General features: G+C 56.9%; 52 protein-coding genes and 1 pseudogene (2 of these 53 cut by a window edge). 26 read left to right on the top strand and 27 right to left on the bottom strand.

Going from position 1 to position 57,671, the window contains the following annotated elements:
• The 7 genes and pseudogenes from AC2FIP_RS06155 to AC2FIP_RS06125 form a co-directional block, all read right to left on the bottom strand.
• Positions 1-299 carry the 5' portion of an ABC transporter ATP-binding protein gene (locus AC2FIP_RS06155; protein ID WP_496694826.1) on the bottom strand. The gene continues 415 nt to the left of window position 1, outside the view, so only the first 299 of its 714 coding nucleotides appear in the window; it begins with the start codon at positions 297-299; the stop codon falls past the left edge of the window.
• A gap of 12 nt (positions 300-311) precedes the next feature.
• Positions 312-1,463, bottom strand: coding sequence for an ABC transporter substrate-binding protein (locus AC2FIP_RS06150; protein ID WP_496785562.1), 1,152 nt, complete (start codon positions 1,461-1,463; stop codon positions 312-314).
• Positions 1,460-3,340, bottom strand: a complete 1,881-nt coding sequence (locus tag AC2FIP_RS06145; protein WP_496785560.1) for a branched-chain amino acid ABC transporter ATP-binding protein/permease — start codon at positions 3,338-3,340, stop codon at positions 1,460-1,462. The genes AC2FIP_RS06150 and AC2FIP_RS06145 overlap by 4 nt, the downstream gene beginning before the upstream one ends.
• Positions 3,337-4,107 carry an N-formylglutamate amidohydrolase gene (locus AC2FIP_RS06140; protein ID WP_496785558.1) on the bottom strand — a complete coding sequence of 257 codons (771 nt, stop codon included), beginning with the start codon at positions 4,105-4,107 and terminating at the stop codon, positions 3,337-3,339. The genes AC2FIP_RS06145 and AC2FIP_RS06140 overlap by 4 nt, the downstream gene beginning before the upstream one ends.
• Positions 4,104-4,873: pseudogene (locus AC2FIP_RS06135) on the bottom strand (Rossmann-fold NAD(P)-binding domain-containing protein). Before AC2FIP_RS06135 ends, AC2FIP_RS06140 begins: the two are co-directional and overlap by 4 nt.
• Positions 4,873-6,177 (bottom strand): glutamine synthetase family protein, encoded by a 1,305-nt coding sequence (locus AC2FIP_RS06130; protein ID WP_496785556.1) that lies wholly within the window; start codon positions 6,175-6,177, stop codon positions 4,873-4,875. Before AC2FIP_RS06130 ends, AC2FIP_RS06135 begins: the two are co-directional and overlap by 1 nt.
• Positions 6,174-7,022 (bottom strand): MurR/RpiR family transcriptional regulator, encoded by an 849-nt coding sequence (locus AC2FIP_RS06125; protein WP_271950266.1) that lies wholly within the window; start codon positions 7,020-7,022, stop codon positions 6,174-6,176. The genes AC2FIP_RS06130 and AC2FIP_RS06125 overlap by 4 nt, the downstream gene beginning before the upstream one ends.
• Before the next feature lie 145 nt (positions 7,023-7,167).
• Between AC2FIP_RS06125 and AC2FIP_RS06120 the strand changes: the two genes are divergently transcribed.
• The 7 genes from AC2FIP_RS06120 to AC2FIP_RS06090 all read left to right on the top strand — a co-directional run bounded on the left by AC2FIP_RS06120 (position 7,168) and on the right by AC2FIP_RS06090 (position 12,827).
• Entirely contained in the window at positions 7,168-7,809 is a 642-nt protein-coding gene (locus AC2FIP_RS06120; protein ID WP_496785555.1) for a cysteine hydrolase family protein, read from the top strand.
• A 772-nt stretch (positions 7,810-8,581) separates the two neighbouring features.
• Positions 8,582-8,935 carry a hypothetical protein gene (locus AC2FIP_RS06115; RefSeq protein WP_496694832.1) on the top strand — a complete coding sequence of 118 codons (354 nt, stop codon included), beginning with the start codon at positions 8,582-8,584 and terminating at the stop codon, positions 8,933-8,935.
• Positions 8,925-9,764, top strand: a complete 840-nt coding sequence (locus tag AC2FIP_RS06110) for a hypothetical protein (protein ID WP_496785554.1) — start codon at positions 8,925-8,927, stop codon at positions 9,762-9,764. The genes AC2FIP_RS06115 and AC2FIP_RS06110 overlap by 11 nt, the downstream gene beginning before the upstream one ends.
• Before the next feature lie 83 nt (positions 9,765-9,847).
• The gene (locus AC2FIP_RS06105) at positions 9,848-11,047 is read left to right on the top strand and encodes an N-acetyltransferase DgcN family protein (protein WP_496690883.1); all 1,200 of its coding nucleotides are present in this window, start codon (positions 9,848-9,850) and stop codon (positions 11,045-11,047) included.
• On the top strand, positions 11,044-12,165 hold the full coding sequence (locus AC2FIP_RS06100) for an alanine/ornithine racemase family PLP-dependent enzyme (protein ID WP_496785552.1): 1,122 nt from the start codon (positions 11,044-11,046) through the stop codon (positions 12,163-12,165). The genes AC2FIP_RS06105 and AC2FIP_RS06100 overlap by 4 nt, the downstream gene beginning before the upstream one ends.
• A 48-nt stretch (positions 12,166-12,213) precedes the next feature.
• Positions 12,214-12,426 (top strand): hypothetical protein, encoded by a 213-nt coding sequence (locus tag AC2FIP_RS06095; protein ID WP_281972780.1) that lies wholly within the window; start codon positions 12,214-12,216, stop codon positions 12,424-12,426.
• A gap of 119 nt (positions 12,427-12,545) precedes the next feature.
• Positions 12,546-12,827, top strand: a complete 282-nt coding sequence (locus tag AC2FIP_RS06090; protein WP_282021446.1) for a hypothetical protein — start codon at positions 12,546-12,548, stop codon at positions 12,825-12,827.
• Positions 12,828-13,167: 340 nt separating this feature from the next.
• Here the strand turns inward: AC2FIP_RS06090 and AC2FIP_RS06085 are convergent, their stop codons facing one another.
• The 3 genes from AC2FIP_RS06085 to cobT all read right to left on the bottom strand — a co-directional run bounded on the left by AC2FIP_RS06085 (position 13,168) and on the right by cobT (position 17,287).
• Positions 13,168-13,509 (bottom strand): DUF427 domain-containing protein, encoded by a 342-nt coding sequence (locus AC2FIP_RS06085; RefSeq protein ID WP_142634990.1) that lies wholly within the window; start codon positions 13,507-13,509, stop codon positions 13,168-13,170.
• A gap of 65 nt (positions 13,510-13,574) precedes the next feature.
• Positions 13,575-15,356 carry an aminopeptidase P family protein gene (locus tag AC2FIP_RS06080; RefSeq protein WP_496785550.1) on the bottom strand — a complete coding sequence of 594 codons (1,782 nt, stop codon included), beginning with the start codon at positions 15,354-15,356 and terminating at the stop codon, positions 13,575-13,577.
• Between the two features lie 53 nt (positions 15,357-15,409).
• Complete coding sequence (gene cobT, locus AC2FIP_RS06075; RefSeq protein ID WP_142634986.1) at positions 15,410-17,287, bottom strand: cobaltochelatase subunit CobT; 1,878 nt, start codon at positions 17,285-17,287, stop codon at positions 15,410-15,412.
• 671 nt (positions 17,288-17,958) lie between these two features.
• Between cobT and AC2FIP_RS06070 the strand changes: the two genes are divergently transcribed.
• Complete coding sequence (locus AC2FIP_RS06070) at positions 17,959-18,570, top strand: hypothetical protein (protein WP_496785549.1); 612 nt, start codon at positions 17,959-17,961, stop codon at positions 18,568-18,570.
• Positions 18,571-18,663: 93 nt separating this feature from the next.
• Here AC2FIP_RS06070 and cobS read toward each other — a convergent pair whose 3' ends face one another.
• A complete protein-coding gene (gene cobS / locus AC2FIP_RS06065; protein ID WP_496785547.1) occupies positions 18,664-19,647 on the bottom strand; it encodes a cobaltochelatase subunit CobS in 984 nt (327 codons plus the stop codon).
• A gap of 449 nt (positions 19,648-20,096) precedes the next feature.
• On the opposite strand from cobS, the gene AC2FIP_RS06060 reads away from it, so the two are divergent.
• Positions 20,097-20,984, top strand: a complete 888-nt coding sequence (locus AC2FIP_RS06060) for a Hint domain-containing protein (protein WP_496785545.1) — start codon at positions 20,097-20,099, stop codon at positions 20,982-20,984.
• Between the two features lie 5 nt (positions 20,985-20,989).
• On the opposite strand, the gene AC2FIP_RS06055 is transcribed toward AC2FIP_RS06060, so the two are convergent.
• Complete coding sequence (locus AC2FIP_RS06055; protein ID WP_496689725.1) at positions 20,990-21,616, bottom strand: J domain-containing protein; 627 nt, start codon at positions 21,614-21,616, stop codon at positions 20,990-20,992.
• A 107-nt stretch (positions 21,617-21,723) separates the two neighbouring features.
• On the opposite strand from AC2FIP_RS06055, the gene AC2FIP_RS06050 reads away from it, so the two are divergent.
• Together AC2FIP_RS06050 and AC2FIP_RS06045 are read left to right on the top strand one after the other, a co-directional pair.
• On the top strand, positions 21,724-21,978 hold the full coding sequence (locus AC2FIP_RS06050; protein ID WP_142634975.1) for a BolA family protein: 255 nt from the start codon (positions 21,724-21,726) through the stop codon (positions 21,976-21,978).
• A gap of 211 nt (positions 21,979-22,189) precedes the next feature.
• Entirely contained in the window at positions 22,190-23,323 is a 1,134-nt protein-coding gene (locus tag AC2FIP_RS06045) for a glycosyltransferase family 4 protein (RefSeq protein ID WP_496785542.1), read from the top strand.
• Between the two features lie 52 nt (positions 23,324-23,375).
• On the opposite strand, the gene AC2FIP_RS06040 is transcribed toward AC2FIP_RS06045, so the two are convergent.
• The 5 genes from AC2FIP_RS06040 to pepN all read right to left on the bottom strand — a co-directional run bounded on the left by AC2FIP_RS06040 (position 23,376) and on the right by pepN (position 29,995).
• Positions 23,376-23,807: a DUF4177 domain-containing protein gene (locus AC2FIP_RS06040; protein WP_281972785.1), complete on the bottom strand. Its 432-nt coding sequence runs from the start codon at positions 23,805-23,807 to the stop codon at positions 23,376-23,378.
• Positions 23,808-23,989: 182 nt separating this feature from the next.
• Positions 23,990-25,501, bottom strand: coding sequence for an Asp-tRNA(Asn)/Glu-tRNA(Gln) amidotransferase subunit GatB (gene gatB, locus AC2FIP_RS06035; RefSeq protein WP_271950243.1), 1,512 nt, complete (start codon positions 25,499-25,501; stop codon positions 23,990-23,992).
• Positions 25,502-25,571: 70 nt separating this feature from the next.
• Positions 25,572-26,831 carry a hypothetical protein gene (locus AC2FIP_RS06030; protein WP_142634967.1) on the bottom strand — a complete coding sequence of 420 codons (1,260 nt, stop codon included), beginning with the start codon at positions 26,829-26,831 and terminating at the stop codon, positions 25,572-25,574.
• A 129-nt stretch (positions 26,832-26,960) separates the two neighbouring features.
• Positions 26,961-27,389 (bottom strand): hypothetical protein, encoded by a 429-nt coding sequence (locus tag AC2FIP_RS06025; protein ID WP_271950240.1) that lies wholly within the window; start codon positions 27,387-27,389, stop codon positions 26,961-26,963.
• On the bottom strand, positions 27,386-29,995 hold the full coding sequence (pepN, locus tag AC2FIP_RS06020; RefSeq protein WP_496785540.1) for an aminopeptidase N: 2,610 nt from the start codon (positions 29,993-29,995) through the stop codon (positions 27,386-27,388). The genes AC2FIP_RS06025 and pepN overlap by 4 nt, the downstream gene beginning before the upstream one ends.
• A 219-nt stretch (positions 29,996-30,214) precedes the next feature.
• On the opposite strand from pepN, the gene AC2FIP_RS06015 reads away from it, so the two are divergent.
• The 3 genes from AC2FIP_RS06015 (at position 30,215) to AC2FIP_RS06005 (ending at position 33,798) form a co-directional block, all read left to right on the top strand.
• The gene (locus AC2FIP_RS06015; protein WP_496785539.1) at positions 30,215-32,347 is read left to right on the top strand and encodes a malate synthase G; all 2,133 of its coding nucleotides are present in this window, start codon (positions 30,215-30,217) and stop codon (positions 32,345-32,347) included.
• A 25-nt stretch (positions 32,348-32,372) separates the two neighbouring features.
• Entirely contained in the window at positions 32,373-32,798 is a 426-nt protein-coding gene (locus tag AC2FIP_RS06010) for a GlcG/HbpS family heme-binding protein (protein WP_496785538.1), read from the top strand.
• 220 nt (positions 32,799-33,018) lie between these two features.
• Positions 33,019-33,798, top strand: coding sequence for a gamma-glutamyl-gamma-aminobutyrate hydrolase family protein (locus tag AC2FIP_RS06005; protein ID WP_496690873.1), 780 nt, complete (start codon positions 33,019-33,021; stop codon positions 33,796-33,798).
• A gap of 42 nt (positions 33,799-33,840) precedes the next feature.
• Here AC2FIP_RS06005 and AC2FIP_RS06000 read toward each other — a convergent pair whose 3' ends face one another.
• On the bottom strand, positions 33,841-36,081 hold the full coding sequence (locus AC2FIP_RS06000; protein WP_496785537.1) for a xanthine dehydrogenase family protein molybdopterin-binding subunit: 2,241 nt from the start codon (positions 36,079-36,081) through the stop codon (positions 33,841-33,843).
• A gap of 3 nt (positions 36,082-36,084) precedes the next feature.
• Complete coding sequence (locus tag AC2FIP_RS05995; protein ID WP_496690871.1) at positions 36,085-36,549, bottom strand: (2Fe-2S)-binding protein; 465 nt, start codon at positions 36,547-36,549, stop codon at positions 36,085-36,087.
• A 114-nt stretch (positions 36,550-36,663) separates the two neighbouring features.
• Between AC2FIP_RS05995 and AC2FIP_RS05990 the strand changes: the two genes are divergently transcribed.
• Positions 36,664-37,230 carry a TetR/AcrR family transcriptional regulator gene (locus AC2FIP_RS05990; protein ID WP_246097152.1) on the top strand — a complete coding sequence of 189 codons (567 nt, stop codon included), beginning with the start codon at positions 36,664-36,666 and terminating at the stop codon, positions 37,228-37,230.
• Here AC2FIP_RS05990 and kynU read toward each other — a convergent pair.
• Positions 37,223-38,416 carry a kynureninase gene (gene kynU, locus AC2FIP_RS05985; RefSeq protein WP_496785535.1) on the bottom strand — a complete coding sequence of 398 codons (1,194 nt, stop codon included), beginning with the start codon at positions 38,414-38,416 and terminating at the stop codon, positions 37,223-37,225. The genes AC2FIP_RS05990 and kynU overlap by 8 nt on opposite strands.
• Before the next feature lie 183 nt (positions 38,417-38,599).
• Here kynU and AC2FIP_RS05980 point away from each other — a divergent pair, with 183 nt between their 5' ends.
• The 7 genes from AC2FIP_RS05980 (at position 38,600) to AC2FIP_RS05950 (ending at position 46,519) form a co-directional block, all read left to right on the top strand.
• Positions 38,600-39,052 (top strand): methyltransferase family protein, encoded by a 453-nt coding sequence (locus tag AC2FIP_RS05980; RefSeq protein WP_142634949.1) that lies wholly within the window; start codon positions 38,600-38,602, stop codon positions 39,050-39,052.
• 128 nt (positions 39,053-39,180) lie between these two features.
• A complete protein-coding gene (locus tag AC2FIP_RS05975) occupies positions 39,181-40,752 on the top strand; it encodes a Re/Si-specific NAD(P)(+) transhydrogenase subunit alpha (protein WP_142634946.1) in 1,572 nt (523 codons plus the stop codon).
• A gap of 13 nt (positions 40,753-40,765) precedes the next feature.
• Entirely contained in the window at positions 40,766-42,220 is a 1,455-nt protein-coding gene (locus tag AC2FIP_RS05970) for an NAD(P)(+) transhydrogenase (Re/Si-specific) subunit beta (protein WP_496785534.1), read from the top strand.
• A gap of 160 nt (positions 42,221-42,380) precedes the next feature.
• Positions 42,381-42,737 (top strand): VOC family protein, encoded by a 357-nt coding sequence (locus tag AC2FIP_RS05965; protein WP_496785532.1) that lies wholly within the window; start codon positions 42,381-42,383, stop codon positions 42,735-42,737.
• A gap of 108 nt (positions 42,738-42,845) precedes the next feature.
• The gene (locus AC2FIP_RS05960) at positions 42,846-44,123 is read left to right on the top strand and encodes a DUF3422 family protein (RefSeq protein WP_142634941.1); all 1,278 of its coding nucleotides are present in this window, start codon (positions 42,846-42,848) and stop codon (positions 44,121-44,123) included.
• A gap of 68 nt (positions 44,124-44,191) precedes the next feature.
• Positions 44,192-45,340 carry an MFS transporter gene (locus AC2FIP_RS05955; RefSeq protein WP_496785530.1) on the top strand — a complete coding sequence of 383 codons (1,149 nt, stop codon included), beginning with the start codon at positions 44,192-44,194 and terminating at the stop codon, positions 45,338-45,340.
• Positions 45,341-45,355: 15 nt separating this feature from the next.
• Positions 45,356-46,519, top strand: coding sequence for a M20 aminoacylase family protein (locus tag AC2FIP_RS05950; RefSeq protein WP_496785528.1), 1,164 nt, complete (start codon positions 45,356-45,358; stop codon positions 46,517-46,519).
• A gap of 28 nt (positions 46,520-46,547) precedes the next feature.
• Here the strand turns inward: AC2FIP_RS05950 and AC2FIP_RS05945 are convergent, their stop codons facing one another.
• Both AC2FIP_RS05945 and moaA read right to left on the bottom strand, forming a co-directional pair.
• Positions 46,548-47,858 carry a 3-deoxy-D-manno-octulosonic acid transferase gene (locus AC2FIP_RS05945; protein WP_496785526.1) on the bottom strand — a complete coding sequence of 437 codons (1,311 nt, stop codon included), beginning with the start codon at positions 47,856-47,858 and terminating at the stop codon, positions 46,548-46,550.
• A gap of 1 nt (position 47,859) precedes the next feature.
• Positions 47,860-48,867, bottom strand: coding sequence for a GTP 3',8-cyclase MoaA (gene moaA / locus AC2FIP_RS05940; RefSeq protein WP_142634932.1), 1,008 nt, complete (start codon positions 48,865-48,867; stop codon positions 47,860-47,862).
• A 90-nt stretch (positions 48,868-48,957) separates the two neighbouring features.
• Here moaA and AC2FIP_RS05935 point away from each other — a divergent pair, with 90 nt between their 5' ends.
• On the top strand, positions 48,958-49,374 hold the full coding sequence (locus AC2FIP_RS05935; protein WP_496785525.1) for a hypothetical protein: 417 nt from the start codon (positions 48,958-48,960) through the stop codon (positions 49,372-49,374).
• On the opposite strand, the gene AC2FIP_RS05930 is transcribed toward AC2FIP_RS05935, so the two are convergent.
• Genes AC2FIP_RS05930 through glmU form a run of 4 tightly spaced genes read right to left on the bottom strand, consistent with a single transcriptional unit; the run spans position 49,362 to position 53,773 of the window.
• Positions 49,362-50,051: a DNA alkylation repair protein gene (locus tag AC2FIP_RS05930; protein WP_496785524.1), complete on the bottom strand. Its 690-nt coding sequence runs from the start codon at positions 50,049-50,051 to the stop codon at positions 49,362-49,364. The genes AC2FIP_RS05935 and AC2FIP_RS05930 overlap by 13 nt on opposite strands.
• The gene (locus AC2FIP_RS05925) at positions 50,048-50,593 is read right to left on the bottom strand and encodes a pyridoxamine 5'-phosphate oxidase family protein (protein ID WP_496785522.1); all 546 of its coding nucleotides are present in this window, start codon (positions 50,591-50,593) and stop codon (positions 50,048-50,050) included. The genes AC2FIP_RS05930 and AC2FIP_RS05925 overlap by 4 nt, the downstream gene beginning before the upstream one ends.
• A gap of 3 nt (positions 50,594-50,596) precedes the next feature.
• Entirely contained in the window at positions 50,597-52,417 is a 1,821-nt protein-coding gene (gene glmS, locus AC2FIP_RS05920; protein WP_496785521.1) for a glutamine--fructose-6-phosphate transaminase (isomerizing), read from the bottom strand.
• Positions 52,418-52,420: 3 nt separating this feature from the next.
• Positions 52,421-53,773, bottom strand: a complete 1,353-nt coding sequence (glmU, locus tag AC2FIP_RS05915) for a bifunctional UDP-N-acetylglucosamine diphosphorylase/glucosamine-1-phosphate N-acetyltransferase GlmU (protein ID WP_496785520.1) — start codon at positions 53,771-53,773, stop codon at positions 52,421-52,423.
• A gap of 134 nt (positions 53,774-53,907) precedes the next feature.
• Between glmU and AC2FIP_RS05910 the strand changes: the two genes are divergently transcribed.
• Positions 53,908-54,579 (top strand): HAD-IA family hydrolase, encoded by a 672-nt coding sequence (locus tag AC2FIP_RS05910; protein WP_142634920.1) that lies wholly within the window; start codon positions 53,908-53,910, stop codon positions 54,577-54,579.
• 40 nt (positions 54,580-54,619) lie between these two features.
• A complete protein-coding gene (locus AC2FIP_RS05905) occupies positions 54,620-55,810 on the top strand; it encodes a DegT/DnrJ/EryC1/StrS family aminotransferase (RefSeq protein ID WP_496706480.1) in 1,191 nt (396 codons plus the stop codon).
• On the opposite strand, the gene AC2FIP_RS05900 is transcribed toward AC2FIP_RS05905, so the two are convergent.
• On the bottom strand, positions 55,811-56,881 hold the full coding sequence (locus AC2FIP_RS05900; protein WP_496785518.1) for a Hint domain-containing protein: 1,071 nt from the start codon (positions 56,879-56,881) through the stop codon (positions 55,811-55,813).
• A gap of 176 nt (positions 56,882-57,057) precedes the next feature.
• On the opposite strand from AC2FIP_RS05900, the gene AC2FIP_RS05895 reads away from it, so the two are divergent.
• Positions 57,058-57,671 carry the 5' portion of an isovaleryl-CoA dehydrogenase gene (locus tag AC2FIP_RS05895; RefSeq protein ID WP_496785516.1) on the top strand. The gene runs 550 nt beyond the window's last position, so 614 of the gene's 1,164 nt are visible here — the first part of the coding sequence; it begins with the start codon at positions 57,058-57,060; the stop codon falls past the right edge of the window.

Raw genomic sequence — 57,671 nt, 5'->3', positions numbered from 1 at the left:
AGATTTTCTTCGACCGTCAGCTGCGCAAACACGCGGCGTCCTTCCGGTGAAATGGCCACACCCGCCCGCACAATGGAGTCAGGTGCAGCCGCTGTCATATCCTTGCCAAAAAGGGAAACAGCGCCCGATACCACGGGCAAAGCACCTGCGATGGCCATGACCGTCGTTGTCTTGCCTGCGCCATTGGCCCCTAAAAGCGCCGTTATGCCGCCTTTGGGGACGATCAGGTCAATGCCCTGAACCGCGCGGATTGGGCCATAGCGGACGTGCAAGCCTTGGATATCGAGTGCTGTTTCCATTGGGTTCAGACCTTACGGCTGTGGCAGGATTGCGGGATCAGCTGAGGTGCGCAGGACAAACTCTTTTTCGCCTGCATCGGTAATCCGTGCGACCACAACATCACGCAGAGGCATCCGGTCGGTCCCCGCGAAAGTGAAGTTGGACATGATACCCTCACCATTCTCAATGCCGGCCATTGCGGCAGTCACGGCAGCAGGGTCTGTCGTGCCAGCCGCTGCGACAGCATCCTCGATCATATGCGCAATATCGCAGCCATTTACGTAGTAATTGTTGTCCGGCGTGATCCCCTTTGCAGCAGAGAACCGCGTGATGAAATCGGCATAGGCAGAGCCTTCGTCTGGGAAGCCACCAGATGTATGCGTTACGCCTGTGACGACATCACCAAGGCCGCGTACGGTTGGTGAATCGAGTACGTCACCTCCCATCACCTGGGTATCAATCCCGGCACCCCGCAGCGCACGGATGAAGGCCGGGAAATCAGGCTCCCACGCCCATGTGACGATCACGTCCGGGGTGGTATCCGCATTCTTGATGGTCGTCACGATGGCAGAAAAGTCCGGCTGGTTCAGCGAATAGTTGCTTTCCCCGACAACGGCACCACCAAGCGATGTGAAGGCCTCGCCAAAGTACTCGGGCCCACCCAATGTGTAGGCACTGTCTGGGGATTTCACGAGCCAGACACGTTCGAACCCTTGCTCGCGTGCGTGGCCTGCCAGTACGGCGGCCTGTTGGTTGTCCGCGGGGTAACTGCCAAAGACATGTTCACCGACTTGCGTCAGAACCGGGGCTGTTCCGGCAAAGGTCATTGTTGGGATGCTGTCAGCCGCTGTGATCTGGGCCGCGGCGATTGTCGGATCGGCATCGGCTGACGCCACGATGAACTGCGCGCCGTCATCGATCATTTCCTGTACAACTTTAACGCCTTCGGCGATGTCAGACCGGGTGTCGCGCACAATCAACTCAACCGGTGTTGTGCCGTTCAGGCCCCCCTTGGCGTTCATTTCGTCAATGCAGAACTGGAACCCGGCATAGGCGGGTCCGTCATAGGGGGCCAGATAGCCCGATTGCGCGGACATTACGCCGATTTTATAACTCTCAGCCATCGCTGTTCCAGCCAGGCCGGTGATAACTGCTGTTGAAAGAAGAAGGGCATTACGTATCATTTTATTGCTACCTCTGTTGGTTGACTTCGGTTGGTTTCGCTAATTTCTGCTTTTTGGGCTGTGCGCCCTTTGCCGATGTAAGCCTCGATGACTTTGGGATTTGCGCGCACGTCTTCAGGCGTGCCTTGCGCGATGACGCCACCTTGGTGCATCACCACGATCCAGTCCGACAGGCGGTTCACGAACCTCAGGTCATGATCGATCAGAAGGACACCGATGCCGCGTGTTTTGCCGACCTTAATCAGCCGATCAGCCAGATCATCTGTTTCGCCAGGATTCATGCCAGCGGCCGGTTCATCCAGTAAAAGAATCTTAGGGTCTTGTGCCAAAGCGCGGGCGATTTCCAAGCGCTTGCGGGCACCATATGGCAGGCTGTCGGCGCGATACCCGGCGACTTCCCCAAGATCAAAGGCATCCAGTTCACGCAGGGTGATAGCCGCGGCAGTCTTGCGGTCGTGACCTGCGGCCAAAGCGGCAACAAGAACATTTTCGTAGGCTGTCAGACCGCTGAACAGGCGCAAGTTCTGGAAGCTACGCGAGACACCAAAGCCTGGCACTTTGTGACGCGAGACACGGGTCAGATCAACCTCACCCATATGCGCAGAACCGGTGTCCGCCTGATAGGAGCGTGTGAGCAAGTTAACAAGCGTGGACTTGCCAGCACCGTTGGGGCCAATCAGGCCAGTGATGCGCCCAGTCGGAGCTTCGAAACTGACGTCTCTTACGGCTTTGACGCCTGCGAAACTTCTTGACAGGTTTGATGCTTTCAGCGTGGCTGGGACGACGGGCTCGGGCGTGCGCGCAGGAGTTACTCGGGACTTCAGGCGCCCGAGCAGATTTGCATCGGCGCCAGGGCCAAGTTCAAAGCCTCCGACCAGACCCTGAGGTCGCGCCCAGATCACCAGCAGGATTGCAAGCCCCAAGACAATCGTCGTCAGGCCAAAGACCTCGGGCAAGGTGACGCCAAGCACAGTTGAGCCGCCTTCGAACTGGCGCACAGTGTCCTGCAGCAGCGTCACCGCGATCACCCCGACCACTGCGCCGCCAACCGATGACATTCCGCCGACAATCATCATGACCACCTGCGCAAAGACGAGCCCAAGGTAGAAGGATGCGGGTGAAAATGCTCCCAGCATATGCCCGTAAAGTGCACCCGCGACTGTCGCCATGGTACCAGAGGCACACCAAGCGATGAATCTTGTGCGTCGGGCATTGATGCCAAGTGCTGTTGCGGCATCCTCATCGTCACGGGCCGCGCGGGAAAACAGGCCCAAACGGCTTTCGCGAAACCAACGGGCTAGCAGGATTGCGACCGTGGCCGCGCTGAGGGCCAGAACCAGATCTGTCACCCTTGGCACACCGTAAAACGTCTGGCTGCCGCGTGTGATTTCGCGTGCGGCGATGGCCACGCCATGGGCGATGATCAGCAGGCCAAGCGCGGCAATCGTGGCAGACGCACCCACAAGCCGAGCGATGGCGCTTCCGGTTAGAGCTGCAAAGGCAAGTCCCGCAAGGGCGACCACCGGCAGCGACACCCAGATCGTTACTTCATGGCCTGCCAGAAATGACGGTAGATCCGGTAGGGCAGAACGTTGAAGAGCAGCAGGCATGGTGAGAATGCCTGACAGATAAGCGCCTAGCGCCAAAAACGCTCCATGCCCGAAAGACACAATGCCCGTGTTGCCGCAATAGATCGCAAGGGCCACTACAGCGACCACATTGACACACATCTGTACAGCAATCCGCTCGCCAGTGCGTCCAAAAATCAACGTCAGCCCAAGCACCACAGCCAGCAGCACAGCAACCGCCGCCGCCGTCCGGAGCAAGTTGGACGCCCGCAAGCGTCCGGGATGTGTATGAAGAGGGGCGATGCTCATGAGGGAATGTCCCCTACCGCTGTAAGGATTGCGTCTGCCAGCAGATCCGCCCACAGCCCGACTTGCGATTGTTCGCGGATTTGATCGTTTCGAATTTCAATCAGGCAATGCACAAGCTCACGGGGTTCTGCATGCGCTGGAATAAACCAATCGCCCTCAGTTTCGATCTGATAGGGCTTGTTCAACGCAAAGGTCATGTCAGGGCGGAGCTGCGCGATATGTGCCATCAATGCTTTGGCAGCACCGCCTGTACCGCGGCTTAAAAAGCCTGCCTGCCAAGGCCGGTCCTTGCCATCGAGATGCGGTGTAAAGGAATGGATCGAAAACGCGGCACGACGCGGACGGTTGGCAAAGAGCCGATTCAACTCTGCATCCATAGGTCGAAAGATTTCATCGACACGCATGGCCCGGCTCAATTCGGTGATCGCGCTGTTCCCCGGCACCTCAACCTGGTCGCTGATCGCAGGGACCGCCAAGGGGCTGTCAGGGGGACGGTTACAGTCAAATACCAGCCGTGAGTAATTTTGGACGACGAGAGGCGCGTTCAACTGTTCAGCCAACTGGCGCGCTACATCCTGGGCACCAATGTCCCAGCCGCGGTGGCTTTCAATGACGTCGCGGGAGACTCCCAAATCTCCAAGAATCTCGGGGACCGCATTGCCTGCATGCTCACACAGCAGCACGATCTCCGACGTGCTATCTGCATTAACGACGTCAATCGGCGCAGGATCGTTCGGCCCCAATAAGGTATGAGTACACAAATTCATGCAGCTTGGACCGCACGGTGTGTGTATCGTCTTGTCATACCGAGCAGAACCTTGGGATCGTGCGGGTCGGCAATCAGATCCAGCATTTCGCTTGGGGCGCCGTCAGTCGCTTTTTGGTGCAGCCAGCGTTTGGCCGAGAAATCCTCGACCACAAAGCCAACACTATCAAAAACCGTAATCTGATCTTCGGAAGTTCGTCCCTTTTTAGAACCGGTTAGAACCTGCCACAGTTCGTTTACCGCGTGATCCGGGTCGAGTTGCTGGATATCGCCCTCGATGCGCGTCTGTTTTGGGTACTCTAAAGAAATGTCATTGCGCATCAGAATATCCCGTTGCCGATACTCGCAGCGGTTTTAGCTGATTTGGGGGCCAGTATACGCGTCACCATCACCGATGTTGCCGCCGTGCGAAGCGCCGTTAGAAGGGTCATTTCAGAAATGAGTCGTCGATAGCCGGTATCAACAGAGGCCAGCACACCAACGGCGGTTAGGGTTTGCAGGCCGACCTTGGTGTTCGATCGGTGCCCGTTCATGGACTTGAAGGTGTGATCCACACCATCATAGGTTGGCGTCAGTTCAATCACACCGACCTTAGAATGGGACGCCACGCTCGGTGTCTTGTCAAATACCGGCCAGCGTTTGAAATCGGCTTCGATCATATTGGCCAATCCTGCAAGGCAGTCCCGTAGGCCATGCTTATGGACCAGGGCCCGCATGTTTTCGACGCTGACAAATGGAACCAATGCTCTGTCAGAGGGCGCGCTCATCAGTATGTTCCTTCATACGCGGCGCATTTCTGTGCTGTGTCCATGTCTTTTACCGCGTCGATTTCTGCAGCCTTATGGGCGGCGTAGACGCTCGCGAACTCTGGTCCGAACCAACTGGTGACGGTCGTATCCGCCTGAAACGCCTCAAGGGCGGCCTCAAGCGTTTCGGGCAGGCGCACAAAACCACGCGCCGTGAGATCATCCGCTGAAAGAAGCGACAGGTCTTCCTCGGTCGGCGCAGGCGCTTTCAGCCCATCTTCGATCCCCTGAACACCAGCATGTACAACAGCGGCCAAAGCCAGGTAAGGCGACGCCGCTGCATCCGCCGCGCGGTATTCAATGTTGAATTGTCTGCCGATTGAAGCGGGGTCCTTTGCCGTCACAGGGCAGACCCTCAACGAGGCCTCGCGGTCTCGGAACCCGAGATTGTTATACGCAGCCGACCACCGGTGCGGAGTAAGGCGTTCGTATGACACGACAGACGGTGCCGTCAGCGCTAAAATGTTAGGCAGGTATTTTAGCACGCCAGCAGCGAACCCATCAGTAAGTCTGGACATCCCGCAGGGGCCGCTTGCATCAAATGTGACCGGCTCGCCGGCATCGTCGACAAAGCTCATGTGGATATGAACGCCATTGCCGACGCTCGCCACATCGCGGATTGGCGTAAAGGTTGCAGCCTCACCCAGGTGACGCGCTGCCGAGCGAGTAAGCTCGCGCAGGATTACTGCCGCATCTGCCGAGCGCACACCTTTGGCAGGGCCGATAACGACCTCGTATTGATTGGGGCCGAATTCCTTCATGATACTGTCTGGCTCGAGCCCGTTTTCGGCGAGTGTCGCCATCAGCACTTCGCAAAGCTTCCGCTGAATCTCGAACCCTTCGCGTCCGTATCCCTGGTTTTCCACCGCCGGTGGGCTTTTCAGTTGAAACTCGTGCTCGAACGCCGAGATCAGATGAACGCCTGCTACATCATGCAGGCGCTTCAGCGCGGATTTGAGGATAGCGCGCGTACAAAAGGCCCAAGGATCCCCGTCAAGCGTGACGACATCGCCCATCAGGAAATGCTCGGTCACATCTCCAAATGTCGCCCGGGCCTCTGCGTTTGCATCGGGAATCAAAAGCAAATCACCTAGCGCGCCGAACGGGCTGTCAGCGATTATGTCGAAACAGGTGATCTGCACATTGGTAGGGGTCCAGCCGACCCCCCGCACCAGCCGTTTTTCCAACTGATCAGCGGGAAAGGCTTTGCCGCGCACTTTTCCGGCAACATCGGATATGGCAGCAAAAATTAGCGGCAGGGTCATTTTTCATTTTCCTCTTGAGTAAAGCGCAAAGCATCCCAGGCCTTGATACGGTCTCGGGTCTGTTCCCAGTTGTCCTCGGCAATCCGCGTCACGATGGCCTCGGTCACCGAGAGAGCCGCCGAGTAAGTATCCCACAAGGTGCCGCTATCAATTGGCACCGGCATGACCTCATGGGCGTGTTTGGCAATCGGTGAAATCCATTTGTCCGTCATCAGGATCACACGGGCATTCCGATCGCGTGAGGCAACAAGCGACAGCTGCTCCAGCGCCGGTTGGTAGCGGCGAAAATCAACAGCATAAAGGATATCCCCGGGCCGCATCCGCAACAGATATTCTGGCCAGCCTTCAGGCGTATCAGGCAGATGAAACACATCCTTGCGGATCTGACGCAGGTGGAACGAAAGATGCTTGGCGATCGTATCGCTGATCCGGCCACCCAGCACGTAAACGCTGCGTTTCGGGTCGGTCAGAAGGGTGCAGATCTGGTTAAACTGATCTTCGGTGATCGCATCAGCCGCCATGGCCATCTGGCTGGCCGATTTGGAAATAAAGTCCTTCAGATATCCCCCATGAACGGGCCGTTCCGCCTGGTGGAGTTGAACAGGCGAGCGGTGCCCTTCTTTCAATTCCGCGATAAGATCACGTTGGAAATCCTGATATCCATCAAGTCCAATCTTGGTAACAAACCGTGAGATTGAAGGCGGTGACACCTCGGCGTGTTTTGCCAGCTCCTGGATCGAGGAAAGGCCGGCAAATGGGTAATCCGACAGGATAGCTGCAGCAAGTTTGCGCTCTCCGCTGGTTAGCATATCGGCTGCGTTTTCGATGCGGTCTCTGATCAACATGCGCTATATGGTGGTGGAAAAATATTTTCTGTCAATCTAAATTGAATTGACTTTGGAATTTTATTTTCTTTTAGTATGGACGTCATGATCCCCCTCATTCATAAAATTAGACCTCTTGGGCAAACATTTGAAAGCAGAGACAGACATGGAATTGACCCGCGATCTTCCACTAGAACATGACCAATCGGGATTGCTGTTTATTGACGTGCAGAACTTTGCAGCCCACAGGGATGGTGCCGAATTCGAAGGGCTGACAAATGCCGAGTTTGACGCAAAGTTTGGCTGGTTTTTTGAGCAGCTGAAATCCCGTATCGTACCTAATATGCAAGCCTTGCAAAAGGGATTTCGCGCGGCGGGAATCGAGGTTCTTTACACAACGATTGAAAGTCTGACCAAAGACGGGCGCGACAGATCTCTGGATTACAAAATCACGGGCTTCAACGTGCCCAAAGGATCCTGGGACGGCAAGGTGATCGACGAACTGGCACCAGCCGATGATGAGATCGTGTTTCCAAAATCTTCGTCTTCAGTCTTTGTCTCGACCCACATAGATTACGTGCTGCGCAATCTCGGCATAAAGCAATTGGTGCTGGCAGGGATCGTGACCGATCAATGCGTCGAAAGCGCAATTCGCGATGCCTGTGATCTGGGCTATCTGGTCACCCAAGTGACGGATGCCTGCATGACCTACACGCAAGAGCGTCACGACAATTCCCTGCAAACGATCAAAGGCTACTGCCGTCAGGTGACGACAACCGAACTGCTTGACGAAATCGGTCGTGGCTAGGTCGGTGAGGCGCCCAGCCGATCCGTTTGACGGCGCGTCTCAGGCGTTACCCACGCCCGTTTTCTCGCCAAATTCCGATTTTTCCCTGCGCGTCAGTCCAACCTGTCATCATCCAAAAAATCGCTCAGAAATATTTGGCGAGGCACACTCAAAACAGCATGTGAGATCAGAGACAAACCCATACTTTTCGGTAAAACGTCCAAGCATTATCTGCCCTCACCACATGTTTTCCTTGATGCAGCGAATGCCAGTTTCAGAGTGACATAGTAAAAAGGCTACATAAGTGGTCACGGATTTGCCGATACACAAAGCAAATGCCAGGTTGAAACCATTTTTTTGATCGGTATAGGGGCCTTGGGAACAGCGGTAGGGCCACGAGCGTTGTAATTGCGTCTCCAAGTGGTTATATAAGAACCACTAAAGTTCTGGTTTTCTGCAGCCCAGGCGTATCGCCTGCTAGAGTGAACTAAGTTCTTCCATCATGAAAATTCAGCTGTCACGTCCTCTACTTGGATTTGATGTTTGGGAAAGTTGCCGATGTTTTCGCGCACGACCACATCGCTTGTGACGTTAGTTGATCCGTTTGTGGTGATCAGACGCACCGATGGCTTGCCAATAAACCACAACGCAACCGTTGATCAAATGAGCTTCCGATAGGCAAAAACTGCGCCTATCGACCATCACGTCCTGGGATTGGCCCGGGCGCAAGATCAAGATTGCGCAGAAAGACATAAAACAGCGAGGCGGCGCTTTCTCCGCCAGAGGATCCAAAATGACATTTCCAGAATGGACGAAACCAGGCATCTACGGTGCTTTGTGTGGTGCGATTGCGGTCTCAATCCTTGGCTTTACCTGGGGCGGATGGACAACCAGCGGCAGCGCTCAAGAGTTGGCGAAAGACCATGCAAGCGAAGAAGTAACGCTTGCGATGGTGCCGGTCTGCCTGAACAGGTCAACCGCTGATCCCAAGCGCGAAGAAATAATCGAAACACTGCAAGAGGCCTCTGGCTTCAACCGCCGCAAGGCCATGATGGATACAGGTTGGGCAACACTGCCGGGGTCAGATTCGCCAAGCCGCGACCTCGCAGATGCCTGTATCGCGGGGCTTGAGCTGGATGGATCATAAGGCAAAGGCCATGCCGCAACTCTTTCGGACGACTTGGCGCGCAAATCTGTCACTAGGCATTCAGATGAGTGCGGCGCTGATTGGGTTTACACTCTGTGCTTTGCTTTTATTTTCGATGCCTGCATTCGCTCAATCTACATCGCAATCGGTGCCAGAAAATGCCACTGCAACGAGCTACGGCGACGGTTGGAAATGTAACGCCGGGTATAGGTTGAGTGGCGACGTCTGCGCGGCTGTCATAGTGCCAGCAAATGCCTATCCGACCAACCGTACCTATGGTTTAGGTTGGGAATGTCTTCATGGTTTTCGCGAGAACGATGAAGCGACCTGTGTTGCGGTGATTGTACCCGATGGCGGATTCCTTGATTCATCAGGTGAACGCTGGCATTGCTCGCGCGGGTTTCTCAAAATCGACGATACGTGCCAAGAAATTGTCGTACCCGCAAACGCTTATCTGGCTGATACGACCTATGGGCCCGCGTGGGAATGCAAACGTGGGTTCGAAGCATTGGACGACCGTTGCGTTGCCATTGTGGTCCCGGCCAACGCGTATTTGAATTCATCAGGATACGGTCAACCCTGGACATGTGAACGTGGATTTTTTGTACAGGATGGCACGTGCGCGGCCGTCGTGGTCCCTGAACATGCCTACTTGGACGATGCAACGTACGGCACGGGATGGAAGTGCGAGCGGGGATACGCGACCTCAGGTGTGAATTGCGAAACAATAGAGCTTCCTGCGAATGCCCATCTTGACAGGTCCGGAAACCGTTGGAACTGCAACAAGAATTTCAAGTCATCTAAAGGCCTGTGCGTTCTCGATAACTGAGCGCTCGGCGCGACTATTTCGACTTTGGTATCCGATGGTGACGACCGTGTTGCCTTGGGTGTCGACCACACAAAGGAAACATCATGAAAACCGACTTTAACGTGGCAAACACGATCCGTCGTCCTGTTAGCGGGGCGCAGGCGCCGCCATTGACCAGCGACGAACCCATAAGATCAACTTCTGCCACTCAGATCATCTTGCCGCCAACTGCGATTGTCTATTGCCAAGGTAACTTTGCCAAGGCGGATGGCAAAACTGCAAATGGCCTCGTTCGCCATTCAGAGGCCTACAGGATCCTGTCTGTCATAGATAGCGATCACGACGGCAAAGACAGCGGGTTGGTTCTTGACGATACTGTAAACCACATTCCGGTCTTCAGAAGTCTGGACGCTGCTGTTGTCCATGAAGCCGTAATCCCAGATACCCTCATTTACGGGATGGCACCATCTACAGGCAGGCTCTCATCGACAGATCGTGACGTTGTTCTCGACGCGATATCACTTGGTATGAACATCGTCAGTGGATTGCATGAGTATCTGGGCGATGATCCAGAAATCGCCTCTTTTGCGGCCGAACGCAAAGTCACCATCCGAGATATTCGCAAACCTAAACCCAGCAAGGATATGCGCCTGTTCGATGGAAGTATTGCAGGTGTGAAAGCACTGCGCATAGCGGTTCTTGGAACCGACTGCGCCATTGGAAAGCGGACAACAGCGACTGTTTTAGCCCGTGCCTTGAACGCAAGAGGCATCAAGACTGTCCTTGTTGGTACGGGCCAGACAGGTTTGATGCAGGGTGCGAAATATGGGGTGGCAATGGATGCCGTGCCGCCGCAGTTCTGTTGCGGCGAACTTGAAGGCGCGATTGTTGACGCATCCGAGGTTGAACGACCCGATGTCATATTGATCGAAGGTCAAGGGGCGTTGAGCCATCCGGCATTCTGCACATCCGCCTTTATCCTGCGGGGCAGCCAGCCGGACGCCGTAATCCTCCAGCACGCTCCAAAGCGCGCGCATCGCTGTGACTTTCCCAATATGCCGATGCCCAAGCCTGCAAGTGAGATTGCCCTTATCGAAGCATTTGCTGACACAAAGGTCATTGGTGTCACGCTCAATCATGAGGGGATGTCCGAGGCCGAGGTAACCGACACGATCGCCGCACAGTCACAAATACTCGGGCTGCCGGTAACGGATGTACTCAGCCGGCCGGCTTCGCATTTGCTTGCAATGGTTGTTGCCGCTTATCCTGGGTTACATCACTCGACACCCGTGGCCGCGATATGAGTACCCCTCGCATTGAGGTGCATCTGAGCAAGATACGTCACAATGCGAAGACTGTTGTCGAGCGCCTCAAGACACGCGGCATCGGTGTCACCGGTGTGACCAAGGCAGTGTGCGGGCATCCAGCCATCGCTCAGGCAATGCTCGACGGCGGCGCTGTGGGTCTTGCGGAAGCGCGGCTTAGTAACGTGCGAAGGTTACGCAACGCGGGCATGACATGCCCGATCACATTGATCCGTACACCAATGCTGAGTCAGGTCGATCAGGTCATCCAATACTGTGAGGCGAGCTACAATACAGAAATCCTCGTGATTACCGCTCTGGCCGCCGCCGCGATCCGGAAAGACTGCATTCACGGCATTATCCTGATGGTTGAGATGGGCGATCTGCGCGAAGGGATCGTGCCAAAAGACCTCGGCTCAGTTGCACAGCAAGTGGTGGACATGCCCGGTGTTACGCTGAAAGGCATCGGAGCGAACTTTGCATGTCTGGGGGGGATTGCCCCGAATGCTGCAGATATGGAGGCCCTATCTGACCTGGCGAATGAAACAGAGGGGCAGTGTGGTCCCTTCCTTCACACGGTATCTGGCGGAAACTCGGCCAACCTTCCTTGGGCCCTCGGCGGACACCCAGTTTGTCGCATCAATGATCTAAGGCTGGGGGAAGCAATACTTCTGGGCGTTGATCCGGTTTCCGGAGATCAGATAGGCGGGATGTATACGGATGCATTCACGCTTGTCGCTGAGGTAATTGAAACAGGGTCCAAACCTGCATCTCACCCTCAGAGCATCTGCGATCCGGTATTCAAAAGACTTCACCTCGTCCCGAAAAGCGGACAGAGCACACAAATAATTCTGGCCGTTGGTCAGCAAGATACGGACATTTTGGGGCTTTCGATGCCCCCTGGATACAGGTTTATCGGTGCAACAAGCGATCATCTTGTCGTTGGCACTTACCATTCGACGCAAAGCGTAGGATCGGAAATGAAGTTCCAAATGAACTATAGTGCATTGATGAATGCTATGTCCGCTCCTGACGTTAAGACAAAGCTGCTCCGTGGCAGTCATTCACGACACGCGCATGTCTCTCAAGGATCAGGCAATCACCTGGCATCGATTTGAACACTCAACTGATATATGCACCGTTGAAAACGGTTAGGAGAATAACCATTGGCAAAGCTGACAAAAAAAACTGTCTTCAATGCACACGTTCCCAAGGCGGAAACACCGATGGACAAAACAACGCGGATCGTTAGAGAAATGGTCAACGAAGAAGCAGAGCAAAGACAGATCAAGAATGCCCGGCTCCGCAAAACTCGGCTCGAAAGGGATGCGAATACATTATCTGAAGCCTGTCCGCCGAAGCCCGTCAAAAAGCGGTGACAGGATAGTCGCCCCTTCTTTTTGCGCGACTGGAATGATCGAATCACGAACAAAGCGGCTAGCGAGCATTTTTTTTCCCATGCATCAATCGCACCCATACTCATTTTACGGATACTGCCATGACAATCTCAGATGAGAGCTCAGAAAAAATTCACTATATCTGCCAGACATATGTGGAAAATAAGCCCGGTCGCGGAGGGCAAGGAAGCTTGAAAATTGGCAAGCAATTTGAATATTCCACGGCAGCAGAGGCACAAAACAGAGCAGAAAGGGAAGCGCTATCCGACGATTGCGCTGGCGCTGATGCCTACATGGTCAGTGAGGACCCGAACAGTGGCGAGGTCGGGGCGCCGAGTTTCATCATTAGGCTTGGAAATGTTCCGGAATTTGATGAGTTTTAGATCTTGAGCAGGCTTCAGTTTAACTCTCTAAACTCACATTAATTGCGGCATTAGATCGACAAAAAGTAAATCTATTTGGTGCCAGAAAAACAGACCATTTTGGGCGTGGGTTTTGCCAAGAAACTGCGCCATGAATACCGGAAAAAAGCAGTTTTTAGTGTAGGCGCAGCGAGAAATCCCAAGGTGCAGGTCGGGCTCGTTTGATACTTTCGTGGTATCCAGCGTAAAGGATCGTTCTCTTACTTCGAGCCAGATTTTGACGTGAAGGCCAAAGCGATCTGGCCTTTCATATTGTGCAACAACTAGATTGAGTAGAGGTATTGCGCATCTGGGACATACGTCAGATTTGTTCGACCTTCACGGAATCAAGCGGGTAGAAGGCGACATGGCCTTTGATGTCTAGGGCAGAATGGATCGGGTCTTCATAGCTCCAAGCAGCGTTTTCAGTGACCGAGGATTTGTTGACGATCGAAAAATGCGTGGCTTGGCCCTTGTGTTTGCACTGCGTGACCTTGTCGGTAACATCCAGAAATGCCATCGCGATATCGGTACGAGGGAAATAGATGACCGGATCAAGATCGCCCTCGAGCAATTCCAGAGCATTTGTGGTTTCACCCAGAATGGCGCCTCCTGAACGGACGCTCCATTTGCCTGGTGTCTTGCGAATGGTGATCTCGGTCATCTTTGCTCTTTCCTCTGGTCCGGTTTCCCGCTTGTCCACTGCCCGGTATATGTAACGATGCGGTGTCAGATCGGTGCGGTTGCGGCATCCAACCACAGTTGGGCGTCATCTCCCAGCCTTGGTCGAACTTTTTCGGCAACTTCGCGGTGATATGCGTTCAGCCAGTCGCGTTCGACTGCCGTCAGCATATCGGTCAGAACCAAGCGTCGGTCGATAGGGACATAGGTCAATGTGCGCCATTCCAACATGGGACGTTCCGCGTCACCACTGGGCAGGGTAGGGGCAGATTGCACCACCAAAAGGTTTTCAATCCGGATTCCAAAGGCACCTTCGCGGTAATAACCCGGCTCATTCGACAAGATCATGCCCGGCAGCAAGGGCTCATGGCTGGCTTTGGACAGACGCTGAGGACCCTCATGCACACTCAGATAGGCACCGACGCCGTGCCCGACACCGTGATTAAAGTCCTGACCCGCTGCCCATAGGGGCACACGCGCCACGGATTCGATATCACGTCCAGCCAACCCGGCAGGCCAGCGCAGCATAGACATGGCGATCATGCCTTTCAGCACGCGAGTAAAGCAGGCTTTTTCTTCTTCACCCACATTGCCGATAGCAATGGTCCGGGTAATATCAGTCGTGCCATCCAAATATTGTCCGCCGCTGTCCAGCACCAGGATATGACCGTCTTGCAGCAGGCTGTCGGTTTCCTCGGTCACCCGGTAATGCATGATCGCGCCATTGGGTCCTGTCCCTGCAATCGTATCGAACGAGATATCCTGCAGGGCATTATCCTTACGCCGGTTCTCCTCAAGCCGAGTGACCACCTGCGTTTCCGTAACATCGCCAGCGGCTTGCGCATCCAGCCAGCACAGCGTTTCGATCACAGCGACAGCATCGCGCAGATGTGCCTCGGCACTGCCTGCGATTTCGGCAGGGTTCTTGCAGGCTTTGGGCAGAGCACAAGGGTCGCCGCCATCGACCATCTGCCCCTCTAGCACATCGACCACTGCCTGTGGCAGCGTACCAAGATCAACCTGAACCTTACCGTCAAGCGCTGCGACAGCCGTCAAAAACGTGTCCGGCGCATGAACTGTGACTGAATCGGCCATCGCCACGTTCAGCTTTTGGTGCGCCATGAACAGATCCACGCGGCCATCCGCATGCAGTATAGCAAACCCATGCGCCACCGGGTTGTACCCGATATCGGAGCCCCGAATGTTCATCAACCACATGATCGAGTCGGGCAGGGTAATCACCGCTGCGCTACAGCCCGCGTCCTGCAAGGACTGCGCCAGACGCGCGATTTTGCTGTCTGCGCTTTCGCCCGCGAATTCGATCGGGTGCAGCTTTACCGGGTTCATTGGTGGATCGGGTTGATCCCGCCAAACCCGGTCCACCAGATTGTCGATGCGCACCAGTGTAATATCGCGGCCTTCAAGGTCGATCTGCGTTTTCGCGATCTGACCCGCCGAATGTAGCCACGGATCAAAGCCAACCCGACCACCCTGCGGGAGTTGTTCCTTTAGCCACGCGGCAAGGCTGACCTCGGGCCATGGAACAGGTGTGTAATCGGCGGCGACCTGCGCTTTGACCTGCGTGCGATAACGTCCGTCAATGAAGACGCCGGCCTTATCTGCCAAAACCACGCAGAACCCGGCCGAACCTGTGAACCCGGTCAGCCAGGCAAGCCGTTCGTCGCGCGGGGCCACATACTCGCCTTGATGCACATCCGCGCGCGGGACCAAGAAACCGTCCAACCCGTCGCGTGCCAATTCGGTCCGCAGATCGGCCAGCCGGGGCGGGCCCTGTTCCGGCCGTGCGGTCACGGCGAAGGACTGAAACATGTCATACCTCTATCAGTTTGGAGCGCGCGACGCCATGTTATGGAAAAGGCGATTCAGCCTACTCTCTTCATTCCCATCACCCGCGCTCGTGCGCGCGGATCACTGTCAAACAGAGCGGCCAGTTGCTCGGTCATGGCTCCGGCCAGTTGCTCGACATCCGTGATGGTCACGGCGCGGTCGTAATACCGGGTCACGTCATGGCCGATGCCGATGGCAAGCAATTCCACCATCTTGCGCTTTTCGACCATCCCGATCACATCGCGCAGGTGCTTTTCCAGATAGTTTGCTGGGTTCACGCTTAGCGTTGAATCATCGACCGGCGCCCCGTCCGAGATTACCATCAAAATCTTGCGCTGCTCGCGCCTTGCCGTCATCCGGCGATGCGCCCATTCCAGCGCCTCGCCGTCGATATTTTCCTTCAGCAGACCTTCTTTCATCATCAGCCCCAGATTGGGCCGGGCGCGTCGCCACGGGGCATCTGCGCCTTTGTAGATGATATGGCGCAGATCGTTCAGACGACCGGGCTGCTGTGGGCGGCCATCGTTCAGCCAGGCCTCGCGCGCCAGCCCGCCTTTCCACGCTCGCGTGGTAAAGCCCAGAATCTCGACCTTGACGTTGCAGCGTTCCAGCGTGCGTGCCAGAACATCCGCGCAGATCGCCGCGATCGAAATAGGTCGCCCGCGCATCGAGCCCGAATTATCCAACAGCAGCGTCACCACCGTATCGCGGAACTCAGTGTCCTTCTCGACCTTAAAGCTCAGCGGTGTGGTTGGGCTTGCAACAACACGCGCCAGACGGCCTGCGTCCAGAATGCCTTCTTCGCGGTCGAACTCCCAGCTGCGGTTCTGTTGCGCCTGCAACCGGCGCTGCAATTTGTTGGCCAAACGGCTGACGGCGCCTTTCAGCGGTTCTAGCTGTTGATCCAGATAGGCCCGAAGGCGTTCCAGCTCAGCGGGCTCCGCCAGATCCTCGGCGGCGATCTCTTCGTCATGGGTGCTCAGGTAGACCTTATAGTCGGGATCAGCATCGGATGCAGGCGGAGGGGCAGGCGGCTCCAGCGGGGCCTCGCCCTCGGGCATCTCGGCCTCTTCTCCCATTTCATCCTCGGCCATCTCATCCATGGAGACTTGGGCCTGAGACTGATCCTGCTGTTCTTCCTGTGACTGCTCAGGCGTCGCATCCGCGTCCTGTTCGTCCTGATCATCCTGACCAGTGCTGTCGGGGTCGGGCTGTTCTTCGGCGTCGTCTTCGGCCTGATCTTCCTGATCTTCGTCCAGCTCATCCGGGTCATCGCCCAGCTGATCGCCATAGCCCAGATCCTTGATCATCTGGCGTGCAAACTTGGCGAATTCGGCCTGGTCCGAAAGCACCTCGTCAAGGTTCTCCAGTACGCCCCCTGCCTGATCTTCGATAAACCCGCGCCACAGGTTCATGACATTGTCAGCCGCAGGCGGCAGGTCGCGACCAGTGGCCAGGTGCCGGATCAGATAGCCGGCGGCCACCGAAAGAGGCGCGTCAGCTGGCTGTTTGCACTGATCATACCCACGCCGGATCGCTTCGTGCCCGATCTTGACGTCGATGTTGGACGCAGTGCCTGGCATGTCCCGCGCACCCATCGCTTCGCACCGGGCAACCTCCATCGCCTCATACAGATCGCGGGCCATGTCACCCGGAGGCGCATAGCGATTATGAGTAGCATCATCGTGATAGCGTCGCTGCAAAGCCAAAGCATCCGCGGTCCCGCGCGCCAACAGAACCTCTTCCCGCGTCATGCGCCGCGAGACCTGAGGCAACCGCATCGACTCACCCGACAGGCCCGACGGGTCGACCGTATAGCTCACCGTAAGTTCCGGATCGTCGGCCATCACTTTGGTGGCTTCGGCCAGAGCTTTCTTGAACGGATCAGCGGGGTTGTCTTTGGGTTTGCTCATCGGTGGCAGGTCCGGTCTTGTTCTACTTGGGCAACCTAGAGCCAATCATAGGTCTTGACCATAGGGTCGGCCTTGTTTTCCGGGTAATCAGCGGCACGCCCGAATTGCAAAAACGCCGGACTTGTAGAAAAGGGGCAACGCCCGGCTTCTGCGTGGCCTGTGATTCTAACTGGGGGTGACTTTTCCATCAGTACAATGCAAAACGAACGGTACACGAACGCGTGATATAGTTATTTGTTTGGGACGGTTTTATGGGACTCTGAAGACAAATTCGAAAATTGTTCGGGATCAAAAGGCAGACCATAGATTTACAGCCCTCGGGCTGGCTAGCCGAGAATGTTTTCTGTCAGTCACCCTCAACGCCGCTGAGTGAGATAGTTCACGTTTTCGATCCCAAATACAAAGATCCTGACCCAATCAACCTAGTGCATATCGTCAATTTCTTTTCTGTCGACGGAGCGATGAATGATGTCCAGCGCGCTACGTTGGATAGCATGGTGACTGCCTAATCAGATCCGTTGGCTGGTGAAGGTGAAACAACTTTGGTGCAGGTTCCGGTGCATGGGGACGAAGATCTGATTCAGGCCCATTACGGCCTGCAAGTTGCGACAAAACTGAAACGCACGGTTCTGGATGTCGGAACGTTTCGAATTCCTCGGCCTTTGCCACTTTTGTTTGATGTTCTGGAAAAGGGTGCATCAGTTGCGAAACCCGGAGATTTTGTAATCTACACTAATGCAGATATTTGTCTTCAGCCCTATTTTTATGGCGCGGTACGTCAGCTTATTGCGGGTGGTTTCGATGCCATTACGATCAATCGTCGGACATTTGGCGATGCGCATGGGTTTTCCCATGACCCCCTGTCTATGGGCGAGGCAGGTATGCAGCATCCGGGTTTCGACTGCTTTGTTTTTTCCAAAGAAGTTTTCGATCAATTTGTCCGCACAGATTCCTGCCTCGGGATGTCTGGGGTCATACAGCCAATGCTATTCAATCTCGCCGCGCACTCGAAACGAATGCTGATGCTCAAGAATGTCAGTCTGACGTTTCATTTCGGCGATGATCGGCCGTGGAAAACCCAGGACTTTGATGATTATGCCATGCATAACTTCACAGAGGCGGCGGATAGTTTAACCAAATTGGCGGAAGACGTCAGTAAACGCGGTCATCTTCGCGAATTCTGTGACAATCACATTGGAATCTGGAAACTTGACGACGATGGATTGTTGGCTCCAGATGCGGCTCAAGAAGTTGCACAGGCACATTTGGCCAATAATGCATAAAGGCTAGCTTTCGTAGCTTTTGATGATGTGGCCCTGCCAGAGCTTCCGAAAGCCCGTGCCACGCACAAGCCCCCGGAAATTCCGTATATTTTGTTATCCTAAGCTGGTGCTTGCAGCGCTTTCCGGGAGTTCCTCGTCAAAACACCGCTGATAGAACTCGGCTACTGTCTGGCGCTCCAGCTCGTCGCATTTGTTCAGAAAGGATAGGCGGAAAGCATAGCCGACATTGCGGAAAATCTCGGCGTTTTGGGCCCAGTTGATTACCGTTCGGGGGCTCATCACGGTCGAAAGATCACCGTTCATGAATGCAGTCCGAGTCAGATCGGCAACGGTGACCATCTGAGCGACGATCTTGCGGCCCTCGGCAGTGTTGTAATGCGGCGCTTTGGACAGAACGATCATTGTTTCTGCGTCATGGCTAAGGTAGTTCAGCGTCGCGACCAGAGACCAACGGTCCATCTGGGCTTGGTTGATCTGTTGTGTGCCGTGATACAGGCCGGTCGTGTCACCCAGGCCAACAGTATTGGCGGTGGCAAACAGGCGGAAATATTTGTGCGGGGTCAGAATCTCGTTCTGGTCCAGCAGAGTCAGGCTGCCATTGGTTTCCAGAACGCGCTGGATCACAAACATCACGTCTGCGCGCCCGGCGTCGTATTCGTCAAAGACGATCGCAACAGGGTTACGCAGAGCCCAGGGCAGAATTCCTTCGTGGAAATCCGTGACCTGCTTGCCGTCGCGCAGTTTGATCGCGTCCTTGCCGATCAGGTCGATCCGGCTGATATGGCTGTCGAGATTCACACGCACAGACGGCCAATTCAGGCGTGCGGCAACCTGTTCGATATGGGTCGATTTACCGGTGCCGTGATAACCCTGAATCATCACGCGGCGGTTATGGGTAAACCCTGCGAGGATTGCCAGCGTAGTATCTGGGTCGAACTTATATGTCGGGTCGATCTCGGGAACCCGTTCTGTCTGTTCGTAAAAGCGTTTGACCTGCATGTCAGAATCGATGCCGAACACATCTCGGACCGAAATCTCTTCTGTTGGTTTTGCGTTTGCGTCAATCGGCCAATCCATGCCTGTCGTCCTTATCCTGATACCGCGGCCCCCGCGCGGGCTTCTGAACCCGTGTGTGGTGCAACATATTGCGGGTAAGGGCAAGGGGAAGCGGCGAGGCTAATAGGCTGGGGCGCAGTTTCATTCATATTGACGCACTCGGCATACCGCCTCCGTTCGTTTCAGATAAAGGCACAGTGCCCAATCGGATTACACATAAGGAGATGGTCTTGGTGAAATTGCACTTTTACATCAGGCGATATTGTTGGCCAGCAGGCAACAATATGCATTCAAATATGAAATATCACTTAGTTTGGGGGTAACTGTGTTTTAGACTGAACATATTGGTGAGTTTTGATGGGTTCCGAGTGAGGTAGTTTATGAGAAGCTTGGTTAAGGCTGCTTTCAGTTCTGTACTTTCCATGGTCATTTGTTGGCGCATTCGGTCGTCAGCATCCTGGGCCTGACCAATGGCTTTTGATGCCCTTCTCCATACTGTCAACAGCACCGGCCGCGGAGACTTGATCGTTCAGGACACGACCGTTCCTGCCATTATCTCTGGCTCTACGATCTCGTTCGACGGTGGGGCAACGTTCCAGACCTACACATATCTTGGCCAAGGCAATTACCGTGGAACAGGGGAATCTGGCGAGTTCATTCGGGTGGGCGGCCAGGTTTATGCCTGGGACACGGCGAACCCGACGGGCCCGATGACATTGGGGAACTGGAAGATCACGACCTCGGATCTTGATCCAACAGACCCGCCCTGTTTTGTTTCCGGGACTTTGATTGATACCGACAACGGACCGGTCCCGGTCGAGAAATTGGTTGTTGGCGACAGGGTGCTCGTCTCGAATGGCGGGGCACTGCCTATTGTCTGGATCGGCAAAAGGGCTCTTAGCACTATGGCTTTGCACAGCAGGCCAAAGTTCAGACCTGTCTGCATCCGGAGAAATGCCCTGGGCAAAGCGGTGCCGGATCAGGATTTGTACGTGTCGCCTCAGCATCGGATCGTGCTGGAAGGCTGGCGGGCCGAGTTATTGTTTGGCGAAGCAAAGGTTTTTTCGGCTGCCATCCATTTGGTCAATGGCGATACGGTCTATCAAGTATCGCCCCATACGCCGGTAGAATATTTTCACATTGCCTGCGAACGGCACGAGATTTTGACATCCAATGGCGTGCGCAGCGAAAGCCTGTTTCTGGGCGACAGAGCGCTGCAATCCTTTCACCGCGAAGACGTCGACGAATTGCGCGCGCTATTCCCTGAACTGTGTGCTGAGGCGTTGGTTCCACGAACGCGGTTACGTTGCTTGAAACGCCCCGAAGTGCTGGCGCTGCAGGGTATGGCCAGCAATTAAAACGCCTATTTAAAGTTCCGGCTGTCTTTGATCTGGTCCCAGGCCCAGACAACCTCTTGCAGCTGCTCTTCCTGCGAGCGGTCGCCGCCGTTCATATCGGGGTGCAACACCTTGATCAGCTTTTTATAGGTCTTTCGGATTTCGGCCTTGGACCAGCTGTCATTGGCTTCCAGAATCTCGATAGCGCGACGTTCGGTCGGGGGCAGGCGGCGGCCGCCTCCGCCTGTAGTGCGCCCTTTGTTCTGGGTACTGTTCGCGCCCAGCACCTGGTGCGGGTCTTCGATTCCCAAACGGGCCCAGGCACGTGCCTCGGGATCGCCCATGGGTTTGGTTTCACGCTCCCAGACTTTGTCCTTAGACTGTTGAGCATTCATTTCGGCCTCGGTCGTGCCGTCGAAGAAATTCCATTTCTGGTTATACTCGCGCACATGCTGCTGGCAGAACCAGAAGAAATCATCCAAAACATCCGGTGCTTTCGGGGCCCGAAATTTACCAGGCTCTTCACAGCCCTCATGGTCACAGATTCGCACCGAAGTTTCAGACGCGCCAGACATACCACGCCGTCCACGCGGGTTTTTTTTCTTCGCGCTGGAGACGGACATATCGAATCCAAATGGGTCTGATTTCGTCATGCTATGATCCTTAAGAACGCATCTTCTCGACTCGGAGGCAGCAGTTTAGTCTAAGCAGCCGAAAGTAGAAGAGGGGGGCGGTAATATTTTTGCCGCTGAGCGTAAAAATGACCGTGACCGAAGAAATGCGAAGCCGCCTGCAATCGGCGTTTGATCCACATGAGCTTGAAATCGTTGACGACAGCGAAAGCCACCGCGGGCATGCCGGATTCCAAGAAGGTGGTGAAAGCCATTTCAACATCCGAATCCGCGCGGCTGCATTCGAGGGGCAATCTCGCGTTGCCCGCCACCGCGCAGTGCACAAGGCGCTTGGAGATATCGTGCCGCGGATCCATGCTTTGGCATTGGATATCGGTGTTTAGGCAGGCTTTTGTAACGCGGCCCGGAACGGTCGCACCCCTGCAGCGAAGACAATTCGCGGGTTTTGCCGTGATCGTTCAGAGATTGGCACAGGGTCGCGGGTTGGATAGGTGAAAGCCGGCCGGTAATTTTTCGGTGTTTTGGTGATTTCGACCGGTTTCTTGCACTGATTGCAACAAATCAGGAAATTCAGCCTGAATGTGAAAACATTCCATGCATAACAGTTGCTCGAACGCGGGCCCTAATCTACCCTCCATTGACGGGATGTTTTTCAGGTATTTGGTTTTGAGAGTTCTTTTTGTGCAGGCTGGATTTGGGCCTGGGGGGGCAGAGAAAGTAATCGCCATGGTTTCAGGGCATTTTGCCCGGCGCGGTTGTGCTGTTCACGTTACCGGTTTTCAGATGCCGACCGATGGTCCCTATTTCCCGATGCATCTCGATGTTGAACTCAGCGTTGCAGAAAAGGCGACGGGACAGGCGTCACGTATTACACATATCCGCTCTGTCATAAAGAAATTTCGACCGGACGTTGTAATCTCATTCCTGACCAAGGTGAATGTTCAGACTCTTCTGGCAAGCGTTGGAACCGGGATTCCCGTTATCATTTCTGAACGCAATAATCCGCTGCGACAGGACGCACATCCCCTTTGGGCACCGCTTCAGGGGATTGCGGGGATAAAGGCAGAAAAGGTTGTCGGGCTGACACATCGCGGATTGGCGGATCTTCCCTTCACTTTGCGCAAGAAGGGGATGGTTATTCCGAACCCGATCCTCCCCTTTGAGCGAATTGAAACCTCTGGCACGAGGCAGGGTGTGCAACTGGTCGCGGTTGGCCGCCTCGTTCGGCAAAAAGGGTTCGACATGCTGCTGCAGGCGATGCAGCGCATTCATTCCCAAGCTCCAGATACCAGGTTGATTATCTATGGTGAGGGCAGCGAGCGGGAAAATCTGCAGAAACTGCGCGATGATCTGGGGCTACAGTCGGTTGCTCGGCTGCCCGGCAATACGATCGAGGTCGGGGAATGGGCGCAGCGCGCGGACATTCTGGTAGCCACCTCGCGGTTCGAAGGGTTTCACAATGTCGTCGCTGAGGCGGCGGTCAGCGGGATACCGGTCGTGTCTTTCGATTGCGATTACGGTCCGTCAGAGTTCATTCAAAACGGACGGAACGGATATCTGGTTCCCGTCAACGATGTCAGTGGTTTGGAACAGGCAGTGCTGAAGCTGATCCATGAACCCGACCTCAGGGCGCAGATGTCCAAGGTGTCACCTACGCTAAAGGCCGATCTGTCCCCAGATCAGGTTTTTGCCCAATGGGACACGCTAATTCGCGACGTCACGAGCTGAGATTCAAAACGCTACTCCTGACAGCCGTTTTTGACAGACCCGGTTAGGGCAATCAGGTTTTTTGACCTTCAGTCTCTGCAGTTTCGTCTTCCGATTTTTCTGTTTCAGCACCTTTCAGCGACAAAGGCGGCTCTTTGGCCTGTTCCGCAATGGGGGCCGGGGCCTGAACGGTATCGGGACCAGGAACAGGTTGAGCAAGAGCAACGCCATCCTTTGTTTCGGTCGGGCCAGGTGTCGGGGCAACAGGCACATCAATTTCACGGCGGAATATCAGCACATTGCGCCAGTTCACGGTGCTGCCGGTCAGGCCGGAGCGTTCCTCGCTGGGCAACAACTCGGCGCGTTGATATTCCCAGCCATCCTGCCCCATCTGGTTTAGCACCTGTTCAATAGAAGCAGCGAAACGTCCCTCGGCTGACTTTTCACCCTTGGTCTTGGCAGACTTTTGGGGGGAAGGGACAACTTTGTATTCGTAGCGGGGCATCGGAATTCCTACCTGTAAGTTCCGGGTAATCTAGCAGGTTGATCACAATGGGAAAGTCATCATAGCGCGGCGGGCGAATTCCGGCACATCTGCTGGTGCGGGCCTGGTGCCACAAATGACAAGCGGCGGGACTTTGCGCAAAGGCTAAAGTCCCGCCGCCGAAATCAGTAAAACCGAAAGATCTACGATCCCAGTTTCTTGGCAATCAGCTCGTTGACGGCCTTGGGATTGGCCTTGCCACCAGTCGCCTTCATCACCTGACCAACGAACCAGCCGGCCAGTTTCGGGTTTACCTTGGCCTTCTCGACCTGTGCCGGATTGGCGGCTATGATCTCGTCCAAAGCGGCCTCGATCGCGCCCGTGTCCGTCACCTGCTTCATGCCGCGGTCTTCGACGATCTGCGCCGGATCTCCGCCTTCGGTATAGACGATTTCGAACAGGTCCTTGGCGATCTTGCCCGAGATCGCGTCCGAGGAAATCAGGTCGATGATGCCGCCAAGTTGTGCAGGTGAAACCGGCGAGTCGGTGATCTCGTGATCTTCCTTTTTCAGGCGGCCAAACAGTTCGTTAATGACCCAGTTTGCAGCCAGTTTGCCATTGCGACCCTGCGCGACCTCTTCGAAATAGGCAGCCGATTCAACATCAGCAGTCAGCACCGATGCGTCATAGTCCGTCAGTCCGAACGTGCTGATAAAACGCGCTTTTTTATCGTCAGGCAGCTCGGGCAGGTTGGCGGCGATGTCGTCAACCCAGGCCTGCTCGATCTCTAGCGGCAGCAGGTCAGGGTCAGGGAAGTAGCGATAGTCATGCGCTTCTTCCTTGGACCGCATCGAACGCGTCTCGCCCTTGTCCGGGTCATACAGGCGGGTTTCCTGATCGACCTTGCCACCACCTTCGACGATCGCGATCTGGCGGCGGGCTTCGACCTCAATGGCTTGCTGGATGAAGCGCATCGAGTTCATGTTCTTGATCTCACAACGGGTGCCCAGATGCGAGAAATCCTGTGTTTCCTGATACTTTTCATAGGCCCCCGGCAAACAGATCGAGACGTTCACGTCTGCTCGCAAATTGCCGTTCTGCATGTTGCCATCACAGGTGCCCAGATAGCGTAGGATCTGACGCAACTTGGCGATATAGGCGGCGGCCTCTTCCGGGCCGCGAATGTCGGGGCGGCTGACGATCTCCATCAGGCAAACACCGGTTCGGTTCAGGTCGACGAAGGACATATGCGGGTCCATGTCGTGGATCGACTTGCCCGCGTCCTGTTCCATGTGGATGCGTTCGATCCGCACCATGCGCGCGGTGCCGTCGCCCATCTCGACCAAAACTTCACCTTCGCCGACAATAGGCTGATAAAGCTGGGAAATCTGATAACCCTGCGGAAGGTCGGGGTAGAAATAATTCTTGCGGTCAAAAGCCGATTTCAGGTTGATATCGGCTTTCAGGCCCAATCCAGTGCGCACGGCCTGTTCGACGCAATATTCGTTGATCACCGGCAGCATCCCCGGCATTGCCGCGTCCACAAAGGCCACGTTCGAGTTCGGCTCGGCCCCGAATTGGGTCGACGCGCCAGAGAACAGCTTGGCATTGGACGAGACCTGCGCATGCACCTCCATCCCGATTACCAGTTCCCAATCGTGCTTGGCCCCGGCAATGGTTTTGGGCTTAGGCATTTCGTATGTCAGGTCGAGCATGGCGCGCCTCATTTCCGCAGAAGTCTAAGCCTGCGTATTAGGCCCGGCGCGCCAAAGGGGCAAGGGGGAATCAGTGTCCGGACAGGTGCAACCCTGTCGGAGTAAAGGTCACATCCATGCCGCTGCGCAGTTCCTCGCGAAACAGGTCGCCGATTGCCCGCAACGCATCGCGGTGCCCGCGGGCTGCAAACCGTTCGGGCGAGTTGATGCGGACCGAGTTATTGAACCCTTGTGCCGCATGGGCCCAGATCAGCGGATGCAGTTCGGTCAGGTGATCACGGATCAGCCAGTTGGCCGCGTCGTGGATCTGAGCGCGCACCGCGTCGGCCTTTTCATTCCCCCCAAGGCCGTTCTGGATGGTTATCGCACAATAGGCAGCTAGCATATTGACCATCTGCTGGTCGGGGCGGTTGCGCAGTATATCGTGCAAACCCTGCAGGAAATATTCGATATCCAGTCGTGCGCAGGCTTCGTCGTCCAGGGCGATGGCATCAAACTGGACCCACGTGTAGCCACCGGCGCCCCAAAGGTCATGAGTCCGGGCTGCATTGCGCAGGGCCTGAACCTCAAGCTCTTCATAGCTGCCGAACCAGCGTGGCAGCAAATGGGTGCCCATTGCACGCATATGGCGTTGGTTATGCGGGTCCAGCGTAATCAACTGTTCATACTGATCAGCCACGCGCAGATTGGACTTGCGCTGACCTGCCAGCAGAGCACAGCCAACAGCCGCAACCAGCGCATTGTTGGGCGCGGCTTCGCGGCATTTTGGCAGGATATCGGCCGCGCGGTCGAAATGGGCGGTGCAGCGAGACCGGTGCAAGGGGGGAAGAACTGCGTTTGTCGCAGTGCCGCGCCACGCCCAGGCCAGGTCAATATGCGCCATAGCCACAACAAGGGCGATCATCGGATCATCCTCATGCGCCCGCATTTCATCCTCAAGCTCAGAAATTCCGCCAAGAAGATCATAGTCTGACAATGCCCGATAATCGGACAGAGCGTGTTCGACCGCCAGCACCACATCGGACCGAGCGCCGAATGCCAGCAAATCCGCGATTGGCATCCCATCGGGCGCAGTTTCGCGCGCGTCATCGGCGGCACGCATCTTTGCAGAAAGGTCTGCCCACCGATCCTGACGGGCCAGATCGCGGCCAAGTTCGATGACGTCCTGACCGATCAGTTCATCGGCCGAGACATTTGCGACGGGGATATTTACCGAACCCTGATCTGGCAGAGCAGCGGCCAGCACTGCATCGGCGGCGTCGAAATCTGACGCAATTTTCAAGGATGGATGTGGAACGCGGGCCTTTTGGGCCATCAGAAACCGGAACATGCTTACACTCGAAACAAAAAAAATCGTAACCTAGCTTTAGAGACTGGCCTCAATTTGGCTCAAATTCAAGCTACAACCGTCTTATTGTCGCTTTGTTCCGGTCAATGCGCCCTGAGGCTCGGGATCGTTTCAAAATGGGCCGAAATGATGCCGTTCAACCTTTAGACCAGCCTCTTTCAGGCGGGACTCGAGCTCCTTATGCGGAGGGGTGGACTCATCGGGCAGGCGAATCCGCTTTTCCGAGGTCAGCACCAGCGACATGCGCACCGAGAAATCCCAGCGTGTATCCAGACGCACATGGTCGATTTCGCTCAATCTTACGCCAGCCTCGCGCCGCCCCGAGAACCACCGCAGCCCATCCTGATCCAGCCGGAGCCCCGAACGGGTGTTTTGTGCAAAGTCCCATAATGCGGGCAGGGTGAACAGGGCCAGCAGGCCAATCAGCCACCAGACGGCATCAAAGGCGATGACCAACACAGCCAGCGCGGCATAGACCGACAGCAGAATGGCGATGACCTGCGGTGACCTGTTATGCCGTGTATAGGAATAGGGGGTCATGCGTTCAGGATGCGCGTCACCATTTCGGTCGTGTCCCGTGAAAGGTCTGGCGTTTCGGCGATGCGGGTCAGCTGGGTGCGGATAAGGGCCTGGCGATCTGCGTCATACCGCTTCCACGTCTGGAATGCCGAACACATCCGCGCCGCGGTCTGCGGATTGACCGGATCCAGTTTGATCAGCCAGTCCGCCAGCAGAGAATAACCAGCTCCATCAGCACGGTGAAAACCGGCGTGATTCGTCGCCAATGCCCCCAGAACAGCCCGGAAACGGTTCGGGTTCTTCCAGTTGAAATCCGGGTGCCCGGTCAGGTGGCTTACGATATCTGCTGTCTCTGCCGGGGCTGACATCGCCACCTGCAGGCCGAACCATTTGTCCATCACCAGCCGGTCATCTTGCCACCGGTCATAAAACGCGTTCAGTTCCTGTTCCCCTTTGCCCGCACGCAACAGGCAGGACAAAGCCGAAAGCTGAAGGGTCATGTTATCGGCGCGCTGATAATCCTCGGCCGCTTTTGCACCCCCGTCCAGCCGTGAGGTCAACGCCAGTGCGGCCCCACCCAGAGCCCGCTGGCCGGCTTGTTCTGCGTCCGGGCTAAAGGCGGCTTCGATGCTGGTTTCGCTGTGCAGGCGGGGCAGCAGATCCTGAACGTGCTGGGCCGTTACCTGCCGCAGCGTTTCAACAGCGGTCCAAATGGCCATCGGGTCGGGCGTGACACCCTGTTCATGCATCATCGCAGCAAGTTCAGATTGGGACGGCAACCCCAGCATCAAGGCGCGATAAGACGGGTCAAGATCGCTGTCGCGCAATACGGCGAGGATGCCATTGAGATAATCCGTTTCCGGTGCCGCATCCGTCAAGATCATCTTGATCAGCGTGTCTTCGGCTAAAGATCGCCCCGCCTGCCAGCGGTTGAACGGGTCGCTGTCATGAGCCAGCAAAAAGGCCCGCTCAGCGCTGCTCTGGTCATGTTCCAGAATCACGGGGGCCGAGAAATCGCGCAAGATTGAGGCCGTGGGTTTGGGCGGATTGGCACCGGACACGCGTTCCGGTCCTTCGCAACCCTGCAAGCGCCAGCCTTCTGCTGTGTATTCGAAAGCAAAGCTTTGGGTTTCCTGCGTGAACTCCAGAATGGTTGTGGGCATGGTTTCATCCCCGTTCGCGCCGATCAGCCCGACCGCAACGGGGATAACCTGCGGCAGTTTTTCTGACTGTCCGGGGGTCGGGTCGGTGCGCTGTTTCAGCGTCAAGGTGTAGATGCCATCAGTCCAATCTTCAGTCACCGATACGCGCGGGGTGCCAGACTGGCTGTACCAGCGTTTGAACTGGGTCAGGTCGCGATCTGTGGTGTCTTCAAACACCTTGATCCAGTCCTCGATGGTGCAGGCCTGACCGTCATGCCGATCAAAATACAGCTCCAGCGCCTGCGCATAGGCCTCGTCACCTACCAGACGCTTCAGCATGCCGATCACCTCGGCGCCTTTTTCGTAGACCGTCGCGGTGTAGAAGTTGTTGATTTCCTGAAAGCTCTCTGGCCTCACCGGATGTGAAAGCGGGCCGTTATCCTCGGCGAATTGGCGCGCCCGCAGGTCGATGGCATCGTGGATACGTTTGACCGGGGCCGAGCGCATGTCCGAGGTGAACTGCGCATCGCGGTACACCGTTAGACCCTCTTTCAAGCACAGCTGAAACCAGTCGCGGCAGGTGATGCGGTTGCCAGTCCAGTTGTGGAAATACTCATGCGCGATGATCGCCTCGATCCGTTCGAAATTCATATCGGTGGATGTCTCAGGGCTGGCCAGCACGGCGGACGAGTTGAAAATGTTCAGACCCTTGTTTTCCATCGCCCCCATGTTGAAATCATCGACGGCGACGATGTTAAAGACATCCAGGTCGTATTCGCGGCCATAGACGTCCTCGTCCCATTTCATCGACTTCTTCAGCGCCTCCATACCGAAGGCGCATTTTCCCTCATCGCCCGGGCGCACCCACAGGTTCAGTTCAACCTCGCGGCCCGATTTGGTTGTGAACTGACCGGGATGTGTAATCAGGTCGCCTGCGACAAGGGCGAACAGATAGGCGGGTTTGGGCCAGGGGTCATTCCATTCGGCCCAGCCATCCCCCTTGCCGGTCGGGTTGCCGTTCGACAGCAGAACCGGCAACGCGCCATTAATGCGTACGGTGAAGATCGACATCACGTCGGGCCGGTCGGGATAGAAGGTGATCTTGCGAAACCCCTCGGCCTCGCATTGGGTGCAATACATGCCGTTCGACATGTAGAGCCCCTCAAGCGCAGTGTTGTTGCCTGGGTCGATTTCGACTTCGGCTTCCCAGACAAATGCCGCGTCGGGAACAACCGCCGTCAGGCCGGTCTCTGTGACGTCTGGAGTGATCTCAACCCCGTCAACAGTAGCACGGATCAGTTTCAGTTGCTCACCATGCAGGCAAAACTGACGGTCTAAGGCATCAGGATTGGGCCGGAAGGCGATGCGCGAAGTCACTCGGGTCGCATTTGGGGCCAGATCAAAGGTCAGATGTACGCTGTCCACCAGATAACCAAACGGTGTGTAGTCTTTCAGATAGATCGTCGTGGGGGCTGCGTCGCGCATCGGTGGCCTCGAATGGGTTGGTATCAGGCGCGACGTTATGGGTTGCTGCGATGGGCTGCAAGCGGTGCAAGTAAGCTTGCTCAATAGGCGATAAGCATCTGTCGATGTCGAAGTGGCCTGACGACCAAAGACCCAAACTGACCAAGACATGTTGCCTATCGGAAATATCCGCCCTAATTGGGGCCTGTATACAACGGCGTACATACGAGGGAATGTGGCATGAGCAGCAGACAGATGCGGAGCGGACTCAAGGTCGACGGGATTCTGACTGAATTCATAGAAGGGCGTGCTCTGTCTGGAACAGGCGTTGCGGCTGACACCTTCTGGAACGGGCTTGCACAGATGGTTCACGAGTTGGGTCCAAAGAACCGTACACTTTTGGCAAAGCGGGCCGATATCCAGGGGCGCGTCGATGCCTGGCATCTGGAAAACAATGGCCAGCCGCATAATGCTGCCGCCTATCAGGATTTCCTGCGCGAGATCGGCTATTTGGTGGCTGAAGGCGGGGATTTTCAGATCGAAACCGACAATGTCGATCCCGAGATCGCGTTGATTCCCGGTCCTCAGCTGGTGGTTCCTATTACCAATGCGCGTTTTGCACTGAACGCTGCGAATGCACGCTGGGGCAGCTTGTATGACGCGCTTTATGGCACCGATGCGATGGGCGATCTTCCCGTCGGTGGTGGTTATGATGATGCGCGCGGAGCACGCGTGATTGCTTGGGCCAAAGCGTTTCTGGACGATGCCGCCCCGCTGGCCAGCGGATCATGGGCTGAAATGTCAGAACTGCGCGTTGAAAATGGGGTTCTGGTGCCCGCGCTGGCAGATGCAGCGCAGTTTGTGGGTTTTGGCGGTGCCGCTGAAAACCCGGGCTTTGTTCTGCTGAAGAACAACGGTCTGCATGTCAAAGTCGTGATTGACGCCTCTAGCACCATTGGCGCCACCGACCCGGCCGGTATTGCTGACGTGCATCTTGAATCGGCGCTGTCGACGATCATGGACTGCGAAGATTCAGTCGCCTGTGTGGATGCCGAGGACAAGGTGGTTGCCTATGGCAACTGGCTGGGCCTGATGAGGGGTGATCTGACCGAAGAGGTCAGCAAAGGCGGCACGACTTTTACACGCAAACTGTCCGATGACCTGACCTTTACCGCGGCGGACGGTGGCGCTGGTGTTCTTAAGGGCCGGTCGCTGATGCTGGTCCGCAATGTGGGGCACCTGATGACCAACCCCGCCGTTCTGGATGCCGAAGGGCGCGAGATCGGCGAAGGTCTGATGGACGCGCTGTGCACCACTCTGATTGCGATGCACGACCTGCAGCGCGATGGCGGCAACTCGGTCACTGGTTCGGTCTACGTGGTAAAGCCCAAGATGCACGGACCTGAAGAGGTTGCCTTTGCCGTCGAAATTTTCGATATGGTTGAAGACATCCTTGGCCTGCCGCGGAATACCGTTAAGCTCGGTATTATGGATGAAGAGCGCCGCACCTCGGCGAACCTCAAGGAATGTATCCGCGCCGCCAAATCGCGCGTGGCCTTCATCAACACCGGCTTTCTGGACCGGACCGGGGATGAAATCCACACTTCGATGGAGGCAGGACCAATGCTGCCCAAGGGCGACATCAAGAACACGCCGTGGATTGCGTCTTATGAAGATCGCAATGTTGATATCGGTCTGGCATGTGACTTGAAGGGCAAGGCACAGATTGGCAAAGGCATGTGGGCGATGCCCGACCGTATGGGTGACATGCTGGACGCCAAGATCGGTCACCCGAAATCGGGTGCAACTTGCGCCTGGGTGCCGTCGCCGACTGCCGCGACACTGCACGCAACACATTATCATAAGGTCAACGTCCTAGAGCGCCAGGACGAATTGGCTGCCGGTGGCGCACGTGGTACGCTGGATGATCTGCTGACCGTGCCTTTGCTGGGCGGCCGCAACCTCAGCGAAGATGAGATTGCGCGTGAGATCGAAAACAACGCGCAAGGCATCCTGGGCTATGTGGTTCGCTGGGTCGATCAAGGTGTTGGCTGTTCGAAAGTGCCGGACATCAATGATGTTGGCCTGATGGAAGACCGTGCCACCTGCCGGATTTCGTCTCAGGCCTTGGCCAACTGGCTGCATCATGGCACTGTGGGTGAGGCGCAAGTCATGGCCGCGATGCGGAAAATGGCCGTAGTGGTCGATCGGCAGAATGATAACGATCCGGCGTATCGCCCAATGGCTCCCGGTTTCGACGGCATCGCCTTCCAGGCGGCCTGTGATCTGGTTTTCAAAGGCCGTGTTCAGCCCTCGGGTTATACTGAACCTGTCTTGCACGCCCGCCGTCTGGAGATGAAAGCCAGCCTTTAACCCAACAGAAATGACTGGATCGAATATGGTAATTTCTTTGCGCAAAGCCCGTACCCTTATCCGCAAAGCCCTTGAAAAAGGGCGCGAGTTGGGGCTGAAACCCCTCTCGGTCATCGTTCTTGATGCTGGTGGCCACGTCATCGCGTTTGAGCGTGAAGACGGTGCTGCCCCTGGTCGTTTTGCGATTGCGCAGGGCAAGGCCTACGGCTCGGTCATGCTGGGGATGGCGGGCACAGCCCAGATGCAACGCGCCGAGGCGCAGGCCTATTTCATGGCCGCCGTAAACGGTGTTTATGGCGGTCAAGTCGTGCCGGTTCCGGGTGGTGTCCTGCTGCGTGACCGAAAAGGTGCCGTAATTGGCGCAGTAGGTGTGACCGGCGACACGTCGGATAACGACGCCAACGCTGCCATGGCCGGGATCGAAGCGGCCGGGCTGACTGGCGAAGTTTGACCTTTGGTGAACTCGAAGAGCCTGCAAAGGCTCTCCGTTCTTTACGAGGCACAAGCGGCGCGCAAAGCGAATAGGTCCTATTCGGCGGTGGTCCGATCAGGCCCCTTGTTGTGCAGGGGTGAACAGAGACTTGCGCTGACACACAGGCTATGTGCTATTGCGCGCCTGTGACCCTGTCGATACCTTTCCCGGAACGTACGGAAAGAACTAGGAAAGAATAATGGCTCGACCTGTCGTCGGTATCATCGGCAATTCATATTTGATGAACGATCAATATCCGACTCATGCCGGCGGCACGATGAACTCGGACGCGGTGGCCAATGTCTCGGGTTGCTTGCCGATGCTGATCCCTGCCGACCCGCGGTATGTCTGTGTCGAGGAACTGCTTGAGGTCTGTGATGGTTTCCTGCTGACAGGAGGACGCCCCAATGTACATCCCGAGGAATATGGCGAACCGGCAACCGAAGCGCACGGTGATTTCGACCGGGCTCGCGATGCGATCACGTTACCTTTGGTGCGGGCCTGTGTCGAAAGGGGGCAGCCCTTTTTCGGTATCTGCCGCGGCTTTCAAGAAGTTAACGTGGCCATGGGCGGAACACTTTATCCAGAAATCCGGAATTTGCCGGGGCGAATGAACCACCGGATGCCACCCGACGGCACGTTGGAAGAAAAATTTGCCCTGCGCCATGTGGTCAACCTGACCGAGGGGGGCGTGTTTCATCGGTTGATGGGCGCTGCCGAGGTGATGACCAACACGCTGCACGGGCAGGGGATCAAAACGGTTGGACATCGCATTGTGATTGACGGCGCTGCACCAGACGGCACGCCCGAGGCGATTTATGTGCAGGACGCGCCCGGTTTCACCCTGTCGGTGCAATGGCACCCGGAATGGGACGCGGTCAATGACCCTGTCTCGCGACCGCTTTTTGAGGCGTTTGGCGATGCGGCACGCGATTGGTCCGCAGGAGTGCGATCGGGATTGGTTAAACAAACCGCCTGAGTCCCTGCGCCGGCCCTGATTGAAGGGACCGGCGCTTTGCTATCAAACCAGCAGATTGAATTGATTGATCAACGGCAAGCTGCGGGCGCGCTTGCCGGTAAGGTCGAACAGGGCGTTGCCAAGTGCTGGCATCGACGGAGGCGTCCCCGGCTCGCCCACACCACCCAGATGGCGATTGGTTTCCAGAATGCGGACCTCGGTCACCGGGGCATTATGCATCCGCAGCGCGTCATAGTCGGGGAAGTTATATTGCTCGACCTCACCGTCGGCGAAGGTGATCTCACCCATCACGGCTGCTGACAGGCCATAGATCATGCCACCGAACATCTGCGCCTCGACCGTTCCCGGATCCAAAGCAATACCCACATCACAGGCAATCCACGCTTTTGCGATGCGAATGGTGCCGTCCTCATCGACCACCTCGATCACTTGCGCAACCGGGGTGCCAAAGCTGTAGGTCATTGCTACGCCACGACCAACACCGGCAGGCGTTTCACCCGTCCAACCTGACATTTCCTTGACGGCTTGCAGGACAGCTGCCGACGGCGCGTGCTCGGTTTGGGCCTGCTCAAGACGGAACTCCAGCGGGTCGCGACCGGCAGCCAGGGCCAGCTCGTCCATGAATGTCTCGTGGAAGAACCCGTTATGGCTATTGCCGACCGAGCGCCAGAACCCGACAGGTACATCCAGATCGGCGATGTGGCCGTTGACGCGGTAGTTCGGCACGGCATAGGGCTGGTTAAAAAGACCTTCGACCAGGACCTTGTCGGGGCCAGCGCCGGGCAAGCCCGATATGCGTTCCACGGCCTGTTGCGTGCAGGATTGCGATGCAACTCTGGCGTCGATCAAAACCGCCTTGCCGTCTTTGACTGCGCCACGCATCCGCGCCAGTGCACCGGGTCGGTAGAAGTCATGGCGCATGTCCTCCTCGCGGCTCCAGGTGGTCTGGACCGGAGTATTGGGCATGGCCATGGCAACTTTGGTTGCGATTTCGATGAAATCCAGTTCTCCGCGACGACCAAATCCGCCCCCAAGATAGGTGGTGTGAATCTCGACCGCTTCTTTATCCAGATTCGCCGTGTTTGCAGCGCGGGTCAGAAGGAAGGTCGGCGCCTGGTTGCCACACCACAACTCGAGCTTGGAACCAGTGAACAGCGCGGTGGCGTTCATCGGTTCCATCGTGGAATGCGCCAGATAGGGCACCTGATATTCAGCGGTAATTTCGGTGGCCCCTTCGGGCAAGGTTTCAACATCGCCATCGTCACGCATGGTCGAATTTGGCGAGTCGTCAAACGCCTCGGCAATTTTTGCGAATATACCGTCAGTACCCGGCGGGTATGGGGCGTCGGCCCAATCGACGTCTATTGCCTCAACCGCTTGAATGGCCAGCCAGGTGTTATTGGCAATAACGGCCACGCCGTTGCCCAGATCGACCACCTTTTCCACGCCGGGCATGGATTCCGCGGTGCTGGCGTCAAAGCCGTTCATCGCACCGCCCAGTTTCGGGTTCATCCGAACAGAGGCGAATTTCAGACCCTCGGGGCGCACGTCAATGCCGAACTCAGCCGTTCCCGTGGATTTGCCAACCATGTCGACTCGTGGCAGGTTCTGTCCCAGCAAACGCCAGTCTGAGGGATCGCGCAGCTCGACCTGCATGGGTTCGATCTGCCCGGCGGCCTCAGCCAGTTCGGTATAGGGAATGCGCGTCCCGTCCGGCGCGATCACGGCGCCGTTTTCGGTCTTCAACTGGTCACGCTCCAGGCCCAGACGATCAGCCGCTGCTTGTTTCAGCGTTTCCCGGGCTGTTGCCCCGGCTTCCCGCATGCGTTCGAACCCATCGCGCATCGAGGTCGAGCCGCCTGTGACCTGCAGACTGACAACCTTGCCCAGAACGCCCAGCGACTGTGCCAGATTGTGCTGGAAATTCGAGATGTCATATCCCTTGTTCGGCAGGCTCTCACCCAAAATGGCCGAGTTGTAATAGGCGGCTGCCGCAGGCCCGTGAAGGACCCGGATATCGTCCAATTCGACGTCCAGTTCTTCGGCAATCAGGGCTGCCCAAGTGGTCATTACGCCCTGTCCCATCTCGGCACGTGGCGCGAACAGGGTAACGCCCTGCTGATCAATCAGGATGAACGGGCTAAGCGCGGTTTCCCCATCACCAGGCTTCAGCGGGTTGGCTGCCGGGCGGCTGACATAATAGGCGCCAAACGCGACGCCGCCAACAATGGCGGCTGAGCCGATAAGAAACGTGCGGCGAAGAATTTTTCCTACGGAAGCCATCGCTTATGCCTCCTTCAGTCTGGAGGCTGCGTCATGGATCGCGGCACGGATACGGGGATAGGTGCCGCAGCGGCACAGATTGCCCTGCATCGCATCGTCTATGTCCTGATCCGTGGGGCTGGGGTTCTCGGCCAATAGCGCGGCGGCCTGCATGACCTGACCCGACTGGCAATAACCGCATTGCGCAACCTGATGGTCAACCCAGGCCTGCTGTATCTTGGCCATCGCGTCCGGGCTGCCCAGACCTTCGATTGTGGTGACGTCACCCCAGACATCGGACAAGGCAACCTGGCAAGAGCGCACGGCTTCTCCGTCTATATGAACGGTACAGGCGCCGCATGCCGCAACCCCGCAGCCAAACTTGGTGCCGGTCAGTCCGATCTCGTCGCGCAGAACCCATAAAAGGGGGACATCCTCGGGTAGATCGACCTCATATGACGTCCCATTTATCTTTAAGCTGGCCGTCATAGCTGCGTCTCCCTCTTGGCATTTAGTGACGTTCTGACATAAATGGGTGTGAGTGTCAGAGTGTCAACTGACAAATTGAGTGAAAAGTGTCAAAAGGTTCAGATGAGAGATTTCGTGCTAGACGCAAAGTGCCTTGCCATACTGGATTCGGCGCGTAAGGCATTCGCGGCTTACGGCTTTAAAAAGACGTCGATGGATGAAATCGCAAAGGGCGTGGGGATCTCGCGCCCGGCATTGTATCTGTATTTCGACAACAAAGAGGCGATCCTGCGCAGACTCACCGAGTTGCACTATGAGGAGAAGATCGAAGCCGTTGCGAAAGCCCTGCAGGCAGACGGCTCGGTTTCGCAGATCATCGGCCAGGCAATCCACGTGCAGACCGATGGTATGGCTCAGATCATGTCCTCTCCACACGGGATGGAACTGTTAGATGCAGGAAAGTCGCTGGCCTCGGATATCATCACGCAGGGCGAGGCCCGGCTGCAATCTTTATATACCGGGTGGCTACAGAAAGAAGCGTCGAATGATCGTGCCCGTTTGTTTGATGGCGCAAGAGAAACTGCGGAGACCATTGCCTCTGCGCTGCGGGGAAACAAAATCAGCGCGACGGATTTTCAAGAATTCGACCGGATGAACTCGAACCTTGCCGCCATGATTGGTGCAGCGTTGGAAATCAGGTAACCCGCTGTCTGACTTTGTATTCCGGTGCGTCCCATAACCGGTTGGTCATGATGTCGGCCAGAATGTCCACCGCGCCGTTTACATCCTGCTCATCGATATAGAGCGGGGTGAACCCAAAGCGCATGATGTCCGGGGCGCGGAAATCACCGATCACGCCGCGCGCGATCAAGGCCTGCATTGCGGCATAGCCATCGGCGAAACGGAATGAAACCTGACTGCCACGCTGCGCAGGGTCGCGGGGGCTGGCCAGTTTCAGGTCAGGGCAGTTGGCCTCGACGCCCGAAATAAACAGCTCGGTCAGTTCGATTGACTTGGCGCGTACGTCCTTGATGTTGGCCATGTCCCAGATGTCCATCGCCGCAGACAGCGCGGTCATCTGGATGATCGGAGGTGTGCCGACACGCATCCGCTCGATACCCTGCCCGGGGCGGTAATCCAGATCGAACGTGAACGGGGCTTCATGGCCCAGCCACCCGGATAATGCAGGGCGCACGCGATCCGCATGGCGGGGCGCCACATAGATGAACGCCGGCGCGCCAGGGCCTCCGTTCAGATACTTATAGCTGCAGCCAACGGCAAAATCCGCATTGCAGCTGGACAGCTCAACCGGGATCGCCCCTGCGGAATGGGCCAAATCCCAAACGGTTATTGTGCCGTTCGCATGGGCCTGTTCCGTCAGCGCCTTCATGTCATGGATCCGGCCAGACCGGTAATCGACCTCGGTCAGCATCAGAACCGCGACGTCTTTGGAGATGTTTTCGGCAACATCCTCGGGTGCGACCACCCGTAATTCGTATTCCGATCCGAGTGAACGCAGCAGACCGTCGACCATATAAAGGTCCGAAGGGAAATTGCCGTTATCAGACAGCACAACCTTGCGGTCGGGGCAAAGCTCCAGCGCCGAGGCAACAGCCTGATAGACCTTGATCGACAGGGTATCGCCGGTCACGATGGTACCCGGTTCCGCCCCGATCAACCGTCCGATACGGTCGCCAAGCCCGGTCGGAAGCCCCATCCACCCGGCCTTGTTCCAACCGGTGATCAGCATTTTACCCCATTCGTGTGTCATCATTCCACTCACCCGCTCGGCGGCAGCACATGGCAATGGGCCAAGCGAGTTGCCGTCCAGATAAATGGTTCCATTCGGCAGATCGAACATGGCTTTGGTTGCAGCGAAATCAGTCATGGAGGTCCTGTGCAGAATTCTGACAAATGTCTGACTAAAGGGCTATCTGATCAGTTCTGCCGTGTCTACGCGTTCGGCCGAAAATGCACAGATGCGACCAACTGTGGTTTTGCTTTCGTGGATGCAAAGCGGTACATACCCCGACAAATGCGACATCCATACCGCAGGATCAGAGGAACAAGCATGAAGCGCAAACTCGACATTCCGCCCGCTTGGTTGGTGGCCTTTGCTGTTCTCGCCTGGCTGCAGGCGAACTATGCATCCTTCGGCCTGTCGCTGGCCAGCGGGTTTACCGACCTGCTCAGCGGCCTTCTGATCGGGGGCGGCGTCGTTCTTGTCGTGCTGGCGATTGCCGAGTTTCGTCGGCATCGAACGACCGTCCTGCCGCATGAAACTCCATCGAGTCTGGTTCAAACAGGTATCTTCAAGCGCAGCCGCAATCCGATCTACGTTGGCGATGTACTTATTCTGGCCGGCTTGATTCTGCGTTTCGACGCGGTGCTGTCCTTGGTGTTGATGCCTGTTTTTGTCTGGATTTTGGAACGCAGGTTTATTGTGCCGGAAGAAAACCGTATGCGCCGTGCCTTTCGCACGGATTTCGCCAGATATGAAAGGCAAACCCGCCGCTGGATCTGAGGTGGACGGGATTTTACACGACGTAACAATGCTGCGCTTGCGAAATAATCTTGCGCAGTTAAAACTGGTTCTTCAGATAGAATGCCAACTATCCTTGCGAACTGACCGAAAATTAGGGGGACGCGCCGTTGAAGATTGGAACGCCAAAGGAAACATTTGACGGTGAGAACCGGGTCGCGATGACTCCGGATTCAGCCCGTCAACTGCAAAAGCTCGGGTATGAGTGCCTGATCGAGAAAGGGGCCGGCGCTGCGGCCGGGTTCTCGGACGCCACATATAAAGAGGCGGGTGTCGAGGTTATCGGAACCGCGGCGGCGCTGTGGAAAGCCGCCGACATCGTCGCCAAGGTACGTCAGCCAAATGAAACCGAGCTGAAGCGTCTTGCCAAGGGCAAGACATTGATCTCGTTCTTCAACCCCGCAGGGAATGAAAAGGGCATGGAGGCCGCCAAGTCCAAGGGCGCCAACGTGATCGCCATGGAAATGGTGCCGCGTATCAGTCGTGCCCAGAAGATGGACGCTCTGTCGTCGATGGCCAACATAGCGGGCTACCGCGCGGTGATCGAAGCGGGTAACAACTTTGGCCGGTTCTTCACCGGTCAGGTGACGGCTGCTGGTAAAGTACCGCCTGCCAAGGTTCTGATCGTAGGTGCCGGTGTGGCCGGTTTGGCCGCGATCGGGACATCGACCTCGCTGGGGGCAATCACCTATGCGTTCGACGTGCGCCCCGAAGTGGCTGAGCAGGTTGAATCCATGGGCGCCGAATTTGTCTATCTGGACTTCGAAGAAGACCAGCAGGACGGCGCGGCAACCGGCGGTTACGCCAGTGTTCAGTCCGATGAATTCCGCGAGGCACAGCTGGCCAAGTTCCGCGAGCTTGCTCCGGAAATGGACATCGTGATCACCACCGCGTTGATTCCGAACCGCGAAGCGCCCGAGCTTTGGACCAAGGACATGGTCGAAGCGATGAAACCGGGTTCGGTGATCGTGGACCTTGCGGCGGAAAAAGGCGGCAACTGCAAGCTGACCGTTGCTGACGAGAAGATCGTGACCGATAATGGCGTGACCATCATCGGCTATACCGATTTCCCAAGCCGGATGGCGGCGCAGTCTTCGTCGCTTTACGCAACCAACATCCGTCACATGATGACAGACCTGACGCCTGAAAAGGACGGTCAGATCAACCATGACATGGAAGACGACGTGATCCGCGGCGCAACCGTGACGCATGAAGGTGAAATCACCTTCCCGCCACCGCCGCCGAAAGTTCAGGCGATTGCCGCTCAGAAAAAGCCTGAGGTCAGGGAGCTGACCCCGGAGGAGAAAAAGGCGCAGGAAGTTGCGGCCTTCAAGGCGCAAACCAAACAGCAGTTCACCTTGCTGGGTATCGGCGGTGCGCTAATGCTGTTGATCGGTCTGATTGCTCCGGCCAGCTTCATGCAGCACTTCATCGTCTTTGTGCTGGCGATCTTCGTGGGATTCCAGGTGATCTGGGGCGTTGCACACAGCCTGCACACACCGCTGATGGCGATCACCAACGCTATCTCGTCGATCATCATCGTTGGCGCAGTGATGCAGATCGGATCCGGGTCGTTCCTGGTTATTCTGCTGGCGGCTCTGTCCGTATTCATGGCCGGGATCAACATCTTCGGTGGCTTCCTCGTAACTCGGCGCATGCTTGCCATGTTCCAGAAATCTTAAGGAGGCCGGGCACATGGATTATGGCTTCACCACTGCCGCCTACGTTGTTGCGGCTGTTCTGTTTATCCTCTCGCTTGGCGGTCTGTCGAACCAGGAAAGCGCCAAGCGCGCTGTCTGGTATGGCATCGTCGGTATGGCGCTGGCGGTTTTCGCCACGCTGGTCGGCCCCGGTTCGGGCTTGTGGCTGCTGTCACTGCTGCTGATCATAGGTGGTGGTCTGATCGGTCAATATGTGGCGCAGCGCGTCCAGATGACCGAGATGCCACAGCTTGTGGCTGCGATGCATTCGCTGGTTGGTTTGGCGGCTGTGTTCGTGGGTTTCAACGCGCATTTTGAAATCAAGAATGTCGCCGAAGTTTTTGCGGTTGTTGATGCCGCAAAAGACGTCGACCTTTCCGACCTGGGCGCGTTTGCCAAGCTGATCGCCAAGAAGACAGCGGCAGAGCTGGCAATCCTGCACGTGGAACTGTTCCTGGGCATCTTCATCGGCGCGATCACCTTTACCGGTTCGGTCGTGGCTTATGGCAAGCTGGCTGGCAAGGTCACATCGACGGCAACCAAACTGCCCGGTGGCCACGCGCTGAATGCGTCTGCGGCGGGGCTCTCGCTGATCTGTCTGGTCTGGTACACGTCCACGGGCGGATTCCTGCCGCTGTTCCTTATGACGCTGGCTGCATTGTTCATCGGGTATCACCTGATCATGGGCATCGGTGGCGCCGACATGCCGGTGGTTGTGTCGATGCTGAACAGCTACTCGGGCTGGGCGGCTGCGGCGATCGGCTTCAGCCTCGGCAACGACCTGCTGATCGTGGTTGGTGCGCTGGTGGGCTCGTCGGGTGCGATCCTGTCCTACATCATGTGCAAAGCGATGAACCGTCACTTTGTCAGCGTTATCCTGGGCGGCTTTGGTGGCCCGCAGGGTGAGCAGATGGCTGTTGAGGGTGAACAGATCGCTATCGAGGCCGACGGTGTGGCCGCCGCCCTGAACGATGCCGACAGTGTTGTCATCATTCCGGGCTATGGCATGGCGGTCGCGCAGGCACAGCAATCGGTCAGCGAACTGGTCCGCAAGCTGCGCGCGCAGGGTAAGAATGTGCGCTTTGCGATCCACCCTGTCGCAGGTCGTCTGCCGGGCCACATGAACGTGCTGCTGGCCGAGGCGAAGGTGCCGTATGACATCGTTCTGGAAATGGACGAGATCAACGACGACTTCCCCGAAACGGATGTGGCTATCGTCATCGGTTCGAACGACATCGTGAACCCTGCGGCGCAGGAAGATCCCAACAGCCCCATCGCCGGCATGCCGGTTCTGGAATGCTGGAAAGCCAAGCAGGTGTTCGTGTCCAAACGTGGTCAGGGTACGGGGTATTCGGGTATCGAAAACCCGCTGTTCTTCAAAGAGAACACCCGCATGTTCTATGGCGACGCCAAAGCAAGCTTGGACAAGCTGCTGCCGATGATCGATTGATCTAAAGCCTTAACCAAAATGCAAAGGGCGCCTTCGGGCGCCCTTTTCTTGTTTGTCATGTTGGGGGCTTTGCCTCCAAGCCCCCAAGATTTTTCTGGCCAGATGAGGCGGGCGGAATGTGGTATCCTTGGGCTATTATAGAAAGACTAGGAGGTGCCCCATGGAAAAGGTCAACGGCATAGGTGGCGTGTTTTTTCGCGCCAGAGATCCGGAAGCGTTGCGGGATTGGTACGAGACCCATCTTGGCGTTCATCATTACGATCCCGTCCCCTGGAAGCAGCGCGAAGGCTATACGGTCTTTGCCCCGTTTGCGCAGGACACCGATTATTTTGGCCGCGCCGAGCAGCAGTGGATGATCAATTTTCGGGTTGATGATCTGTCTGCCATGACGACCCAGTTGCAAGCCGCAGGCATTGCCGTCGAGACCAATCCGGAATGGGATAGCGAGGTTGGAAAATTCGCACGTATTCACGACCCTGAGAGCAACCCAATCGAACTGTGGCAGCCAAATCAATGACATAAGGGGTTTGTATACCGTAGTATCCATGTAAGCTATTGAAATAAAAAGATAATTGATGTATTTTTGAACTGTCGTATAGTGCGCCGGACAACGCCGGAGCATTCAATGACGCCGATCGACGATCATCCATTGCGCTATTCGCTGGCCAACGAGTTGCATGCGCGCCCGTTTCCCGTGGCCTCGACGCCATGCACCGTTGCGTTTTTGGCCATCAAGAAACCCGTGGCGGCGGTAGCGCGGGACCGGAGCGAAGACATTGCCCATCTGGTCAATCTTCTGGACCGTCACGGTGCGCAGCACCCGCAGCCGGACGCGACGCATTACGCGGGTCAGATCGGGCGTCACTGGCTCAAGTGGGAGCAGCACACGGAATTTGTGACCTATACGGCGATCACCCGGAATGTCAGTGACCGGGCCTTCAACCCCGCTGATTTTGAAGCTTTCCCACCTGATTGGCTGATGGCCAGCCCGGGCCAGAGGATAACCTCGGCCATGGTTCGGGTGACTGAAAGACCAGATGATGAGGCGGTAAAAGCCGCGCTGGCCGAATGGTTCGAACCCGAAAGCCTTGCGGTTGCGCGCGTGCTGGATGATGCTGCGATTTGTGCCAGTGACTTTCGGATTGATCCGGCTGGGCATATGCGCTTCGCGCTCTTCGTGACCAAGGGAACAGGACAGCGCCGAACCGGGCGCATCATCCAGCGCCTGTGCGAGATCGAAACCTACAAAGCCATGTCCATGTTGGGCTTTGCTCGAATCAAGCAACTGATGCCGAAAATCGGAGAGCTGGATGGAAAGCTGACCCGGCTTATGGGGCAGATGACAGATAACTCGGCGCATCCTGACGAACTACTGCCGGATCTGCTGTCAACATCCATCGAATTGGAAACACTTTCTGCCCGATGCGCATTTCGCTTTGGGGCTACCGGGGCCTATGAGGCCATCGTGAACCAACGGATCGAGGTATTGCGCGAGGAAAGGTTCGAGGGCCGTCAGTCCTTTGCCGATTTCATGATGCGCAGGTATGAGCCCGCAATTCGGACAGTGAAAGCCACGGAAAGTCGGCTGCAGACCTTGTCCGACCGGGCGATCCGGGGGGGTGAGTTGCTGCGGACCCGGGTAGATGTGGAACGCAGCGCCCAGAATCAGGCCTTGCTGGAAAGTATGGACCGCCGTGCTGATCTGGCCCTGAGGTTGCAGCACACAGTCGAGGGGCTTTCCGTGGTCGCGATTAGCTATTATGCGGTCTCACTGGCCAGCTATCTGTTGTACCCGTTGACCGCCACCGGGATCAGCAAGGGGATGCTGACCGCGGCGGCAACCTTGCCGGTTGTCCTGTGTGTCTGGCTGGGTATCAGGCATATACGAAAGCGGTTGGCCTAATCCGCGTTTGCTAAACCTTCCCTAGGCTGTAGAACTGACAGGGGCGGGCGCGGAGCAAAGGAAAATACGTGATCGGAATTATGGCCGCTTGGCGGGCCGTGGCGGCCATGTTCATTTTGAACGGCGCTTTGTTTGGGATCTGGGCCTCGCGTATTCCCGCAGTCAGGGATCACCTGGACCTGTCGCACGAAGCGCTTGGCTACGGCTTGCTGTTCATGGCGGCTGGGGCTGTGTGTTCGTTCCCGGTTACCGGACGTCTGACGGATCGGTTCGGGGCTGTGGTAATCACGCGGATTATCGCCATTCTTTATACCGCATCCCTTATCCTGCTGGCCTTTGCCGGAAGCTTTTGGGCATTGGCGTTTTTCCTGTTCGTATTCGGGGCCTTCCACGGCTCGATGGATGTGGCGATGAACGCCTGGGCGGCAGAGGTTGAGCGCGCTTATGACAGGCCCGTTATGTCGTCTTTTCACGCGATGTGGAGCCTGGGAGCCGGTCTGGGAGCGCTGAGCGGATTTGGTGCGATACAGATGGGCCTGACGGTGTCACAGCACTTTTTACTGGCCGGTGGCATCGTAGTTGGGCTGACACTGGCTCTGTCCCGTGTGCAGTGGAATTCGCACCGTGTTGTGGCCGCGGGCGGGGCGATATTTGCACTTCCGTCGGGTGCGTTGATACTTGTCGGATTTATTGCCCTGTGCGGGGCATTGGGTGAAGGGGCCGTCGCGGACTGGAGCGCGATTTTCCTGCGGGACGTGACGGGCGCGCGTGAAAGCGTCGCAGCGCTGGGATATGCCGTCTTTTCGGTGACAATGGTCGCGTTCCGTCTGGCGGGTGGTGTTGTGATCGCGCGGTTTGGGCCAACCGCGACGGCCCGTTTCGGAGGGGTATGCGCCGCTTTGGGGGTGCTGGCTGTGGTATCGGCCTATGATGCCGGGATTGCTCTGGTTGGGTTTGGACTGATGGGGCTTGGATATGCAGTGATCATGCCGCTTGCGTTCAGCAGGGCGGCAAATGATCCGCATGTCCCGCCTGGTCAAGCCATCGCCAGCGTGGCCACATTAGGGTATGGTGGGTTGTTGATTGGCCCGCCCCTTATTGGGTTTCTGGCAGAGATGCTTACATTGCGTCTTGCATTCATGGCCTTGCTGCCGCTGGCTGTTTTCATTGTACTGTTATCCGGCGCGTTGCGCCCCGGTGACAGCGACGAACGATGATTTTGGGAGATACACATGCCGATCAAAAACCGGTTCGCAGAACTGCAGAGTGAAATCACGGAATGGCGGCGTGATATCCACCAAAATCCAGAGATCCTGTTTGAAACCCATCGCACCAGTGCGCTGGTGGCGGAAAAGCTGAAAGAGTTCGGCTGCGATGAGGTGGTCACCGGAATTGGCCGAACGGGCGTGGTGGGTGTGATCAAGGGCAAGGCGGACACGGGCGGCAAGGTTATCGGTCTGCGGGCCGATATGGACGCGCTGCCGATCCATGAGGCGACTGGATTGGATTATGCCTCGAACACCGACGGGGCGATGCACGCCTGTGGCCATGACGGTCACACCGCGATGTTGTTGGGGGCGGCGAAATACCTTTCGGAAACGCGGAATTTTGACGGGACAGTGGTGGTCATTTTCCAACCTGCCGAAGAAGGTGGCGGCGGTGGTCGTGAGATGTGTGAAGACGGGATGATGGATCGCTGGGGCATTCAGGAAGTATACGGAATGCATAACTGGCCCGGCCGTCCGGTGGGCAGTTTCGCCATCCGTCCTGGCGCGTTTTTCGCAGCTACTGATCAGTTCGACATCATTTTTGAAGGCAAGGGCGGCCACGCAGCCAAGCCGCATGAAACCGTGGATACAACTGTGATGGCGGCGCAGGCGGTTCTGGCACTCCAGACCATCGCGGCGCGAAACGCTGACCCGGTGGATCAGGTGGTTGTTTCGGTGACCTCGTTCGAAACCTCTTCAACCGCATTCAATGTGATCCCGCAGATTGTAAAGCTGCGCGGCACCGTCCGCACGATGAGCCGGGAGATGCGGGATATGGCCGAAAAGCGCGTGACCGAGATCTGCAACGGCGTGGCCGCCACATTCGGAGGAGCGGTCGAGGTGACCTATTACCGGGGATATCCGGTGATGGTGAACAGTGATGATCAAACCGATTTCGCGGCCCAGGTGGCGCGGTCCGTCTCGGGCGATTGTGACCAGGCACCGCTGATCATGGGCGGCGAGGATTTCGCCTTTATGCTCGAAGAGCGTCCGGGCGCCTATATTCTGGTGGGTAATGGGGATACCGCTGCGGTTCACCATCCTGAATACAACTTCAACGATGAAGCTATCCCCGCGGGATGCAGCTGGTGGGCCGAAATCGTGGAGCAAAGGATGCCAGCGGCTTGATCCCAAGGGGCAGGCAGGTGCGCTGCCCCTAAACGCCCGTGGTCTTCAGATTTAGCCGGTCGCACAGGGTTTCGACAATGGAATCGAGCGCGGATTTCTGCGTGTTGACGCAGGATTTTGCGGCATCGCGCGCTGTATCCAGCGCGTCCTGATCGCTAAGCCAAACCGCGACCGCGTCTGCCAGGGCCTGCGCCGAGTTCACCTCAACCGCGCCACCGGTTTCGATGAGCGGCGCAAAGGTCTCGGCAAAGTTGAAGTATCCGGGACCGGTTATTACTGCCGCCCCGGCCTGAGCGGGTTCGAACGGGTTATGGCCGCCGATCTCGTGCAGCGAACCGCCCAGAAATACGATTGGGCACAGCGCATACCACGTGCCGGTCTCGCCCAGTGTGTCGGCAACATAGACCTGTGTTTCAGTTTCAATCCGCCTCTCCGATGTTCGGAAAACTGCGGATTGACCGGCCTGTCTCAACAGCGCGGCCACATCCTGTCTGCGTTCGGGGTGGCGCGGGATCAACAGCAGCAGAAGGTTGGGCCAGCGCTCCAACAATTTTGCATGGGCAGCCAGAACGATTTCTTCTTCTCCGGCATGGGTCGAGCTGGCGATCCACACAGGACGCCCTGCAATCTGGGTCTGGATGTCTTCCAGCACAGAATTATCGACCGGAAGCGGATCGGACATCGCTTTGAGGTTGGTTCCCGGTTGCACGCGGTCCGCCATAGCCCCCATGTCCACCAGATTAGCGGCGGTTTTGCCATTCTGGGTCAGGAACAGGCTGAAATTGTCCAAAATGAATCGTGCGGTTTGCGGCCGTTTTTTCCAACCTTCGACGGATTTCTCTGACAGGCGGGCATTCAACAGGGCCAGAGGGATTCCCCGTCCAGCCGCGTCAACGATCAGGCGTGGCCAGATTTCGCTTTCTACAAATACTCCGGCTTCGGGGCGCCAGTGATCCAGAAATCGCCGGACCGGCCCTGCGGTGTCCAGCGGCGGATACTGGTGTCGCGTACGGGGTGGCATCCGTTTTTCGATCAGCGCCGCCGAAGTTGGGGTGCCCGAGGTAACCAGGAACTGGGCATCCGGCAGGCGTTCACCCAGCCGTTTGATCAGGCTGATGACCGACAGGGTTTCCCCCACACTTGCAGCGTGGAACCAGATCAATCGGCCCTTGGGGCGTGGTAGGCTGGCATGGCCGAGCCTTTCATGCTGACGCATTGTCGGGACATTTGCCGCCAGGAGTTTCTTGCGCACGGTGCGCCAAGCCAAAGGTGCAGCAACGGCGGTCAGGCTGCAATACAAACGGTAAAGCAGCGTCGGCTGGCCAGAGGGGGTGGTCACGTCAGCCGCCCGTATGGCTCATATGGCGGCTCATCTTGCCGTCGACCGCCTGGCGGGAATAGTCGAAGTCGTGGCCTTTGGGCTTAAGATTTATCGCCGCGCGGATGGCCTGTTCCAGCGGCGCCTCGGTATCGAGATGATCTCGCAGGGGGGCACGTAGATCGGCCATGTCTTCTTGGCCCAGACACATGTACAATTCACCCGTACAGGTCAGGCGGACGCGATTGCAGCTTTCGCAGAAATTATGCGACAGCGGTGTGATAAAGCCGATCTTCTGGCCCGTTTCTTCAAGCCGCGCATATCGCGCCGGGCCACCGGTGCGTTCTGCCAGATCGGAGACGGTATAGTGGCTTTCATATTCCTTGCGGACATCCTTGAGCGACCAGTACTGATCCAGTCGGTTCTCGTTACCGATATCGCCCATCGGCATCACCTCGATCCAGGTCAGATCCATGTCGCGCTCAGCGCACCATTGGGTGATTGTTGGAAGCTCGGCCTCGTTGAAGCCTTTCAGGGCCACGGCGTTGATCTTGACCCGCAGGCCAGCCTTTTGGGCCGTGTCAATTCCGTTCAGAACCTGTTTCAACCGGCCCCAACGGGTGATCTGGCTGAATTTCTCATCATCCAACGTGTCCAGCGACACATTCACCCGGCGCACGCCCGCCGCATAGAGATCGTCAGCAAAGCGGTGCAGTTGCGAGCCATTGGTTGTCAGCGTCAGCTCTTTCAACGCGCCGCTGTCCAGATGCCGGGTCATGGCATTGAAGAATGACATGATGTTTCGGCGGACCAGCGGCTCACCCCCCGTAATGCGCAGCTTTTCCACGCCCATCTTCACGAAGGTCGTGCACATACGGTCCAGCTCTTCCAGCGTCAGCAGGTCCTTTTTCGGCAGGAACTTCATGTCTTCGGACATGCAGTAAACACAGCGAAAATCACAGCGATCCGTAACGGAGACGCGGAGATAGGTGATTGCACGTGCGAACGGGTCGATAAGCGGAGCTGTCATGCGTCATACGTAAAGCGGCGACTGGCCTGCGACAAGCCTGAACTGTGCTTTGTGCTGGCACAGTCCTGTGAGGGGGGCTAAGTTCAGGCCATGAAATACGCTCTGCTGACCATTTGTATCCTTGTTGCAGGCTGTGACACTGTCCGCTCGACAACTGATCGGGTTTTCGGTCGCGACAAACCTGCGGCTGAATCAGTGGTCGCCGCGGAAGCTGACGTCACCGAATCCGTTCCGGTCCCCGCAACCGCCGCTGGTTGGGTTGGCGCCAAGACCACCATTGCCAGCTTGGGTGATCCGACAACGCCGGGACGCTGGATGGAAACGCCTTTGGTCGAGACAGAGTTCACAGGACGTGTTGTTGTGCCAAGAACAGGGGCACAGGCCTATATCACGCTGGTCCCGGCCCGTGGGCCCGAAAGCGGCGGCAGCAGGCTGTCGCTGGATGCGATGCGGGCGCTGCTTTTGCCTTATGACGAACTTGTCGAGCTGGAAGTTTATTCCAACTGACCTTTCAGATATTTGCCAGCTTCACGCCGGGCAAAGGGCTTCATGGCCGCACTATGGTCGCGCAGAAAGTTAACCACTCGGTCCGCGTCATGTTTCGACAGCTCGCGCAGCCACCATGCGATTGCTTTCTGGATGAACCAGTCACGGTCAGACACATAACCCGCTGCCCAGCCAAGAATACGGTCGCGCCGGTTCAGGTCTTCTGGCTTGGGGTGGTTCTGCTTGGTCCAGGGCAGGGTGGCGACCAGCGCGGCGCGCCGTGTCCACATATGGTCTGACGCTGTCCAGCTTTCGACCTGATCCAACCGCGCCGGGTCCGCAGACAAGCGTTTCTGCATCGCCATACAGGCGTGATCTGCCACCGCCCAGGCGTCGAAATCCGGCAACCAGCTTTGCAGCAAGGCCCAAGCTGCCTCATCGGGGCGGATACGGGCTTGGGTCAGCAACTTGGCTGCGGCCAGACGGCCCTCGTGGATATCGGTCTGCCAGAGGGCGTCAGCCAGATCCACCCGCGCAGCAACGTCCAGTTCCTGTCGCCATAGTTTGCTCAGGTCGTTCAGAACCGGATTTGCAACGCCCAGATAGAGGCGTTCGACCTTGTGATAAGCCGCCATCTGCACGGCGCGCTCGGGGTCGGCATGGGCCCGGATCTGGTCAAGATAGGTGACGGGCGTCATTGGTCCGCAGCGCGTGTTGGCTTGCCGTCGATCGTCTGATGGTTCCGCTCAACCCAATAATCGCGGATATCGTCATCGGACTTACCGTCGACCCATTTCTGCATCGTGTCCCGTTCGGACTGGTATTCCATGAACGGTACGGCATATCCGCAAGAGGTCTGAACCATGTCAATCGCAAGGTCATAGATCTGGCGGGCGCTGCGGTGGTCGGGAAACAGCCCGGCCAACGCGTCCCAGCCCTCGTCCCCGGCATGCAATGTACGCGCGGTGCCATAGGTCCGCAGGATCAGCGGGCGTGTGGTGAAGGAACACCACATGAGGGTCATGCGATTGACCTCCAGCAAATGCCCGGCGGTTTCGTTGCCACTGCCGGTCAGGTTCATCCAGATAATCCGATTGGGCCCCAGTACCCGCAGCGAGTCCATCCCTTTGGGAGAGATATTGACCCGTCCTTCAAGTCCGGCGGTGCCGACGAAGAACAGATGCTGATCCTCGATAAACTTGCGATGGGCGTCATCCAGCGCCGGAAATTTCTTGGACATGTGTCACTCCACCGTTACGGATTTCGCCAGATTGCGCGGCTGGTCCACATCCGTACCCTTGGCCACTGCCGTATGATAGGCCAGCAACTGAGCGGGCACCGAATAGAGGATCGGTGCAAGGCTGGGGTGCACATGCGGCATGCGGATCGTGCTCCAGACCCCGTCTTCGGCCTCGGCGATGCCGTCATCATCGGACACCAGGATGACTTTACCCTTGCGTGCCATGACCTCTTGCATATTCGACACGGTTTTGTCGAACACCGTGTCGCGCGGGGCCAGAACCACCACGGGCATGTGTTTGTCGATCAGGGCAATGGGGCCGTGCTTTAGCTCACCCGAAGCATAACCCTCGGCATGGATATAGCTGATTTCCTTGAGTTTCAGCGCCCCTTCCATCGCCAGCGGGTACATCAGGCCGCGTCCCAGAAACAGAACATCGCGCGCCTCGGACAAGCGCTGGGCGGATTTCCTGATGGCCCGGTTCTGATCCAACGCGGTGTTCAGCACCGAAGGCAGCCCGCGCAACGCGGCGGCGTGATCGGCAAGTTCCTCGTCGTTCAACGTGCCACGGTCCGCGGCAGCCTTGAGCGCCAGCATCAGCAACACGCTCAGCTGACAGGTGAAGGCTTTGGTCGAGGCGACGCCGATCTCGACCCCGGCATGGATCGGCAGGGCGATGTCACTTTCACGTGCGATCGAGCTTTCTGGAACATTGACGACTGAAACGACCTTGTCCGCTTTGCCGTCGCAATACCGCAGGGCGGCCAGCGTGTCGGCGGTTTCACCCGATTGGCTGACAAACAGCGCCATAGTGCGTTCCGGGATCGGAGGTTCACGATAGCGAAATTCGCTGGCGATATCGACTTCGACCGGTATTCTGGCAAGTTGCTCGAACCAGTATTTGGCGGTCAAACAGGCGTAGAAAGCAGTCCCGCAAGCGACCATCGTCAGACGGTCCAGCTTGGTAAAATCCAGATCTCCCGGCAGAACGACCTGATCACCGGCAGAGGGCAGGTAGGACCGGATCGCCTCGGCAACCACAATCGGCTGTTCCGCGATTTCCTTGGCCATGAAATGCTTGTGCCCGGCCTTGTCGGCGCGGCTGTGATCCACTTTGATCTTGCGGGTTTCGCGATTGGCAAGCTCACCTGCTTCGTTGCGGATTTCCAGCGATGTGCGGGTCAGAACCGCACGGTCACCTTCTTCCAGATAGGTGATGCGATCCGTCAGCGGCGCTAGCGCGATCGCGTCCGAGCCGACAAACATCTCTCCGTCCCCGTGCCCGATTGCCAGTGGCGAGCCTTTGCGCGCGGCTACGATCAGGTCATCTTCGCCGTCAAACAGAAAGGCCAGGGCAAATGCGCCGACCAGGCGGTCGATGGTATTATAGGCGGCCTCAACCGGGGGCAGCCCTGATTTGAGGTAATGTTCAGCCATCAGGGCGACGGTTTCCGTATCGGTTTCGGTTTCGAACCCGATCCCGTGTTCCGCCAGCTCTGTCCGCAGCTCCCGATAGTTTTCAACGATGCCATTGTGAACAACGGCAACCGGCCCGGCCCGGTGGGGATGCGCATTCGAAACTGTCGGCGCGCCATGGGTGGCCCAGCGGGTATGGCCGATACCGGATTTACCCGGAAGCGGGTCATGCACCAGCAGGTCGCTGAGGTTTACCAGCTTGCCTACAGCCCGACGCCGACCCAGGGATCCGCCATTGACCGTAGCAATGCCTGCACTGTCATACCCCCTGTATTCCAGCCGTTTTAGGGCCTCGACCAGGATAGGGGCAGCTTCGTGCTTGCCCAATACGCCTACAATCCCACACATCTGTCAGGCTCCTTTGTCGCGACGAGCCTTCTTCGCCGTCAACATGTCAAACAATTTACGCGCATAACCGGGCTTGTTGTCCTGCTTGGCGCGCGCAACGGCCAAAGCATCCGCTTCCACATCGCGCGTCACCACGGTTCCGGTGGCCGTCATCGCGCCGTCACCAATGGTGACAGGTGCCACCAACATGGTGTTCGATCCGACAAAGACGTTCTGGCCGATGGTCGTTTGGTGCTTCATCACGCCATCATAGTTGCAGGTGATCGTGCCCGCGCCGATATTTGTCGCCGCCCCAACCGTTGCGTCCCCGATATAGCTGAGATGGTTGACCTTGGCGCCTTCGGCGATCTCAGCATTCTTGATTTCAACAAAATTTCCGACGCGGGTGTTTTCTGCCAGCTCAGCGCCGGGGCGCAGGCGGGCATAGGGGCCGACGATGGCGCCGCGGCTGACATGGCAGCCCTCAAGATGCGAAAACGCGCGGATCGTTGCACCGCTTTCCACCGTGACACCGGGGCCAAAGACCACGTTGGGTTCGATCACCGTATCGCGGCCAATGACGGTATCAGCGGCCAGATAGACGGTTTCCGGCGCCATCAGCGTGACCCCCAAATCCAGCAGTTCGGCGCGGGCACGGGCCTGAAAAACCGCATCCGCAGCGGCCAGGTCAACGCGTGAGTTCACACCCAGCGTCTGTGCCTCGTCACAGGCGACTGCGGTGACATTCAGGCCACGGGATCGGGCGATTGCCACGACATCCGGCAGGTAATATTCACCGGCGGCATTGTCATTTCCCACGCTGTCGATCAGCGAAAACAGCAATTCAGCGTCACAGGCCAAAAGACCAGAGTTACAAAGCGTTATATCGCGCTCTTTATCCGAGGCGTCTTTGTATTCGACGATGCGTTCAAGGGCCTGTCCGTTCATGACCAACCGGCCATAGCGTGCAGGATCTGCGGCCTCAAAACCCAGAATAACCAGATCGTTCTTGGTCCGCGCTTCGATCATACGTTCCAACGTATCGGGTTGCAAAAAGGGCGTGTCCCCGTACAGAACAACCACGTCGCCGTTGAAACCCTGCAGCGCTTCGCGCGCCTGTGCGACAGCATGGGCGGTGCCCAGCTGTTCGGCCTGAATGGCGATTTGTGCGGTCTCGTCCTCGGCCAGGGTTGCTTTGGCAACGGCTTCGGACCCGTGCCCGGTGACAATGACGGTCCGCTCGGGCGACAGAACAGCACCAGCGCGCATGGCATGGACCAGCATAGGCGCCTGAGCAATCGGGTGCAGGACTTTCGGGATATCCGAATTCATCCTGGTGCCTTTACCGGCAGCAAGGATGACAAGGGCGATACTCATGAAATCGTTTTCTCTTTGTGTTTTGTTGCAGTCCGTTTTATCCGCTGAGGGTAAAGTCGCAAGCGGTTCAGCCATCAAACTAGATTGCCGTTTGCAACAAGACGTGGCGAAAACCCGCCGAGGCAGGAGGCGTAATGCGAACAGTCATCTTTGATCTGGACGGGACACTGGCGGATACTTCCGGGGATTTGCTGGAGGCCGCAAACCATTGTTTTCGCGATATGGGGCACGGCGATGTGCTGGTCCACGGGCAGGATGCTGGCATCGCTTTGCGTGGTGGGCGGATGATGCTGACCCACGGTTTGAAGCGGGTCGGAGCCTATGACGAGCAGGCTGTTCACGCTTATTACCCGATGCTTTTAGAAGCGTACTCGGAGGCGATTGACACCCATACCCGGTTTTATCCAGGCGCGCTGGACGCGGTTGGAAAGTTGAAAGAGGCCGGCTATGGCGTTGGTATCTGCACTAATAAACCCGAGGCTCTGGCACATCAGTTGCTGACCCAAATGGGTGTGCGCGACCGGTTCGGCTCACTCGTCGGTGCGGATACTTTGCCGGTTCGCAAACCCGATCCGGAGCCCCTGCGTGAAGCTGCCCGCCGGGCCGGCGGACACCCGGATCTGTGCGTTCTGATCGGGGATTCCGACACCGACCGGAATACGGCGCGTGCTGCAGGTGTACCTTCGGTGCTTGTAACATTCGGGCCATCTGGCGACGACATGGCTGCGCTGAAACCCGAAGCGCTGTTGCATCATTTTGATGACCTGCCGAAACTTGTTTTTGATTTGGTCGGAGCTGCAGCCTGACCCCTTGACCCCGGCCCATCGCGGCCGCAAGAGCGAAAAGATGACTGAGAAGTTTACTGGCAATTTCACCCAGCAGGAACCAATCCCGGATGAGGCGATCGAGGCGGCTCTGGCCGTTTTGCGTCATGGCCGGCTGCACAGATATAACGTGTCGCCCGGCGAACTGGCCGAGACCGCCCTGTTAGAACAGGAATTTGCCGCGCAGACCGGCGCAAAATATTGTCTGGCGGTCTCCTCGGGCGGCTATGCACTGGCGACAGCATTGCGCGCGATAGGGGTGCAGCCCGGAGATACGGTTCTGACCAACGCTTTCACCCTGGCGCCGGTGCCGGGGGCGATTGCCTCGATCGGAGCCAAGCCGGTATTTGTCGGTGTGACCGAAGCGCTGACGATTGATCTGGATGATCTCGAAAGCAAACTGGATCAGTCTGATGTGCTGATGCTCAGCCATATGCGCGGGCATCTGTGCGACATGGATCGGTTGATGCAAATCTGCGATGCCGCCGGTGTGGCTGTGATCGAAGATTGCGCGCACACGATGGGCGCCGCATGGTGCGGGCAAAAATCCGGACGGCAGGGCGTTATCGGGTGTTATTCCTGCCAGACCTACAAGCACATAAATTCCGGTGAAGGCGGGTTGTTGATCACCGATGACGAGGAACTGGCTGCCAAGGCGACGGTCCTTTCAGGATCCTACATGCTGTATGAGCGCCACCTTGCAGCGCCGGGCCCAGAGGTGTTCGAGCGGATCAAGTACACCACGCCCAACGTCTCAGGGCGCATGGACAATTTGAGGGCAGCGATCCTTAGGCCGCAGCTTCGCAATCTGGAACAACAGATTGACCGGTGGAATGAGCGCTATGTCGAGATCGAAAAAGGGCTGCGCGGCACGCCGGGACTTACCATTGTCGAACGGCCCGAGGCGGAAACTTATGTGGGCTCGTCTATTCAGTTCTTGCTGCTGGACTGGTCACCCGAACGGATTGCTCTTGTGATGCAGCGCTGCGCGGCGCGTGGTGTGGATCTGAAATGGTTCGGCGGAGCAGAGCCCACCGGATTTACCTCGCGCTATGACAGTTGGCGATATGTGGAAAGCGCGCCTCTGCCTGCGAGTGACCGCATTTTGACCGGGATCATGGATATGCGAGTGCCATTGACTTTTTCACTGGATGATTGCCGGTTGATCGCACGGATCATTCGCTCCGAAGTCGGCGCGGTGTTCCAGTCCTGATCACATTACCTGTGACTCGAGCGGGGATTTTTGGTTCTTCCGCAGCCGCTCGACCAGTCTTTTTTGCAGCCGATTTTCAGGGATCGGATAAGACGGCACCGTATTCTTGGCTTCCAGCAGATTCGGAAAGATCATTTGGATTTCTTCGCGGGCCTGTGCCGTAACGGATGCCAGCGACGTGTCGGTCAGCAACAGGCTTTCGCTCGGGGCGCCATTTGCAAAAACGATTTCGTGGTTGTCGAACAGCAGGTGGTAATACACAACCTGATCAAGGCTGTTGTCTATCTCGATTCCCGGCAATTCCGACAGCTTGATGGCCGCGACCAGCACATCCGGCGATCCGAACATGCGCTGCGCCACCGCCGACGAGATTTGCATTCTGTGCTGCCGGGAAACCAGAAGATCCTGTTTCGGCAAACCGTCCCCCAATGCGGATTTCTTGATTCGAACCGGATTCAGGTTTGGATTGATTGCCAGATCGGTTGCCGAAAGATGCCGCTGTCCGATCCATCTGACAGGTTTCAGCCCCGATCGGGTCAGCACAAGATCACCTTCACGCAAGGTTTCAACGGGACGTTCCCCGAATTCCGTCTCGATCAGGGTGCCCTGACAAAAACACACCAGTAACTCGATGTTATCGACAATGGCGCCAAGGCTATCATTAAGGCCAAGTTCGGTAAGGCGCAGGGTATAGTCACCGGCGGAAGGGAAATCGACCTGCATGGTGAATGTGGAAAAGCTGTTCGCAGTCGGCAGGACAGTCATCGAGGCGATAACGACGCCGTTGCTGTCCAGAATCTCGACGGTAAATCCTTCGCTGCCTGCATTTGAGTTAGATGCCGTCCTAAGTGCGGAATCCAGGCTAAGCTCGCCGGATTTGGGGTCATCCAGCGTAAAGGTTTGCTCCATCACCGTGACTTGGCTTGCGTTGCCATCCATTTCGGCCACACGATTCGATGAACCATTCCCAAGATAGGCACCCTCAGTGTGGTCAGCTTCGATATCCGTACCAGACCAATTTGCGGAACCGCTATTAAAAGTACCATTTACGATGACGTTGGTTGGGGCCATTCGCAGAATCCTTGAAGCAAAAAACCTTAACGGCTTTGGCGATCTAATCGTCGAGTATGGTGAATTTGTGACGCTCCGGATCGGCTCGCGGGTGAACCTTTTTCGGTCAGCGCTTGACCCGGGTTCATGGTCATGGCAGATTATTTGAACAATCGTTCATTTACTGGGAGAGTTCGATGTTCACGGCGGCCATGCAATTCGATCTGGGTGAAGATGTGAACGCACTGCGTGAAATGGTGCATCGCTGGGCGCAAGAGCGGGTGAAGCCGATGGCCGCGAAGGTCGATGCCTCGAACGCGTTTCCCAATGAGCTTTGGCGCGAGATGGGCGAATTGGGCCTGCTGGGAATTACAGTGTCCGAGGAATATGGTGGCGCGGCCATGTCCTATCTGGCCCATACCGTCGCGGTCGAAGAAGTGGCCCGGGCCTCTGCCTCAATCTCATTGTCATACGGGGCGCATTCAAACCTGTGCGTCAATCAGATCAAGCTGAACGGCAGCGCAGAGCAAAAGGCGAAATATCTGCCTCGGTTGATTTCCGGCGAACATGTGGGCGCGCTGGCCATGTCTGAGGCGTCCGCCGGATCAGACGTCGTTTCGATGAAGCTGAAGGCGGAAAAGCGCAACGACCACTACCGGCTGAACGGAAGCAAGTACTGGATCACGAACGGGCCGGACGCGGATACTCTGGTCGTTTACGCCAAGACGGATCCTGATGCTGGATCCAAAGGGATCACCGCCTTTCTGGTCGAAAAAGAGATGACGGGCTTTTCCACGTCGCCCCATTTCGA

The organism is Ruegeria sp. CDSB114, from assembly GCF_059611025.1.
This window is presented reverse-complemented; position numbering and strand designations above follow the sequence as displayed.

Coding starts and splice junctions, on each gene's coding strand:
- AC2FIP_RS06150 (WP_496785562.1), bottom strand. CDS start 1,463: ATGATACGTAATGCCCTTCTTCTTTCAACAGCAGTTATCACCGGCCTG.
- AC2FIP_RS06145 (WP_496785560.1), bottom strand. CDS start 3,340: ATGAGCATCGCCCCTCTTCATACACATCCCGGACGCTTGCGGGCGTCC.
- AC2FIP_RS06140 (WP_496785558.1), bottom strand. CDS start 4,107: ATGAATTTGTGTACTCATACCTTATTGGGGCCGAACGATCCTGCGCCG.
- AC2FIP_RS06130 (WP_496785556.1), bottom strand. CDS start 6,177: ATGACCCTGCCGCTAATTTTTGCTGCCATATCCGATGTTGCCGGAAAA.
- AC2FIP_RS06125 (WP_271950266.1), bottom strand. CDS start 7,022: ATGTTGATCAGAGACCGCATCGAAAACGCAGCCGATATGCTAACCAGC.
- AC2FIP_RS06120 (WP_496785555.1), top strand. CDS start 7,168: ATGGAATTGACCCGCGATCTTCCACTAGAACATGACCAATCGGGATTG.
- AC2FIP_RS06115 (WP_496694832.1), top strand. CDS start 8,582: ATGACATTTCCAGAATGGACGAAACCAGGCATCTACGGTGCTTTGTGT.
- AC2FIP_RS06110 (WP_496785554.1), top strand. CDS start 8,925: ATGGATCATAAGGCAAAGGCCATGCCGCAACTCTTTCGGACGACTTGG.
- AC2FIP_RS06105 (WP_496690883.1), top strand. CDS start 9,848: ATGAAAACCGACTTTAACGTGGCAAACACGATCCGTCGTCCTGTTAGC.
- AC2FIP_RS06100 (WP_496785552.1), top strand. CDS start 11,044: ATGAGTACCCCTCGCATTGAGGTGCATCTGAGCAAGATACGTCACAAT.
- AC2FIP_RS06090 (WP_282021446.1), top strand. CDS start 12,546: ATGACAATCTCAGATGAGAGCTCAGAAAAAATTCACTATATCTGCCAG.
- AC2FIP_RS06085 (WP_142634990.1), bottom strand. CDS start 13,509: ATGACCGAGATCACCATTCGCAAGACACCAGGCAAATGGAGCGTCCGT.
- AC2FIP_RS06080 (WP_496785550.1), bottom strand. CDS start 15,356: ATGTTTCAGTCCTTCGCCGTGACCGCACGGCCGGAACAGGGCCCGCCC.
- cobT (WP_142634986.1), bottom strand. CDS start 17,287: ATGAGCAAACCCAAAGACAACCCCGCTGATCCGTTCAAGAAAGCTCTG.
- cobS (WP_496785547.1), bottom strand. CDS start 19,647: ATGGATTGGCCGATTGACGCAAACGCAAAACCAACAGAAGAGATTTCG.
- AC2FIP_RS06060 (WP_496785545.1), top strand. CDS start 20,097: ATGGCTTTTGATGCCCTTCTCCATACTGTCAACAGCACCGGCCGCGGA.
- AC2FIP_RS06055 (WP_496689725.1), bottom strand. CDS start 21,616: ATGACGAAATCAGACCCATTTGGATTCGATATGTCCGTCTCCAGCGCG.
- AC2FIP_RS06050 (WP_142634975.1), top strand. CDS start 21,724: ATGACCGTGACCGAAGAAATGCGAAGCCGCCTGCAATCGGCGTTTGAT.
- AC2FIP_RS06045 (WP_496785542.1), top strand. CDS start 22,190: ATGCATAACAGTTGCTCGAACGCGGGCCCTAATCTACCCTCCATTGAC.
- AC2FIP_RS06040 (WP_281972785.1), bottom strand. CDS start 23,807: ATGCCCCGCTACGAATACAAAGTTGTCCCTTCCCCCCAAAAGTCTGCC.
- gatB (WP_271950243.1), bottom strand. CDS start 25,501: ATGCTCGACCTGACATACGAAATGCCTAAGCCCAAAACCATTGCCGGG.
- AC2FIP_RS06030 (WP_142634967.1), bottom strand. CDS start 26,831: ATGTTCCGGTTTCTGATGGCCCAAAAGGCCCGCGTTCCACATCCATCC.
- AC2FIP_RS06025 (WP_271950240.1), bottom strand. CDS start 27,389: ATGACCCCCTATTCCTATACACGGCATAACAGGTCACCGCAGGTCATC.
- pepN (WP_496785540.1), bottom strand. CDS start 29,995: ATGCGCGACGCAGCCCCCACGACGATCTATCTGAAAGACTACACACCG.
- AC2FIP_RS06015 (WP_496785539.1), top strand. CDS start 30,215: ATGAGCAGCAGACAGATGCGGAGCGGACTCAAGGTCGACGGGATTCTG.
- AC2FIP_RS06010 (WP_496785538.1), top strand. CDS start 32,373: ATGGTAATTTCTTTGCGCAAAGCCCGTACCCTTATCCGCAAAGCCCTT.
- AC2FIP_RS06005 (WP_496690873.1), top strand. CDS start 33,019: ATGGCTCGACCTGTCGTCGGTATCATCGGCAATTCATATTTGATGAAC.
- AC2FIP_RS06000 (WP_496785537.1), bottom strand. CDS start 36,081: ATGGCTTCCGTAGGAAAAATTCTTCGCCGCACGTTTCTTATCGGCTCA.
- AC2FIP_RS05995 (WP_496690871.1), bottom strand. CDS start 36,549: ATGACGGCCAGCTTAAAGATAAATGGGACGTCATATGAGGTCGATCTA.
- kynU (WP_496785535.1), bottom strand. CDS start 38,416: ATGACTGATTTCGCTGCAACCAAAGCCATGTTCGATCTGCCGAATGGA.
- AC2FIP_RS05980 (WP_142634949.1), top strand. CDS start 38,600: ATGAAGCGCAAACTCGACATTCCGCCCGCTTGGTTGGTGGCCTTTGCT.
- AC2FIP_RS05970 (WP_496785534.1), top strand. CDS start 40,766: ATGGATTATGGCTTCACCACTGCCGCCTACGTTGTTGCGGCTGTTCTG.
- AC2FIP_RS05965 (WP_496785532.1), top strand. CDS start 42,381: ATGGAAAAGGTCAACGGCATAGGTGGCGTGTTTTTTCGCGCCAGAGAT.
- AC2FIP_RS05960 (WP_142634941.1), top strand. CDS start 42,846: ATGACGCCGATCGACGATCATCCATTGCGCTATTCGCTGGCCAACGAG.
- AC2FIP_RS05950 (WP_496785528.1), top strand. CDS start 45,356: ATGCCGATCAAAAACCGGTTCGCAGAACTGCAGAGTGAAATCACGGAA.
- moaA (WP_142634932.1), bottom strand. CDS start 48,867: ATGACAGCTCCGCTTATCGACCCGTTCGCACGTGCAATCACCTATCTC.
- AC2FIP_RS05935 (WP_496785525.1), top strand. CDS start 48,958: ATGAAATACGCTCTGCTGACCATTTGTATCCTTGTTGCAGGCTGTGAC.
- AC2FIP_RS05930 (WP_496785524.1), bottom strand. CDS start 50,051: ATGACGCCCGTCACCTATCTTGACCAGATCCGGGCCCATGCCGACCCC.
- AC2FIP_RS05925 (WP_496785522.1), bottom strand. CDS start 50,593: ATGTCCAAGAAATTTCCGGCGCTGGATGACGCCCATCGCAAGTTTATC.
- glmS (WP_496785521.1), bottom strand. CDS start 52,417: ATGTGTGGGATTGTAGGCGTATTGGGCAAGCACGAAGCTGCCCCTATC.
- glmU (WP_496785520.1), bottom strand. CDS start 53,773: ATGAGTATCGCCCTTGTCATCCTTGCTGCCGGTAAAGGCACCAGGATG.
- AC2FIP_RS05910 (WP_142634920.1), top strand. CDS start 53,908: ATGCGAACAGTCATCTTTGATCTGGACGGGACACTGGCGGATACTTCC.
- AC2FIP_RS05905 (WP_496706480.1), top strand. CDS start 54,620: ATGACTGAGAAGTTTACTGGCAATTTCACCCAGCAGGAACCAATCCCG.
- AC2FIP_RS05900 (WP_496785518.1), bottom strand. CDS start 56,881: ATGGCCCCAACCAACGTCATCGTAAATGGTACTTTTAATAGCGGTTCC.